The sequence below is a fragment of the Phenylobacterium sp. 58.2.17 genome (assembly GCF_026411515.1).
GTDB lineage: Bacteria > Pseudomonadota > Alphaproteobacteria > Caulobacterales > Caulobacteraceae > Phenylobacterium.
This window is the reverse complement of the sequence record NZ_JAPMTQ010000021.1, coordinates 1-54,634: the sequence shown is the minus strand read 5'-3', so window position 1 is coordinate 54,634 and position 54,634 is coordinate 1. Positions and strand designations below refer to the sequence as shown.

Below are 54,634 nucleotides of genomic sequence, written 5' to 3'. Positions count from 1 at the left end.
CGCCCACTACGAGCGGCTGACGCGCTGGATCCTCGAGGAGATGCCGGGCCGGGCCGATGTCGTGGTGGCGCTGGACGCTGCGCGCCGACCGACCTTGCGGGCATGAAAGAGGCCGCCCCGGCGAACCCGGAGCGGCCTTCGAAGGCGTGAGCCGAAGCCTTAGGCGGCCGGCTCGGCGTTCAGCACCGTGGTCAGACGGGCGCGCAGGGCGGCGTCCTTCTGCACGGCGGCCGACATGTCGTTGTACTTTTGCGGCGAGAGGCCGCTGGCCTGCACGGCCGCGCCCATCTTGCTGATCATTTCCTTCTGCACCTCGGCCTTGGTCGGGCCGTCGGCGCCGGCCAGCTTCGGCGTGTACTCGCCGTTGATCTTCTGGATCTCGGCCATGGCCGAGCCGAAGGCCTTGAGATCGGCGTCGGAGAAGCCGCCCGCGGCAGGGGCTTCGGCGGCGGGAGCGGCCGGAGCGGTCTGAGCTTGGACGGAAGTCGCGGCGACGGCGGCGCCGAGCAGGCCGGCGGCCAGGATAGCAATACGCATATAGGGGGGTTCCTGTAGTCGTTTGGATCGAGCCGAGACCGACGTTAGATCGGCGACGTGGCCAAAAAGCGACCCGGCTTGGCCGTTTGGGGCGTGAAGGTCTTGTGGCGCCCAGGATTGACGCAGAATTTGGGACGCCCGCAGGCGCCGGAAATCACGTCGACATCCGGTCTCTCTCGCGTATAGATTGCGGCCGCCCTCCGATGCAGCCGAGGGCCGCTGGGGGGCGTCATGAGACTGTTCGCTGTTGTCGCCGCGTGCCTGCTGATGGCCGCGTGCACCACGACCAACACCAAGCTGGCGAGCAATCCGATCAAGCCGCCGGCCGGGGCGCGGATCGTCCTGGTCGAGCCGGACATCGAACTGGCGGTGCTGACCGCCTCGGGGATGCAGGAGCCGCGGGCCGACTGGACCGAGCAGGGGCGCAGCAATGTCGCCGCCGAGGTCGAGCGCCAAATGAAGGCCCGCTCGCACGCCTACCGGATGATCGATCCGGACGAGGCCATGGGCGGGCGGACCGGCCAGCTGCTGCGCCTGCACGAGGCGGTCGGCCAGTCGATCATGATGTTCAACTACGGCTATGTAAGCCTGCCGACCAAGTCCGCGTCCTTCGACTGGACGCTGGGCGAAGGCGCGCAGGCGCTGGGCGCGGCGTACGAGGCCGACTACGCGCTGTTCGTGTTCGGCCGCGGCAACTACGCCAGCGGGGCGCGGGTGGCGACCGCGGTGGGGCTGCGATCCTGGGCGTCGGCGTCCCGGTCGGCGGCCAGCAGTGCTTCGCCTCGCTGGTGGACCTGAAGACGGGCCGCGTCGTGTGGTTCAACGTCGCCAGCACCGGCCCAAACGACGACATGCGCAAGCCGGACGGAGCGGCCCAGCTCGTCCAGGCCGTGCTGAAGGACGCGCCGCTCTAGGCCATGACCTTGCGCACGTCAGCCATCGCCCTGGCGACGGCCCTGGCCGTGACGCCGGCGGCCGCCCAGGAACGCGCCGCGGGTCTGCGGCCGGACGCGGCCTCGGCCGAGGCCGGCTTCTGGTCGGTGATGGACAAGGCCGAGGCCGAGGCCAAGACCCGTGCCGACCTCAACACCGACCCGGCGCTGAACGCCTATGTGCGCGGGGTGATGTGCAAGGTGGCGGGCGCGCACTGCCCGGACTTGCGGGTCTATGTCATGGACCGGCCGTTCATGAACGCCAGCATGGCGCCGAACGGTTACTCGGAAGTCTGGTCGGGTCTGCTGCTGCGGGCGAGCGACGAGGCCGAGCTGGCCTATGTGCTGGGCCATGAGATCAGCCATTTCACCGAGAGCCACACCATCGAGGCGCATCGGGCCCAGAAGACCCGAGCCAACGTGGTGCTGGCCGCGACGGTCGTCGTGGCGGTCGCAGGCGCCGCGTCGGCGGCCAGCGCCGGCACCGCGAGCGAGGCGCAGTCGATCATGGACGCCACCGGCAACACCATCGACCTGATCTACTACGCGCAGATCGCCTCGTTCTTCAGGTTCAGCCGCGAGCAGGAGGCCGAGGCCGACCTGCTGGGCCAGCGCAAGCTGGCGGCGGCGGGCTACGATCCGGCGGCGGCGGCGCAGAGCTGGCGCGGGCTGACCGCCGAGACGAAGGGTTCGGACTTCAAGCGGGTCCGGAACTCGGAGACGCGGATCAGCGTGTTCTCCAGCCACCCGCTCGGCGCCCAGCGGATCGCCGCGCTGGACACGCAGGCCGCGACCTTGAAGCCCGGCGGCGACCGGGGCCGTGAGCGCCATCGCGCGGCGATCCGCCCGCACCTGGGCGCCTGGCTGCGCGACGACCTGCGCAAGCGCGACTTCGGCCAGACGCTGGTGGTGATCGATCGGCTGGCGGCCGACGGCGAGGACCTCGGCGTGCTCAACTACTTCCGCGGCGAGGCCTATCGGATGCGACGCGGCGACGGGGACCTGGCCAAGGCGCGCGACGCCTATCTGACCGCCGCGGTTCACGCCGACGCGCCGGCCGCGGTCTGGCGCGAGCTGGGCGATATCCGGCGGCGCGACGGCGATCTGGCCGGCGCGCGAACCGCCTACGAAAGCTATCTGGCCAAGGCGCCGCAGGCCGAGGACGCCTGGATGGTGCAGGACAGCCTTTCCAGCCTCGACAAGGGGAAATGACCATGTGGACCTTCATCCGAGCTCTTGCGCCGCTCGGCGCCTGCCTGGCGCTGGCCGCCTGCGCCTCCGTCACCTCGGCGCCCGCCGGGACGCTGAAGGTCGGGACGGGCTATGAGGTCGCCCTGGGCCGCGAGTGGTCCGACATCAGCAACATCATGACCGGTCGCACGGCGAAGGTGCGGCTGCTGTCGATCGACGGACCGCTGCTCAATCGGCTCTACGTCACCGACGGCCTGGCGCCGGGCGAGTACCTGATCAAGCCGGCCCGCAAGGAAACCCCGACGCCGGTGATCCGGCCTGACATGAGCGCCAGCGAGCGGCTGGAGTTCATCACCGACAGCGTGGTGGCTCTGGAGTATCAGCGCGTGCAGCTGATGCGGCCGCGGCCGGCCCAGTTCGGCCAGGGCGCCGGCGTGCGTTTCGATCTGACGGCGCAGACCAAGGCCGGGCTGGACGTGAAGGGCGCCGGAGTGATCAGCGAACAGGGCGGCAAGACCTATGTCCTGCTCTACCTGGCGCCGGCCGAGCACTATTTCGACGCCTATCTGGCCGAGGTCGAGGCGATCCTCGGCTCGGCGAAGCTGGGCTAGGTCTCGTCCCGCGGCAGCGGGTTCTCGACCACGCCGAGGGCGTCGGCCAGGCGCATCTTGGCCGAGCCGGGCTTGAGCGGCTTCTGCTGGCTGGGGTCGGGCGCCCAGCCGGTCAGGGTCAGGATCTCGAAGGTGGCGGGCACGCGGCCGTCGGGCTCGGCGAAGCGTTCGACATAGATCTCGAAGGCGCGGGCCAGGACCTGGCGGGTCAGGCGCTTGGGGTGGCGCTCGGCCAGGACGCTGGTCTCGCCCATGGCCCGCAGGTCGGCGAGCAGCTTCAGCGGATGAGCGTAGCGGACGGTGACGCGGTCGACGTCCGCCACCGGCAGGGCGAAGCCCGAGCGTTGCAGCAGGCCGGCGGCGTCGTAGGGATCGGCGAAGGGTGAGACGCGGGGGCCGGCGCCGCCGGTCAGCTCGGCCTCGGCGGCCAGCAGCGATTGGCGCAGCTCGGTCAGGGTGGCGCCGCCCAGCAGCGAGCCGATGAACAGGCCGTCCGGCTTCAGGGCGCGGCGAATCTGGATCAGCGCGCCGACCACGTCGTTGGTCCAGTGCAGGGCCAGGGTCGAGACGACCAGGTCGAGGCTGCCGGGCGCGAAGGGCAGGCGCTCCTCGTCGGCGACCAGGCGCAGGCCGTCGCGGCCGGCCAGCATCTTCGGCGACAGGTCGGTCTCGACCAGGAAGCCGATGCGGGCGGCGGCGTCGCTCTGCGCCAGGCAGCGGGCGAACCAGCCATTGCGCGCGCCCAGATCGACGGCGCGCGGGAAGTCGCGCATGATCGCTTCCAGGCGCACGACGGCGTCCTCTGCGGCGCGGGCCTTGAGGAAGTCGGCGGCGGCGTAGCCGGGGGCGGCGCGGTCCAGGCGGGTGCGGTGCAGGTCGCGGTCGAAGAGACGGGGCGGGGCGGACATGGGCTTTCTAGATGGCGATGCGGACGCCCGGTGGAAACCCGGGCCGCGCGCGACGGCCGCGGTTCGTACCGCGCTGGACCTGCTTTTCCCACCCCAATCGCTCGACGGCGGCGCGCCGGCGATGAGCGGCGGCCTGAGCGCAGCGGCATGGAGCACGATCCCGTTCATCGACGGGCCGCTGTGCGACGGCTGCGGCCTGCCGTTCGAATACGACCTGGGGGCAAGCGTCCGCTGCGCCGCCTGCTCGGCTCGGCCGCGGGCGTTCGCGCGGGCGCGGGCGGCGTGCCTGTACGACGAGACCTCGCGCGGGCCGATCCTGCAGCTGAAGCACGCCGACCGCACCGACCTGGCGCCGTTGTTCGCCCGCTGGATCAGCCGTTCGGCGCGCGAGTTGCTGGACGAAGCCGACGTGCTGGCGCCCGTGCCGCTGCACCGCGCGCGGCTGCTGGGGCGGCGCTACAACCAGGCCGCCGAGATCGCCCGGCCGCTGGGCCGGCTGTCGGGCGTGGCCTATCTGCCCGATGCGCTTGCGCGGGTCCGGGACACCGCGAGCCAGGGCGGCAAATCGGGCGGCGGGCGGCGGCGCAACGTCGCCGCGGCGTTCGCCGTGCCGCCGGCCAAGGCCAGGCTGGTGGCCGGCAAGACCGTCCTGCTGATCGATGACGTGATGACCACCGGCGCCACTTTGGAAGGCTGCGCGCGGGCGCTGCTGGCGGCTGGGGCGCTGCGCGTCCATGCCGCAGTGGTCGCGAGGGTTAAAGAAAGCTCAAGTCGTTCCATATAGAGCAGACCCGTCACCACCCGCATCAGTCGAGCCATGGCCGAAGTCACCATCTATACGAAACCGTACTGCCCCTACTGCATCCGCGCGGTGTCGCTGCTGGAGAAAAAGGGCGTGGCGTTCAATGAGATCGAGGCGGCCTTCGATCCGGAGAAGCGCCAGGAGATGGTCCAGCGCGCCAACGGCCGGGCGACCTTCCCGCAGATCTTCATCGGCGAGCGCCACATCGGCGGCTGCGACGACATGATGGCGCTGGAATACGACGGCAAGCTGGACGCCCTCCTGGCGGCCTGAAGCTTGATCTTTCCGCTCACTCCCGCGAAAGCGGGAGCCTAAGCTGAGCATCGGCTTGGACCCTCGCCTGCGCGGGGATGAGCGGAGTAGCGAATGACCCTGCGCGTCGGCCTGATCCAGACCAGAACCCCCGCCAGCCACGCCGCGGCGCTGGCGCACGTGACGCCGCTGATCCGGCAGGCTGCGGCCGACGGCGCGAGCTTCATCGCCACGCCCGAGGGCGCCAACATCCTGCAGAAGGACAAGGCCGCGCTGCTGCCGCAGCTGGCCCTGCTGGAGGACGACCTTGTCGTGCAAGGCCTGCAGGCCCTGGCCGCCGAGCTTTCCGTGACCATCCTGATCGGCTCGGCGCTGGTGAAGCGGCCGGATGGCAAGGCCGCCAACCGTGCGGCGCTGATCACGCCGCAGGGCCAGATCGCCGCCACCTACGACAAGCTGCACATGTTCGACGTGGACCTGCCGACCGGCGAGACCGCGCGCGAGAGCGAGACCTACGAGCCCGGCGAACAGGCGGTGGCGGTGCGGGCCGGCGAGCTGAAGCTGGGGCTGACCATCTGCTACGACGTGCGCTTCCCGGCGCTGTACCGCGCCCTGGCGCTGGCCGGGGCCGAGGTGATCGTGACGCCGGCCGCCTTCACCCGGCCGACCGGCGAGGCGCACTGGGAGACGCTGCTGCGCGCCCGCGCCATCGAGACCGGCAGCTTCGTGCTGGCGCCGGCCCAGGGCGGTTTCCACGAAGACGGCCGCGGCACCTGGGGCCGGACCCTGGCCATCGGCCCCTGGGGCGAGGTGCTGGGCAAGCTCGACCACGACGAGCCGGGCGTGCTGATCGCCGACCTGGACCTGGCCGCGGTGGCCAAGGCGCGGGCGGCGATCCCGGCCCTGCCCAATGCGCGGAGCTTTACAGCGCCTATATCTATCGCATGATCCGCTACGCGCTCATCTGCGAGCACGCCCACGCGTTCGAGGGCTGGTTCGGCTCGTCCGGCGATTTCGACGACCAGTCGGCGCGCGGCCTGGTCGCGTGTCCGGTCTGCGAGAGCCGGGCGGTCGAGAAGCAGATCATGGCCCCCTCGGTGGCCGGCACCAAGAAATCCCAGGCCGCCGACCTCCCGCCGCAGGTGCGCTCGATGGTCATGGAGGCGATGGGCAAGGTCCGCGCCCACGTCGAGGAGAACTTCGACTATGTCGGCGACGCCTTCGCCGGCGAGGCCCGCGCCATCCACGAGGGCCGCTCGGAAGACCGCGGCATCTATGGCGAGGCCAGTCCGGCCGAGATCAAGGCGCTGAAGGACGACGGCATCCAGATCGCTCCGCTGCCGCCGGCGCCGCCGAAGAAGTCGGACGTGAACTGAACGCCGGGGCGCGCGGATGGAATGTTGCCGCCGCGCCGGACGCCCCATAGGCTCCCCGCCAGTTCATGGGGAGCGTCAATGATCCGTACCTTCACCGCCGCCGCCTTGGCGGCCGCCGCTATCGCCTCGCCGGCGATGGCCCAGAGCCCGCGCGCTGACCAGCTGGCGTTCCGCGACCTCTACAAAGAGCTGATCGAGATCAACACCACCCTGTCGGCGGGCAGCTGCACCGCGGCGTCGCAGGCGATGGCCGCGCGGCTGAAGAGCGCCGGGTTCGCCGACGCGGACCTGCAGATCATCGTCTCGCCGGACCGGCCCAAGGACGGGAACCTAGTCGCGACGCTCAAGGGGACCGACGCCAAGGCCAAGCCGATCCTGCTGCTGGCGCATATCGACGTGGTCGAGGCCAACCGCGCCGACTGGGAGCGCGATCCGTTCAAGCTGGTCGAGGAGAACGGCTTCTTCTACGCCCGCGGCGCGGCCGACGACAAAGCCCAGGCCGCGGTCTGGGTCGACACCCTGGCCCGCTACAAGACCGAGGGTTTCAAGCCGAAGCGGACGATCCGCATGGCGCTGACCTGCGGGGAGGAGACGCCGGACACCTTCAACGGCGTCCAATACCTGATCAAGAACCACCGCGATCTGATGGACGCCGCCTTCGTGCTCAACGAGGGCGCCGGCGGGCGGCTGGACGGCCAGGGGAACCGTGTGTCGTTGGGCGTGCAGGCCGGCGAGAAAGTCTATCAGGACTACACCCTGGAAGTGACCAATCCGGGCGGCCACTCCTCGGCGCCGGTGCGCGACAATGCGATCTACCACCTGTCGCAGGGGCTGGCGCGGCTGGGCGAGTACGACTTCCCGGTGAAGCTGAACGATGCGGTGCGCGGCAACTTCGTCCAGATGGCCAAGATCGAGGGCGGGCCGATGGGCGAGGCGATGGCCGCCGTCGCCAAGGACCCGTCCAACGCCGCGGCGGTGGCGGCTGTGGCGCGCGATCCGGGCCGCAACTCGATGATGCGGACCACCTGCGTGGCGACCATGGTCAACGCCGGCCATGCGCCCAACGCCCTGCCGCAGCGGGCGCGGGCCAACGTCAATTGCCGGATCCTGCCGGGCGAGGGCGTCGAGGCCACCCGCGAGGCGCTGGTCAAGGTGCTGGCCGACCCGGCGATCAAGGTCACGACGGTCGGCGAGCCGAGCCCGGTCACTCCGCCGCCGGTGCTGAACAAGCAGATCATGGGCCCGATCGAGACGGTCTCGGCCAAGCTGTGGCCGGGCGTGCCGATCGTGCCGGTGATGGCGACCGGCGCCACCGACGGCCGATTCCTGAACGCGGTCGGGGTGCCGACCTACGGCCTGACCGGCTTCTTCAGCGAGCCGACCGGCAACGGCGCCCACGGGCTGAACGAGAAGATGCGCGTGCGCTCGCTCTATGAGGGCCGCGACTTCCTCTACGAGGTGGTCAAGCTCTACGCGAACCAGAAGTAGGGGCGAGCAAACAACCGCTCCCCCCGGCGAAGGCCGGGACCCAAGCGGCGCTTCGGCCTGGCTGGAGCGCCGCTTTTCGTTTTCGACTTAGCTTGCTTCCGGACTTTGCGGGACGCGTCAGAACGTCTTCCGCAGGCCCAGCGACAGCACGTAGCCGGCGCCCTCGACCTCGCCGCGCAGGCGGGTCGTGGTGGCCGCGGGCGTGCCCTCGTAGAACACCGTGTCGTGGTGGACGTCGGAATTGGCGAAGTCGATGTAGGCGAACGCCGCATCGACCTTCAGCCCGTTCATCACGTCGGCGGTGGCGCCGACCCCGTAGAGCCAGCGGTCGCCGTCCGGCACCCGCGCGGTGCGGGCCGCGTCGGGGGTCGGGGTCGGGTCGTACTGCACGCCGGCGCGCAGGGTCAGCTTGTCGTTGACCGCATAGTCGAGGCCGACGCCGCCCGAGGTGACGTCCTCATAACCCTGGAACAGGTTTTCGCCGCCGCCGGCGAATTTCACGTCGATCGATTCGAACTCGCTCCAGCCGATGCGCTGGATCTGGGCGTTGAGGGCGAGTTGGTCGGTGGCCTGCCAGCGGGCGCCGAGGGTGGCGATCCAGGGCGTGGTGAAGGCCGCCGAGCCGCCGACCTCGCGGTTGACCGGGGCTAGGGGACCGACCAGGCCCGCGACCAGGACATCGCCGTCGAGGTCGTGCTCGACCTTCGAGCGGTAGCTGGCGCCCAGCGTCACCGGGCCCAGATAGGCCTGGGCGCCGACCGTCCAGCCGAAATCCCAGCCGTCGCCGCTGAGCTGGGAGATGCCGTCGGCGAGCAGCGGCGAGAGGTTCGGATAGGCGGTCTGCAGCTTGGCGTCGGTGTACTGGGCGCTGACCCCGGCCCCGAGGTCGAGCCATTCGGTGACCTTCATCGCCCCGGTCACCTGGATGTCGGCGGTGGTCAGCCGGGAGGTCAGGGCGTCGTACCGCGCCCACGACGACTTGCGGTACTCGGTGGTGAAGTTGAAGGGCGCGGCGACAGACAGGCCGAGCGCGAAGCGGTCGCCGATCGGGGTGGCGATGGCGAAGTTCGGCGCGACGCCGTCCTGGATCGGACTGAAGGCGCGCGGCTCGCCCTGGATCGGGATGGTCAGTCCGTTCGGATAGGTGATGGTCGAGCCTTCGTTCCTGACCGTGGCGTCGACGAACACCGCATGCAGGCCGACATAGGCCTCGCGCCCCGAGCGGGCGATGGCGGCCGGGTTCCACCAAAGCGAGGAGACCCCCTGGTCGGCGACCTCGCCCGAATAGGCGCGGCCCGCGCCCTTCACCGACTGTTCCTGCAGGTAGTAGCCCGCCGCGTGCGCCGTGGTGGACAGGAGGGCGGTTGCGGCCGTGGTCGCCGCCAGGAGGGTCAGCCGGGTCATGGGAGTGCTCATCGTTCCGGGGAGGGATCCGCGCGCGGATCGGCTGCTTCCCAAAACCCGATCAGCACGCGGCGGGTTGCAGAACGGCGATCAACCGCTTGCCAAACCGTGGCCCAGGAGCCACAACTTAATGAATTGGCATGGAGTCTGTCATATGTCTGGATCGCATGGCGCGGCGAAGGTTGGGCGCACCCTGGCGGACTCTGTCCCCTATTGGCCGCCGAAGGTGAAGCCGCCGGCCGGCTCGCCGAACATCCTGGTCGTACTGTTCGACGACGTCGGGTTTTCGGACTTCGGATGCTACGGCTCGCCGATCAGGACGCCGACGATCGACAAGCTGGCGGCCGAGGGCCTCCGCTACACCGGCTTCCACACCACGGCGATGTGCTCGACCACGCGGGCGGCGCTGCTGACCGGTCGCAACCATCACTCGGTGGGCATGGGCTGCCTGGCCAACTTCGACTCAGGCTTTCCCGGCTATCGCGGCAAGATCGCCAGGGAGGCCGGAACCCTGCCGGAGATTTTGCGCGGCCAGGGCTATGGGACCTACATGGTCGGCAAGTGGCACGCGACGCCAGTCAACCAGACGGGCGCGGCCGGGCCCTATGACGGCTGGCCGCTGGGCCGCGGCTTCAACCGCTACTACGGCTTCATGGACGCCGAGACCGACCAGTTCTCGCCCGAGCTGGTGCGCGACAACACCCCTGTCGACCCGCCGGGCGGTTACCGCGACGGCTATCACCTGACCGAAGACCTGGTGGACGAGAGCATCCGCTTCGTCGCCGACCACATCGCCGATGCGCCGGACCAGCCGTGGCTGCTGTGGCTGGCGCTGGGGGCCTGCCATGCGCCGCACCAGGCGCCAATGGACATCATCCGCAGCTATGACGAGGTGTTCGAAGCTGGCTGGGACGTCGAGCGCGAGCGCCGGCTGGAGCGCCAGAAGGCGATGGGGATCGTGCCGCCGGACACCCAGCTGCCGCCGCGCAACGACGGAGTGAAGGCCTGGGCCGATCACTCGCCCGACGAACAGAAGGTGTTCACCCGCCTGCAGAGCGCCTTCGCCGGCATGCTGGACCACGCTGACCGGCACCTGGCGCGGCTGGTGGAGTTCCTAGAGCAGGCCGGCGTGAAGGACGACACTCTGATCCTCGTGCTGTCGGACAACGGCGCCAGCCAGGAAGGCGGGCCGCTCGGCTTCGTCAACGCCATGGGGCCCTACAACATGAAGTTCGAACCGATGCCGGAGAAGCTGGCGCGGCTGGAGGACATCGGCGGGCCCGACAGCCACTCGAATTTCCCGTTCGGCTGGGCCCAGGCCTCGAACACGCCCTTGCGCCGCTACAAGCAGAACACCCACGGCGGCGGCATCCGCGATCCGCTGGTGATCAGCTGGAAGAACGGGATCGCCGCTCGCGGCGAGACGCGAGGCCAGTTCGCCCACGCCTGCGACCTGACCCCGACCTTGCTGGAGCTTTTGGGCATGTCTTCGCCCGACGTCATCGCCGGGGTCGTGCAGACGCCGATGGAGGGCGAGAGCTTCGCTGCTTCGCTGACCGACGCGGCCGCGCCGGCCAAGAGCTCGGCGCAGTATTTCGAGATGTTCGGCCACCGTGGTCTCTGGAAGGACGGGTGGAAGGCGGTGGCGTTCCACCCGCCGGGCGCGCCCTTCGACAAGGACGTCTGGGAGCTCTACCACCTCGACGCCGACTTCGCGGAAACCCGCGACCTGGCGCAGGCCGAGCCTGACCGGCTGGCGGCGCTGGTCGACGAATGGTGGGCCCAGGCCGAGCGTTGCAACGTCCTGCCGCTGGACGACCGCTTCGGACCTCGCTTCGCCGAGAACGCCCTGCGCCACCAGGGCGCGCGCAAACAGTTCGTGTTCCACAAGGGCATGGGGCACGTGCCCAGCGACTGCGCCCCCGATGTGCGTTCGCGCTCGTACTTCATCGAGGCCGACGTGACCCTGGGCGAGGGCGACGAGGGGGTGCTGATCGCCCATGGCGACGCCACCAGCGGCTACTCGCTGTTCGTGCGCGACGGGCGTCTGCACCACACCCTGAACGTCGGGGGCTTGCGCACCACGGTCAGCTCGGAGGCGGCGGTGGCGCCGGGCCGCCGGCGGCTGGGCGTGCAGTGCGTCCAGGGCGACGGGCGGCGCTTCATCCTCAGCATCGACGGCCGCCCGGCGGGCGAGGTCGCCACCCATCTGGGCTTCATGACCCTGATCTCGTGGTCGGGCCTGGACATCGGCCGCGACCGCGGCAGCGCGGTCGGCGACTATGCCGAGCCGTTCAAGTTCAGCGGCGCGCTGCGGACGGTGACGGTGACCATGGACGCCGACCAGGCCCTGGACGGCGACGCGGTCGGAGCCGCGGAACTGGCACGCCAGTAGATTGCACGATCCAACTTCGGGTTGCGGAAGCTGGCCGGCTCGGCCACAGTTTCCGTAATCCGGGGGGAGGAACGACGTGCTCATCAGAGTGCTTGCGCTGGCGGTCACCTGTCTGGCGACCGCGACCATCGCCATGGCCGCGCCGCTTGAGGCCTACGGCAAACTTCCGAGCATCGAGGCGGCGGCGATTTCGCCGGACGGCGCGCGGTTCGCGGTCATCCTGACGACCGGCGAGGACCGGCAGATCGTCGTCAAGGACATCGCCACCGGCAAGGACAGCGTCATCCACGCGGGCGCCGCCAAGGTGCGCGACCTGGATTGGGCGAGCCCCCAGCATTTGCTGATCACCGCCAGCACGACCGCGTCGATCGCCAATGTGATCGCGCCCCGCCAGGAATACACGACCGTCGTCCTGTTCGATGTCGAGACCAACCGGCAGACGCGGCTGATGCGCGACGTCGAGCGGGGGCTCAACATTGTGGTCGGCTCGCCGGTGCGGCGCACCGTCGACGGCAAGCCGGCGGTGTTCGTCACCGGCGTCCGCTTCGACAGCGGCGGCCGAGGGCGCATCGCGCTCTATCAGATCAACCTGAAGTCCGGCGCCTCGAAGATGGTCCACGAAGGCTTTCCCTACAGCGAGGATTGGGTGGTCGGGGCCGACGGCCAGCCGCTGGCGGCCTCGGCCTTCGACTATGTCAGCGGCGTCTGGACGCTGAAGATTAAGCAACAGGTCGGCTGGAAGGTGGTCATGCGCTCGGAAGGCTATCTCGACCGCCCGAGCCTGGCCGGGCTGGGCCGGGACGGCCGTTCGATCCTGCTGTTCGACGAGGAGGACGACCAGCGGGTGCTGCGGGAGTTGAACGTCGACGGTACGAGCGGCGAGCCGATCAGGACGATCGGCGGCTCCCAGTTGATCTTTGACCCTGGCGGCCATCACCTGGTCGGATCGCGGGCGCTGGTCGGCGATGAGTTCCGCTATGACTTCTTCAGCCCGCAAGACCAGAAGATCTGGCGCTCGATCGAGGCGGCCTACCGCGGCCAGCATGTGCAGTTGCTCTCTTGGTCCAACAATCGCGAGCGGATGATCATTCGGGTGGACTCTCCGACCGAGGGACCCGGGATCGCCTATGTCGACTGGAAGACCAAGCGGGCGGACTGGATCGGATCGGTCTATCGCGGACTGACCGAGGCAGACATCGCACAGGTGAAGCCGGTGCGCTTCAAGGCCGCCGACGGCCTTGAGCTGAGCGGCTACCTGACCCTGCCGCGCGGCCGCGAGGCCAAGAAGCTGCCGCTGGTGGTGCTGGCCCACGGCGGGCCGGCGGCGCGCGATACGCCGACCTTTGACTGGTGGTCGCAGGCGCTGGCCTCGCGCGGCTACGCGGTGCTGCAGGTCAATTTCCGCGGCTCCGCCGGATTTGGCGCGCAGCACCTGCAGGCCGGATACGGCCAATGGGGGCGCAAGATGCAGACCGACCTATCCGACGGCGTGCGGCATCTGGCCGGGCAGGGCCTCATCGACCCGGCGCGGGTCTGCATCGTCGGGGCGAGCTACGGAGGTTATGCGGCCCTGGCCGGGGCGACGATGGATCGCGGCGTCTATCGCTGCGCGGCGTCGGTCGCGGGGGTGTCGGACCTGCGCCGGATGGTCGGCTGGTCGAAGACCAACAAGGGGCGCACGGCGCAGAAGTACTGGATCCGCTTCATGGGCGCGGACGATCCCGACGATCCGGTGCTGCGCGAGCTGTCGCCGGCCGAAAAGGCCGACGGGGCAGGCGTTCCGATCCTGCTGGTGCATGGCCGCGACGATACGGTGGTGCCGATGGAGCAGAGCGCCATCATGCAGCGCGCGCTGGAGAAGGCCGGCAATCCGGCCGAGATGGTGGTCATGAACGGCGAGGATCATTGGCTGTCTCGGGGCGAAACCCGATTGCGGATGCTCAATGCGGTGACGATCTTCCTGGAGAAGAACAACCCGCCGAGCTGATTTCGGGGCTGTCCCTGTTGTGTGGCGAAATCGCCACACTACATCCCGTCGAGGCGCGGCCGTGCTTGATGAAGGCGGTCACGCCAATCCGCCTATCGAGGGGAACGCATGAACATCGATCTCTATTCCGACCGCGCCAAGCAGGCGATCCAGTCGGCCCAGAGCCTGGCGCTGGCGCGCCGCCACCAACAACTCGCGCCCGAGCACCTTTTGAAGGTGCTGCTTGAAGAAAAGGACGGCCTAAGCCGCGCGCTGATCCAGAGCGCGGGCGGACGTCCCGACGCGGCCGACAAGGCCGCCGACGACCTGCTGGCCAAGCGGCCGAAGGTCGAGGGCGGTTCGGGCCAGCTCTACATGGCGCCCGAGACCGCGCGCATCTTCGCCGAGGCCGAGGCCGGGGCGAAGGCCGGCGGCGACGCTTTCGTCACCACCGAGCGGCTGCTGATCGCCATCGCCAAGGAAGGCGGCGACGCGGCCAAGGCCCTGAAGGACGCCGGCGCCAACGCCGCGGCGTTGGAAGAGGCCGCCAAGGCCATGCGCAAGGGCAAGACCGCCGACTCAGCCTCGGCCGAGGAAGGCTACGACGCGCTCAAGCGCTATGCCCGCGACCTGACCCAGGCCGCGCGCGACGGCAAGCTCGACCCGGTGATCGGCCGCGACGAGGAGATCCGCCGCACGATCCAGGTGCTGAGCCGCCGGACCAAGAACAATCCCGTGCTGATCGGCGAGCCGGGCGTCGGCAAGACCGCGATCGTCGAGGGCCTGGCCCTGCGCATCGTCAACGGCGACGTGCCCGAAAGCCTGAAGGACAAGCAGCTGCACGCCCTGGACATGGGCGCGCTGATCGCCGGCGCGAAGTACCGTGGCGAGTTCGAGGAGCGGCTGAAGGCCGTGCTCGGCGAGGTGACCGCGGCCGAGGGCTCGATCGTGCTGTTCATCGACGAGATGCACACCCTGGTCGGGGCCGGAAAGACCGACGGGGCGATGGACGCCTCGAACCTGCTCAAGCCGGCCCTGGCGCGCGGCGAGCTGCACTGCGTCGGCGCGACCACGCTGGATGAGTACCGCAAGCACGTCGAGAAGGACGCGGCCCTGGCCCGCCGGTTCCAGCCGGTGTTCGTCTCAGAGCCGACCGTCGAGGACACGGTCTCGATCCTGCGCGGGCTGAAGGAGAAGTACGAGGTGCACCACGGGGTGCGCATCTCCGACAGCGCCATCGTCGCGGCCGCCACCCTGTCTAACCGCTACATCACCGACCGCTTCCTGCCCGACAAGGCCATCGACCTGGTCGACGAGGCGGCCAGCCGTGTGCGCATGGCGGTCGATAGCAAGCCCGAGGAACTGGACGAGATCGACCGGCGCATCGTGCAGCTGAAGATCGAGCGCGAGGCCCTGTCCAAGGAGCCGGACGCCGCCTCGCAGGCGCGGCTGGAGAAGCTGGAAGACGAGCTGGACGATCTGGAAGGCCGCTCGGCCGAAATGACCGCCCGCTGGAAGTCGGAGAAGGACAAGGTCTCGTCCGCCGCCCAGGCCCGCGAGGCGCTGGACCGGCTGCGCGCCGAACTGGTCGCGGCCCAGCGCCGCGGCGACCTGCAGCGCGCCTCGGAGATCGCCTATGGCGAGATCCCGGCCCTGGAGCGCCGGCTGGAGCAGGAGGAGAGCGCCGCGGCCGAAAATCCGATCAGCCCCGAGGTGGTCGACGCCGAGCAGATCGCCGCCGTGGTCAGCCGCTGGACCGGCATCCCGGTCGACAAGATGCTGGAAGGCGAGCGCGAAAAGCTGCTGAAGATGGAGGACGCCCTGCGCGGCCGCGTGGTCGGGCAGGAGGAGGCGCTGGTCGCCGTGTCCGACGCCGTCCGCCGCGCGCGCGCCGGCCTGCAGGACCCCAACCGGCCGATCGGCTCGTTCCTGTTCCTCGGCCCGACCGGGGTCGGCAAGACCGAGCTGACCAAGGCCCTGGCCGAATTCATGTTCGACGACGAGAGCGCGATCACCCGCCTCGATATGTCTGAATACATGGAGAAACATTCGGTCAGCCGCATGATCGGCGCGCCTCCCGGCTATGTCGGCTACGACGAGGGCGGGGCGCTGACCGAAGCCGTGCGGCGCCGGCCCTACCAGGTCGTGCTGTTTGACGAGGTCGAGAAGGCGCACCCGGACGTGTTCAACGTGCTGCTGCAGGTGCTGGACGACGGTCGTCTGACCGACGGCCAGGGCCGGACCGTCGACTTCCGCAACACCATCCTGATCATGACCTCGAACCTGGGGTCCGAGTTCCTGGCCAACCAGGCCGAGGGCGAGGACGTCGAGGATGCACGGCCGATGGTGATGGATGTGGTGCGGCGCCACTTCCGTCCCGAGTTCCTGAACCGGATCGACGAGATCATCCTGTTCAAGCGGCTCGGCCGCGGGGAGATGGACAACATCGTCGGCATCCAGCTGCAGCGGGTCGAGAAGCTGCTGGCCGACCGGCGCATGTCGATCACACTGGATCCGGCGGCCATGCACTGGCTGGCCGACAAGGGCTACGACCCGGTCTATGGCGCGCGGCCGCTGAAGCGGGTGATCCAGAAGGAACTGGTCGACCCGATCGCCCGCAAGCTGCTGGCGGGCGAGCTGGAGGACGGCGCGGTGATCCAGGTCGGGGCCGACGCCGAGGGCCTGGAGATCGGCAAGGCCAAGGTCCACTAACGACAAACGCCCCGGAGAGCGATCTCCGGGGCGTTTTTGTTTGGACCGCGGTCCGGCTTAGAGTTCGACCTTCACCGTGCGACCGCCGCGGACCTCGACCCGGCGCATGACCGCGATGTCGGGGCCCGAGCCGCTGACCGGCTTGGCGACGGTGATCACGTACCAGGCGCCGTTGGCGAGACCTGAGAAGCTGAACGCGCTGTTGGCGTCGCAGACCGCGCGCTTGACGAAGGCCGAGTAGTCGCCGCTGGGCGCCGAGGGCGTGCGGGCGCGGACCTCGTCGGCGGGCAGGGCGGCGCGGTCGGCGGAGGTGTAGAGGATGCTCATCCGCCGACGCGTCCAGGGCGTCTCGGGCGTCAGCACCACGCCGGCGCCGGTGCAGGAATAGCGGGTCTGGCCGGCCTTGTAGGTCAGGCGGCCGTCGACACGGCCAGAGCCGGGCACGGCCGACCACGAGAAGTCCTCGGCGCGGAAGACGCCGGCCGTGGCCGGGCCGCCGCCGGGCGGCGGAGGCGGGGGCGGGCCCAGGGTCGGCGCGCAGGCGGCGACGAGCAGGAGGGCGGCGGAGGCGGAGAGCAGACGAATGCGTGACATGGCGCGCGCACCTTACGCATCCGGAAGCCTCACCGCCAAGGGTTTACCCCTAGTCGTCGCCTCGGACCTTGCCGCGCATGGACTTCACGCCGCCGCGGCGGACCTTGGCTTCCACCCGGCGTTTCTGGGAGGCTTTGGTCGGCTTGGTCTTCTTGCGCGGCGGCGGCGGGGGCTTGGCGGCCTCGCGGATCAGCTCCAGCAGGCGCTCCAGCGCATCGGCGCGGTTGCGCTCCTGGGTGCGGAAGCTCATCGCGGTCAGCACGAGCACGCCGTCCTGGGTCAGCTTGCGCCCGGCCAGCCGCATCAGCCGCACGGCGACGTCGTTGGGCAGCGAGGGAGAGCGGCGGACGTCGAAGCGCAGCTCCACGGCGGTGGAGACCTTGTTGACGTTCTGGCCGCCGGGGCCGGCCGCGCGGATGAACCGCTCGGTGATCTCATCCTCGGAGATGGCGATGGTCGGGGTGACTTCGATCACCGGCTTTCCAAATATCGATGTTGTCGGCTAAGCTTGGCGCATGACCGCTTTCGCGACCCTTATGCACGTGACCTGCCGAACCGCCCAAGCGGGATCGGTGAGGGATGTCGTGCGCTAGGATCGCTTAGCCGCATTTCGCCCCACCAGCCCCGCCGGCGACGGACGGGGCTTTTTCTTTGGTCTCGTTCTCCGCCCCACCGAGAGAAGACGATGAGCCAAGACGAGATATTGATCCGCGCCGCCGAGCCGGAGGACGTGCCCGACCTGACCGAGGCGATGAACCAGCCCCGCGCCGTCTGGGGAACCATGCAGGTCCCGTTCACCAGCGTCGCGACGCGGCGCGAGCGCTTCAAGACGACGTCAGCGACCCAAACGATGCTCGTCGCGGTCATCGGCGGCAAGGTCGTCGGCAGCCTGGGCCTCAGCCGCCTTGAGGGGCGTCGCAGTCAGGTCGGTACGTTCGGAATGGCGGTCCACGACGCGTATGCCGGCCGCGGCGTGGGCACGGCCTTGTTGGCGGCGGCCGTGGAGCAGGCCGACCGCTGGCTGGGCCTGCTGCGCCTGGAACTCACGGTGTGGAGCGACAACGCCCGCGCCATCGCGCTCTACGAACGCTTCGGGTTCGAGCGCGAGGGGGTCATGCGCAGCTATGCCTGGCGCGATGGGGAGCACGTCGACGCCATCTCGATGGCGCGTCTTCGGCCCTAGCCGGCGCGGCAGGCCGAACAACGGCCGCGGGCTTCCAGGGTGATGGTCGCGACCTGATAGCCCGCCGCCTCGGCGGCGGCGAGCTGGGCGGTGAAGTCGGGCTCGAACTCCTGGGCCGCGCCGCAGCAGTCGCAGATCAGGAAGGCGGCGCGGTGCTCGCCGCCGTCGATGCGGCAGGGCACGTAGGCGTTCAGGCTCTCGATGCGGTGGGCGAAGCCCAGCCGTTCGAGAAACTCCAGCGCACGGTAGACGGTCGGCGGCTTGGCCGGTTCGCCGTGTTCGCCGAAGGCGGCGATCAGATCGTAGGCCTTCTGCGGGCCGTCGGCCTCGAGCAGCAGCTCCAGCACCCGGCGGCGCGGAGCGGTCAGGCGCTCCTGGGTCGCCACGCAGCGGGTCTCAGCCGCGCCGAGCGCATGGCTCAGGGCGTGCCCCTTGAGGCCCGGATGCGCGCCGTCCGCGTGATGACACTCGCTTCCCATAAGCCTTGGCTACCTGCCTCTCGCGTTCGCCGCAAGCAATGCCGCTTGACGCGCGGTTATGTTATCTCATAACGGTCAACGTTATTTCGTAACAAGGTGCGGCTGTTTCAAGTCCGCGGCCGTCAGTATGCCCGAGGCGTTCATATGACCAAGACCTACCTGCTCGCCGCCGCCGGCGCCGCTGCGCTGTCCGCGGGCTCGGCCCATGCCGAGGCGGCCAAGGAAGTCTCCGAGCTGGTGGTGACCGCCGCACCCTATGTCGTCTCGATGGACTCGGTGACGACCAGCGTCGAGGTGCTGAAGCGCGACGACCTGGACGCCGCGCCCTCCGCCGGCCTCGGGGACGTGCTGTCGGGCCTGCCTGGCGTGCGCTCGACCTTCTTTGGACCGGGCGCGAGCCGGCCGGTGATCCGGGGCCTGGCCGGGCCCCGGGTGCTGGTGCTGAGCAACGGCGTCGGCATGATCGACGCCTCGGCGCTGTCGCCCGATCACCAGGTGGCCAACGATCCGCAGGAGGCCGAGCGGATCGAGGTGCTGCGGGGCCCGTCGGCCCTGGCCTATGGCGGCTCGGCGATCGGCGGCATCGTCAACATCATCGACGACCGGATTTCCAGCACCAAGGTCGAGGGCGTGCATGGCCGCCTGTTGGCCTCGGGAACGACCGTCGACGAGGGTTCGGCGGTGTCGGCCTCGGTGAAGGCAGGCGTCGGCGGCTGGGTGTTCAGCCTGGACGGCCTGCATCGTGAAAGCTCGGACTACGACATCCCCTCGCCGGCGGAATCGCGCCGGTTCATGGCCGCCGAGGGCGAGGAGTACCTGGGCAAGGAGCCCTCGACCGTCGCCAACACCGCGGTGAAGCTGGACGCCTATGGCGGCGGCGTCTCCTATGTCGGCGACAAGGGCTTCCTGGGCGTCGCGGTCAAGCGCACCGACACGACCTATGGCGTCCCAGGCCATGCGCACGAGGCCGGGGAAGACCATGACCACGACCACGACCATGAGCATGAGCACGACGATGAGGCGGGCGGCGTCCAGATCGACCTGAAGCAGACGCGCTACGACCTGCGCGGGGGGCTGAACCTCGACCTCGGCCCGTTCGACCAGCTCAAGGTTTCGGCCGGCTACGCCGACTACGAGCACGCCGAGCTGGAAGGCGGCCTCATCGGCACGCAGTTCTTGTCTGAAGGCTGGGAGGCGAGGGCCGAACTGGTCCAGAAGGCCCGCGGCGGCTGGCAGGGGGCGGTCGGGCTACAGGCGCTGTCGCGCACGCTCGACGCCAATGGCGAGGAGGCCTACGTGCCCTCGACCGAAACTCATGAGCTCGGCCTCTTCACCCTGCAGCGGCTGGACAACGACACCTGGGGCGTCGAGGGCGGGCTGCGGCTCGACCGCCGTGAGCTTGAGACCGACGCGCTGTCGCGCGACTTCACCAATGTCTCCGCCAGCCTCGGCGGCTTCCTGCGCCCGGCCGAGGGTTGGTTCCTGGGGCTGTCGGCCTCGCGCACAGCGCGCGCCCCGACCGAGGCGGAGCTGTTCGCCGACGGCGCCCATGCGGCCACCCGCGGGTTCGAGGTCGGGAACGCCGACCTTGATTCCGAAGTCTCGTACTCGCTGGACGCCACGGTGCATTATGGCGCTGGGCCCTGGGAAATGGACCTGCATGCCTTTGCCGTGAAGTACGACGGATTCATCGACCTGCGCGCCAGCGGCCAGATCGATCCTGAGAGCGGCTTTGCGGTCTTCGACTACCTGCAGACCGATGCGACCTTCTATGGCGCGGAGGCCGAGGCGTCGTATCGGTTGTGGCAAGACGGCGAGCGCAGTTTCTCGCTGCAAGGCGCGGCCGACTATGTCCACGGCGACACCGACCTCGGCCCGCCGGCGCGCATTCCGCCGTGGTCGGTGACCGGCCGGGCGGTGTTCGACGGCGGCTGGTGGACCGGCAAGCTGGAACTGCGCCACGTGGGCGAGCAAGACCGCGTGGCCGAGTTCGAGCTGCCGACCGACAGCTATCAGATGATCAACGCCTATCTGTCGGCCACGCCGTTCGCCGACCGCAAGCTGCGGCTGTTCCTGGAAGGGCGGAACCTTAACGACGCCGAGGCCCGCGAGCACGCCTCGTTCCTGAAGGATCTGGCCCCCCTGCCGGGGCGCAGCTTCCGTCTCGGCGTCGGCTACAAGTTCTAGAGGGCAAAGAAAAACCCCTCCCGCGAGGGAGGGGTTGATCGCTTTCAGAGCCTAGGCGCTGGCCTCAGGCTTCTTCAGTCTCGTTCGAAGAAGCTTCGCCGCCCTCGAAGCTGCGCGGGGCGCGGCGACGGCGGGCCTTGGGCTTTTCCTCACCCTCGGCCGCGGCCGGAGCCTCGGCCTTCGGCGCTCGCGGCGCGCGCGGGGCCTTCAGGAAGGCCGGAGCGTGGCTTTCGCCGCCGTCCTCGTCACGCAGCACGGGCGAAGCTTGTTGTTCGGTCGCGACCAGCGGCGCGGCCTTGGGCTCGACGACAGCCAGCGGATCGCGCTCGGGGCGGTCCTGCCGTTCAGCCCGCTCCGGACGTTCGCCACGATCTTCCCGGTCACGACGGCCTTCGAATCGCTCGCTGCGCGGACGGTCGTCGCGATCACGGCGATCCTCGCGCTCGGCGCGGGGCCGATCATCGCGGGGGCGCTCGTCCCGCGGACGGTCGTCACGCTGGCGGTCGTCACGGGGACGGTCGTCGCGATCGCGGTAGCGGTCGTTGCGGTCGCGGTTGCGGCCTTCGAAGCGGTCGTTGCGCTGACGGTCGTCGCGGTCGCGGTTGCGGTCGTCGCGCGGCCGGTCCTGGCGGTCATCGCGATCGCGCCAACGCTCGCCGCGGGCCTGTTGGCCTTCGACTTCGTTGTTTTCGCCCGATTCAGCGGCCTCATTGGCCGCCGCTTCAGCTTCCGCCGCCGCGGCCTGGGCGCCGCTCTCGTCCTCGAAGTCGATGTCGAGGCCGCCGGAGAAGGTGTCGCGTCCGAGGATCTCGGCGGCGGGCTTGGTCGGCTGCATGGCCCGCACGACACGGAAGTAGTGCTCGGCGTGCTGCAGGTAGTTCTCAGCCAGAACGCGGTCGCCGGACGACGAAGCGTCCCGGGCGAGCTGCTGGTACTTTTCGAAGACGTGCTGGGCGTTGCCGCGCACCTTCACGCCATCCGGGCCGTTGGAGTCGAAGGCCCGGTTCGCGTTCTGCTGCTGCGGCTTGCCGCCGCCGCCACCGCGATTGCGGCCGCGCTGGCGCTTCATACCCTTGAAATCTCTCATTCGCTGTGTCCGCCGCCGCGTCGGTCTTTCGCCGGTGTGCGCGCGGTCTATCCTCTCGCCTTGGTCGGGCCGATCGCCCGTAAGTCCGTGTTGAAGACGTAAGTGTTCTCCGTCGTCCGCCCTGACCTTGAGGCGCGAGACACGCTAAGCCTGCGCGCCTGCCGGAGCGGGTGTACGTCCTGTGATCCCAGGACGTCCTGAACCTCTAGCACCGGCGAATTGGGTGGAGACGAGATAAAGACTTAGCGATTCACTTGCGCGTTTCCAAGGGGTTTTTCACGCCCACAACGACGCGGTCGTTGGTCGACAAATCCTTGATCGTCCAGACATCACTGCCGCCGGCTTCATTGAACAGGGCCTCGACCTGCTCCTTCTGGTCGTAGCCGATCTCGACCGCGAAGAGGCCGCCCGGTTTCAGCACGCGCATGATTTCCGGGGCCAGATGGCGATAGGCGTCCAGACCGTCGGGGCCGCCATCCAGGGCCAGGCGCGGGTCGAAATGGCGCACCTCCGGCTCCAGCGTCTCGATCACCTCGCTGGCGATGTAGGGCGGATTGGAGACGATGACGTCGAAGCTGGCGTCCTGCAGGCCGGCGGTCCAGTCGCCGCGAGCGAAGGCGACGCGCCCGGCCAGGCCGAGGTTGGAGGCGTTTTCGCGCGCCACGGCCAGGGCTTCGTCGGAGATGTCGGTGGCCAGGCCCTTGGCGGCCGGGCGTTCGGCCAGAATCGACAGGATGATCGCGCCCGAGCCGACGCCGAGGTCGAGGATGTCGAAGGCCATCTGCTCGGGGAACTGCTTGAGCACGTAGTCGACGATGACCTCGGTCTCCGGCCGCGGGGTCAGGACGTCGGCGTTGACCGCCAGCATGACCTTCCAGAAGCCCTTGCGGCCGAGGATATGGCTGACCGGCTCGCGGCGTTCGCGGCGCGAGACGTAGTTGGTCAGGCGTTCCTCCTGCTCGGGCGTCAGGGCGCGGTGAGGATCGGCGACGATATCGGCCCGGGTGGCGTCGGCGGCGGCCTCGACCAGCAGGCGTGCGTCGATCACCGGCCCCACGAGACCGACGGCCTCCAGGCGCGTCTTGGCCGACTGCCAGGCTTGCAGGAGGGTAAGCGTCATTCAGTGGGCTCCAGGGCGGGCATGGTGGCGGCGTCGCCGACCGTGATCCGTCCAGAATCGGTAACGTGGACATAGATGCCCAGGTTCATGTGGCCATAGTTGTCGAACAACGCCTTGACCACATCCATGTCGCGCTCGGCGGTGTCGGGATTCACGTGGGTAGCGGCGCAGCGGACGATGGGCTTGAACACCTTGGCGCGGGCGAAGCCGACCATCAGTTCGCGGCCCTCCCAGTCGTTCTCGACCCAGGCCGGCCAGCCCTCGACATAGAGGTTGCCGCGGAAGCGCAGCGGGTCGACAGGGCGGCCGATCTTGGCTTCCAGGTCGCGGACGCTGGCCAGGTTGATGATCGAGACGTGGCCCTGCGGGTGGTCCATGAACCGGTAGCCGGGGGCGTCGAGCACCTTGAGCTCCCCGCGCGCCTCCTCGCCGAGCAGGGCGGTCAGCCAGGCGGCGAAGGCCTCGCGGCCTTGCGACTGCTGCAGGGATCCGCTGAAGTCGGGCTGGCCCTGCGCGCTCGCCGTCAGGACGCCGGTGGTTTCGTCGTAGCGGGTGCGAGCCTTGGCCACCTCGGCGATCGACATCAGCACCGTGAACTTCTGCTTGGGAATATAGGCCGGGGCGGCCGGGTCGAAGCCGGAGGGGCCGTTCTCGACCGCATAGAGGCGATCGCAGGGGAAGGGGCCGCCGACGGTCAGCTGGGCTTGGTCGAGCCTCTCGGGCGTGAAGCCCTTGACCGGGTGTCGGTAGAGCGCAGCGATGTGACCGGTCATGTGCCCCTCGTCGTCCTGAACGTTCAGCCGATGGTCGTGTCTTCGCACAGTCGCGCCCGTGCTGGTAGCTGTCTGGCCGGCGGAACGCTGGCAAGATCGAGGTGTTCCAGCCTGTCTGGCGCGGTGAAGAAAGGGCGGCGATGACGGATCCGGAGGAGCGATCGGCGTGGAACCGCGCGATCGGGATCTTCTGGCGCGTCGCGCCCTGGGTCGGGTTCATCGCAATGACCGAGCTTTGGCGGCGCAGTCGCCAGCATGTCCGCGGGCGCTTGAGCGTCGACGCCATCGCCACGCCGCGCGCATTCGAGGAGGCCGAGCCTCGGCGCGGGCGCAGCGCCCACGGTCCCCATGCGATCCCGCCCAAAGGCTGGAAGGACATCGCCTGGCGCACCTATCAGGAGATCGGCCGCGACCGGCTGCCCTCGGTGGCCGGCGGGGTGACGTTCTACACCTTGCTGGCGCTGTTCCCGGCCATGGGGGTGTTCGTCTCGCTCTACGGCCTGATCGCCGACGTCGCCGCCGTGCAGCAGCAGCTGGCGAGCATGGCCAGCGTATTCCCTGCCGAGGTGATCAACATCGTCGGCGAGCAGATGCTGCGGCTCGCCGACCGCCCCTCGGCCACCTTGTCGGTGGCGTTCCTGGTCAGCCTGCTCTTGTCGGTCTGGTCCGCCAACGCTGGGATGAAGGCGCTCTTCGACGGGCTGAACGTGGCCTATGACGAGCAGGAGAAGCGCAACTTCTTCAATCGCACCCTGCTGACCTATGTCTTCACGTTCGGGGCGTTGCTGTTCCTGGTGGTGATGACGGCGGTGCTGATCGCCGCCCCCATCGCCTTCGAACGCCTGGGCCTGAGCGAACTGGCGGTGATCTGGGCGCCGCTGCGCTGGCTGGTCCTGGTGGCCATGGCGGCGGGGGCTTTCTGCGTCATCTATCGCTACGGCCCCTGCCGGGCGCGGGCCAGGTGGCGCTGGGTGAGCGTCGGCGCGTTGCTGGCCGCCGGGTTCTGGCTGATCGGCTCGCTAGGCTTTTCCTGGTACCTGAACAATGTCGCCCATTACGACGTCACCTACGGATCGCTGGGCGCGGTCGTGGCCTTCATGACCTGGATCTGGTTTTCGGTGATGGTTGTGCTGATGGGCGCCGAGATCAACGCCGAGATCGAGCACCAGACCGCGATCGACACCACGGTCGGACCTGAGAAGCCGATGGGCGAGCGCGGCGCGGCCATGGCCGACAGCGTCGGGCTGGCGTTCCATCTGGACATTTCGAAGATCAAGGCGCGCGCGGTCAACGACAGCCTGCGCCAAGCAGACAAGGTGCGCCGCGCGCTGCGGCGCTAGTTGAACTCGTCTTCCAGGGCGGCCAGGCGCGCGGCCTGGTCCTCGGCGATCAGCGGATTGATCACGTCATCCAGCGCCTCGCCCTCCATCACCTTGGCCAGGTTGTAGAGGGTCAGGTTGATGCGGTGGTCGGTCACCCGTCCTTGCGGGAAATTGTAGGTGCGGATTCGCTCGGAGCGGTCGCCGGAGCCGACCTGGCTCTTGCGGGCGTCGGCGCGGGCGCTGTCGAGCGCCTCACGCTGCTGGTCGTAGAGGCGGGCCTGCAGCACCTTCATGGCGCGGGCGCGGTTCTGATGCTGCGACTTCTCGGAGGAGGTGACCACGATGCCGGTCGGCAGGTGGGTGATGCGCACGGCCGAGTCGGTCTTGTTGACGTGCTGGCCGCCGGCGCCCGAGGAGCGATAGGTGTCGACGCGGATGTCCTGGTCGCGGATGTCGATCTCGACGTCCTCGACCTCGGGCAGCACCGCGACGGTGGCCGCCGAGGTGTGGATGCGGCCGCCGGCCTCGGTCTCGGGCACCCGCTGCACGCGGTGCACGCCGCTCTCGAATTTCAGGCGGCCGAACACCCCGTCGCCGGTGATCGAGGCGATGATTTCCTTGTAGCCGCCGACTTCGCCCTCCGAGACGCTGTCGATCTCGACCCGCCAGCCGCGGCTCTGGGCGTAGCGCTGGTACATCCGGAACAGGTCGCCGGCGAACAGCGCCGCTTCGTCGCCGCCGGTGCCGGCCCGCACTTCCAGGATGGCCGAGGCGTTCTCGTCCTTGTCTTTCGGCGCCAGCAGCAGGGCGACATCGCGCTCCAGTCCCGGCAGGCGCTCGTTGAGGGCGGCCAGTTCGTCCTGCGCAAGGGCGGCCATCTCGGCGTCGCCGGCCTTGGCCATTTCCTCGAGCTCGGGCAGCTCCTCGCGGGCGCGGGCCACGGCGGTCACCGCATCGGCCACCGGCTTCAGCTCGGCATGTTCCTTGGACAGGCGCACGATCTCGGCACCGTCGGTGGCCGCGCCCATGCGCGCCTCGATCTCGCGGAAGCGGTCGAGGACCTGATCCAATCTGGCCTGGGGGAGACGCACGGGGTTCCAGTCGCGGCTGAAATGAAGGGAGGCTTCTCTAGCGCCCTCCCGGCGGGTCTCCAACGAAAAAGGCCCTCTCCGCGAGGAGAGGGCCCATCCGTCCGCTGAAGCGGAAAAACGTCTTAGACGCGCACGCCCGAGAGCGGAGCCGAGCCGAAGGCGCCCAGCTTCACGTTGCCGCTCATCGAGTCGCCCGACACGGTGGCCGAGAATTCGAGGGTCATCGGCATCGGTTGGGTGATGGCGGTCGACCAGGTCAGGGTGTCGCCCGAAACCTTGCCTTCGATGGCCTGTTCACCCATGCGGCCTTTGGTCTGGCCGGTGAAGGTGTCGCCGCTCGTGGTGATCGAGGCTTCGACCTCTTGAGCGCCCATCGGCGAGTTGATGGTGATCTTCCAGTTGCCGTCCGCGGACATGGTGTCCCTCCCTGGGTTTAGGCGGGGCACCTAACCAAGGCTGCGACGCGAGCGCAAGAGGTGACGCGGGCGTCATCTTTGACATTGTTCAATTTGAAACGACGTTCGCGGACCGACGGTCAAGCGCGGAGGGGCGGCGGCTCGGGTGCAAGAAGCTCGAATCCCACGGCCCGCAACGCCCGGCCAAGGCCTTGGATGCGCGCGTAGAACTCCTCGGCGGCGTCCATCATCTCCGGCGAGGTGAAGACGGCGGCCGGTGCGATCAGCCCGCCCGGGACGCGCTCGATGACCCCCAGGGAGATAAACGCCTCGACATAGCGGTCAATGACCTCGGCAGGCGCACCGATGGCCTTGCGCAAGGCTGCGTCGGTGATCGGCAGGCTGCCCTTGTCCGGGCCGATGTTGTGCAGGCCGGCATAGCGCGCGTCGCCGAGCAGGTTCTCGCCGTTGGCGCTCCAGATGGTGGTGAACACCAGCAGGGCGAAGACGTCGCCGCCGTGCAGTCTGGCGAAGGATCGAAGGGCGGCGAGAATCTCGAACGTGCCGGTGCGGAGCACGGCGCGCCGATTGTCGGCTGCTGCGTCCATGATCGCCCCCTTCGACTAGCCTAGCCGCACGACCTATTGAACCGGCGCTTTAGTGGTCAATCGTGCGCCTCAGTCGCCAAACGAGAAGCCGGCCGCCCGCAAGGAGGTGACCAGGTGCACCAGGTGGTCATAGAGCTCGTTGGTGCCGTTCAGCATGTCGGGTCGGGTGAACACCGCGGTGGGCACTACCAGCTTGCCGGAGAGTTCTTCGGCCAAGCCCTTATCCAACAGGCGTTTGACGTAAGTCTGAAGAATATCGTCCGGCATCGGCAGGGCGCGCCGAAGCTCATCGAGGCTCGCAGGCTTGCGCAGCGCGTCCGGCGGAATGCTTCTCAGCTGAGCATATCGCGGGTCGCCGATCAGGTGGCTGGAGTTCAACACCCATAGGGTCGTGAACACGAAATACTCGATGACATCGCCGTCGTGGATCTTGGCCATGTCGCCCGCGATCTTGGTCAGCTCGGAGCCGACGATGCGAACGACGGCGCGACGGTTGTCGGCGGGAGCTGGCGAGAACCTAGTCAAATCAATACCCCAGTGCACTCACGACAAGGTCTAGGGTATTTCGCAGGGCGCGAATAGCAGCCCGACAAAGTTCATATAACGTGTGATCTACTCGGCGGCCTGCAGCGCTGCCTGCTCGGCCTTGGCGAGTTCGGCGGCCTTGGCCTCGACCAGCTCGACGATGTGGTCGACCATCTTCTCGTTGTCCATCTTGTGGTCCGGTTTGCCGGCCAGATAGACCATGCCCGCGCCCTTGCCGCCGCCGGTGAAGCCGACATCGGTCATCAGCGCCTCGCCCGGGCCGTTCACGACGCAGCCGATGATCGAGAGGCTCATCGGCGTGGCGATATGAGCCAGGCGTTTCTCCAGCGTCTCGACGGTCTGGATGACGTTGAAGCCCTGACGCGCACAGGACGGGCAGGCGATGATGTTGACCCCGCGGTGACGCAGACCCAGCGATTTCAGGATGTCGAAGCCGACCTTGATCTCCTCGACCGGGTCGGCAGCCAGGCTGACGCGGATGGTGTCGCCGATTCCGGCCCAGAGCAGCGAGCCCATGCCGATCGAGGACTTTACGGTGCCGGTGCGGGTGGCCCCAGCCTCGGTGATACCGACATGCAGCGGGCAGTCGATGGCCTCGGCCAGCTGCTGGTAAGCCGCGACGGTCATGAAGACGTCGGACGCCTTCACGCTGATCTTGAACTCGTGGAAGTCGTTGTCCTGCAGGATGCGGGCGTGATCGAGCGCGCTCTCGACCATCGCGGCCGGGCAGGGCTCGCCGTATTTCTCAAGCAGATGCGGCTCCAGGCTGCCGGCGTTGACGCCGATCCGCATCGAGCAGCCGTGGTCGCGGGCGGCCTGGATGACTTCCTTGACGCGGGCCGGCGAGCCGATGTTGCCCGGATTGATCCGCAGGCAGGCCGCGCCGGCCTGGGCCGCCTCGATGCCGCGCTTGTAGTGGAAGTGGATGTCGGCCACGAGCGGGACCTTGGCCTCGCGGGCGATGGTCTTGAAGGCCGTGGTGGACTCAACGTCTGGGCAGGAGACGCGGACGATGTCGGCGCCGGCCTCCTCGAGCTGGCGGATCTGATTGATGGTCGCGGCGGCGTCGGCCGTCAGCGTGTTGGTCATCGACTGGACCGTGATCGGGGCGTCGCCGCCCACCTCGACCTTGCCGACGCGGATCTTGCGCGAGACCCGGCGGTCGATAGCGCGCCAGGGACGGACGTGGGTGTGATCTTGTACGGTCATGACGGGCGGAAAATAGGGTCTTCCGTCGGAAAACGCGAGGCCGCGCCGCGCCGTGACGCAGCAGCGCGGCCGCGCATGGGGTCAGGTGATGTCTTCGCCGTGCTTGACCCCGCCGGCGACCAGCTGGGTCCAGACCTGCTCGGCGCTCTCAGCGAAGGTGAAGAGGTCGAGATCGGAGGCCTTGATCATGCCTTCGGCGATCATGGTGTCGAAGTTGATCACCGAGCGCCAATAGGCTTCGTCGAACAGCACGACGGGGATCCGCGGCGCCTTGTCGGTCTGGCGCAGGGTGAGGATCTCAAACAGCTCGTCCAGGGTGCCGAACCCGCCCGGGAACACCACCAGGGCGTTTGCGCGCATGGCCAGGTGCATCTTGCGCATGGCGAAGTAGTGGAAGCGGAAGGTCAGGTCCGGGGTCGAATAGGCGTTGGGCTCCTGCTCGAAGGGCAGGGTGATGTTGAACCCGATCGTCGGGGCGCCGGCTTCAAGCGCGCCGCGGTTGGCCGCCTCCATCACGCCGGGCCCGCCGCCGGTGGCGATGACGTTGTCGCGCGGGCCGCCGTTGCTCAGCAGGGCGCCGCCGCGCTGGGAGGCGATTTTGCCGAACTCGCGCGCTGCGGCATACCAGGAGGCATGGCGGCCGGGGCCGGTCTCGGAGATGCGGGCGCTGCCGAACACCACGATGGTCGAGCGCACGCCCTGGGCGCGCAGGGCGTCCTCCGCCTTGGCGTACTCCAGCAGGAAGCGCACCCCGCGCATCGAGTCGCCGAGCAGAAAATCCTCGTCGAGCGCGGCCAGCCGGTAGGAGGGCGAGGCCATCTGCTCGGCGTTGCTGGGGTGTGCTCCGCTGTCCGTAGCGCCTGCGACCATGACTGAACCTCCGTACTGAATCGGAGGGCAACTTCGCCGAGACGCCGCCGCGAGGCTAGCCCGCAAGCTTCTCGGCGGCGATGGTGGGCGCCGGCATCAGGCCCTTGCTCTGGCCGCCGACGAACACCTGGAAGGCGGCCGGGTCGGTGACCTCGAGGGTCAGGCCCTTCAGGTTCGGGACGCGGTAGGCCTGGCCGGCCGACAGTTGGCGGGCAAAGTAGGCCGCGCCGCCGGCGCCCCGGACGATCAGCGAGGCGCCCTTGCGGGCCTGGAGCGTCACCAGCGACGCGGCCGGGTCGGCGCCATAGACGGTCCCGCGCGCCACGAAGGTTGGGGGCAGGGGCTCGGTCGGGGCGGCCGGCTCGGCCTTGGGTGCGGCGGCGGCGGCCTTCTTGGCGGCGACGACGGCGTCGGACGAGCCGCCTGCCGCGGTGGCTTCGGCCAGGCCGGGGGTCTCGTAGGGCGTCGGGGTGGTGGATTCGACCGGGGCCGGCAGCGGCGCGCCGAGCGCGACCGGACCGGCGGGCGCACCGAGCTTGGCCTTGGCGATGGCGGCGGCCGGAGCGGTGTGCGGCGGCGGCGCCTCGGCGGTCATGGCCCGCTGGGCGACGTTCCAGAGGACGATCGCGGCGATCACCAGCATGCCGCCGCCGATGACCAGGGTCAGCCGCGGGTCCTTCGACTCGACGACGCCGACGGGCGCGCGCAGGGCGGTGTCGGTGACCGGTTCGTCGCGGCGGAAGCGTTCGACCGCCGCGTCGCCGTCGAGGCCCAGCGCTGCGGCGTAGGCGCGGATGTAGCCGATGGTGAACGGGCGCGAGGGCAATTCGTCCAGGCGCATTTCTTCAATCGCCGCCAGGTAACTGCGGCGAATTCGCGTGGAGTCGGCCAGTTCCTGCAGGTTGAGACCACGAAGTTCCCGGGCGGCCTTCAGCGCGGCGCCAATATCGGGTCCAACTTCGAGGGATGGGGTCAGGCCGCCGCCGCGGTTGGTCTCGCGATCACCGCCGTTACGCAAATCCAGACTGGTAACCCCGCCAGTATCGAGCGGCATGGCTACTTTGGCGCCTCTTGCTAGCGTTTACGATCTAAAGGCGAAGTCGCGCCCTGCCAGATTTACAGTAAAGGTCTTAATATTAGGTTGTGAGTATCACCCTAGGCATTGAAATTCAATGCGCTAATCGGGCGCGGGGGTGCGACGCAGCGTCCTCTGTGACGCGATCGTCAGATGGCCAAATACAATTTTCGGGCGAGGGTTTCGATCTCGTTCCGGACCGAACCGGCCGAGCCGCGCAACAGGGCGGTGACACCGCGACGAGCCGCCTCGCGGTCGCAGGAGAGCACCATCTGCTTGACCGGGCCGATGCCGGCCGGCGGCATCGAGAGGCGGTCAAACCCAAGCGCCACAAGGGCGAACGCCTCCAGCGGCCGTCCCGCCATCTCGCCGCAGACCGACACCGGCGTGCCGGTCTCCTCGCAGGCCTTCTGGATGGTCTCGAGCGCGCGCAGGGCCGGCGGCGAGAGGAAGTCGTAGCGGTCCGACACCCGCGGGTTCCCGCGGTCAGCGGCGAACAGGTATTGCATCAGGTCATTGGTGCCGACGCTGACGAAATCAGTCATCGGAAGCAGAGCGTCCAGGTGCCAGACCACCGCGGGCGCCTCGATCATCGCCCCGACGTCGAGGCGCGAGGGGGCCGGGCGGCCGCGGCGCTGGGCCCAGGCGACCTCGTGATCGACCAGGGCGCGGGCCGCGCGGAATTCGTCCACGCTGGCGACCAGCGGGAACATGATGCGCAGCGGCCGGCCGCGGGCGGCGGCGATCAGCGCCCGCAGCTGTAGGCGCAGCAGGGCCGGACGGTCCAGGCCCATGCGGATCGCACGCCAGCCGAGGGCGGGGTTCTCCTCACGCTCGGCCTCAAGGTAGGGCAGCACCTTGTCGCCGCCGAGGTCCAGGGTGCGGAAGGTCACCGGCCGGTCGCCGGCGGCGTCCATCACCCGGCCGTAGAGCGCGGTCTGCGCGTTGAAGCGCGGCATCTCCTCGGCGACCATGAACTGGAATTCGGTGCGGAACAGGCCGATGCCCTCCGCGCCGGTCTCGCCGAGGATGTCGAGGTCGACATCCAGCCCGGCGTTCATCAGCAGGGTGACCTTGGCGCCGTCGCGGGTGAAGGCCGGGGTGTCGCGCAGCTTGGCGAACTCGGCGCGCCGTTGCAGGCGCACTTCCAACCGGGCGTGCAGCGCCTTCACGACGTCGACGCGCGGGCGCAGATAGGCCTCGCCGGTTTCGGCGTCGACGATGACCGGGTCGCCCTCCGAGACCTTGTCGCGCAGGCCGGGCAGGCGGCCGACGCAGGGAATGTCGAGCGCGCGGGCGACGATCGCCGCGTGGCTGGCCGAGGAGCCTTCCTCCAGCAGCAGGCCGGCCAGCTTGGTGCGGTCGTATTCGAGCAGGTCGGCCGGGCCGAGGTTCCGCGCGATCAGGATGGCGTTCTCGGGCAGGTCGCGGGCGACGTGCCCGTCGCCCGACAGGTGGCGCAGCAGCCGGTCGGCCAGGTCCTCGAAATCGTGCAGGCGTTCGCGCAGATAGGGATCGCGGGCCTGGCCCAGGCGAGCGCGGTGCTCGGAGCGGACCCGTTCGACCGCGGCCTCGGCGGTGAGGCCGTTGCGGACGGCGTCCTCCAGGCTGCGGTTCCAGCCGCGGTCGTGGGCGAACATCTTGTAGGTTTCGAGCACCTCGTAGGAGGCGTCGACCAGGCCATGCTCGCCGGTCAGCATGTCGTCGATCTGGGCCTGCAGGCCGAGGATCGCCGTCTTCAGGCGAGTCTCTTCGGCCACGACGTCTTCGGCCAGCAGCTGCGAGGGGGCGACCGGCGGCTCGTGCAGGACGGCGACGCCGAGCGCCAGTCCGTCGGCGAAGCGCGAGCCGATCAGCCGTTCGGGCCGGTGGGGCGCGATCTCGACGCCCTTGAGTTCGCCCTCCAGCTCGCTGCCGGCGACCATCTCGGCCAGCACCATGGCGACGATCTGCAGGTCCTCGACCTCGTCGTCGGTATAGACCCGCTCGGTGCGGTTCTGGACGACCAGCACGCCGATCGCGCGACCGCCGCGCAGAAGCGGCACGCCCATGAAGGCGTGGAACGGGTCTTCGCCGGTCTCCGGGCGATAGGAGAAGGCCGGGTGGTTGGGGGCGTCGGAGAGGTTAAGCGGCCGGCCGAGACGCATGATCTCGCCAACCAGGCCCTCGCCGGGCTTCATGCGGGTGACATGGACGGCGCCGGGGTCCAGACCCTCGGTGGCGAACAGTTCCATGTCGCCGCTGGCGCGGCGCATGTAGAGCGAGCAGACCTCGGCGACCATCGAGCGGGCGATGATCCGGACCACGATGTCCAGGCGCGACTGGGCCGGCCCGCCCGAGGCGAGCGCTTCGCGAATCTGCCGCAGCAGACTGCGTTGTCCCCGAACCGCGATCCCCGGCGTGGCCATCAGGCGAGTTTCTCTCCCTTTTCCCTAACCGCCTCCTAGCAGCTTTGCGCGTCGGAACGGAGACGAAAACGGGGCGAGACGACTTTGTGAGCGCGGCTGTACGCGAGGCGTCGGCGAGATCGGCCGCGCCCTGACAAATCTTGCGGTCGCGCGGCGCAGGCGCCCAACAAATAGGCGCCTGCAGGCGATTGCGCGAAGTCGGCGGCCTCGCCCATAGTTTCCGCATAACAACGGTCGGGGCGGGGCGATGGGCAAGGCGTGGCTGGGACTGGTCGGCGGCCTGGCGGTGATCCTGACCGGGGCGCTGCTGGCTTGGCTGGTGCAGACGGCCGGCGGGGTGAGCGTGCGCGACGTGCGGTTCGCCGGCGACCGCGGAACCACGCTGGCGGCGCTGGTCTACATGCCGGCCTCGGCGACGGCGGAGCATCCGGCCCCCGCGGTGCTGCTGAGCCACGGCTACATCAATACGCGCGAGATGCAGTCGGCCTTCGCCATCGAACTGGCGCGGCGCGGCTTCGTGGTGGTGGCGATGGACCAGCCGGGGCACGGCTATTCCGACGCCATCGTCGGGGCCAACGACTTCGGCGGGCCGGCGGCGCTGCGCTACCTCAAGAGCCTGCCGCAGGTCGACAAGGCCAATATCGGCCTGGCCGGGCATAGCCTGGGCGGCGGGCCGGTAGTGGGCGCTGCGGCGTCCGATCCGGACGGCTATCGCGCCGCGGTGCTTGTCGGCTCCACCCCGGCGATCGGGGCGGTGTTCGGCTCCAAGGCCAGGGCCGACTTGCGGAACCTGGCCCTGGTTTTCGGTGGCTATGACGAGTTCGCCGAGCTGATGTGGCAGGTCCCGCGTGGGTTCGAGGTTCCGCGCTCGCCGGCCATGCAGGCGTTGTTCGGGACGCAGGCGCCGATCGTTCCGGGGCGAGTCTATGGCGACGTCGCCGCTGGGACGGCGCGGATGCTGCACGTGCCGCCGGTCACCCACCCCTGGGAGCACTTTTCGGCCGGCGGCGTGGCCCCAACCGTCGACTGGTTTCAGCGCACGCTGGACGGTGAGGCGCGGCCGCGGCCGGCCGGGGACCAGATCTGGTTCTGGAAGGAGGTCGGAACCCTGATCGCCTTCGTCGGGATGGCGGCGGTGCTGCTGGCGGTGTTCGAGATCCTGCTCAGCGTCCGCTGGCTGCACCGGCTTGATCGGCGCCCGCAGGCGTTGGGGCCGGCCGCGCCTCGCCGGGACCGGCGCTGGTGGCTGTTCTTCGCGGTGACCGCGGCGCTGCCGGCGGTGACCTTCTTCCCGCTCATGAAGCTGGGGATGCTGTTCCTTCCGATGCCGCTCTATCCGCAGTGGATCACCAACCAGCTGCTGGTCTGGGCGCTGGGCGGAGCCGCCCTGACCCTGGTCATCGGGCTGGCGACCAAGGCGCCGCGGCTGCTGGCGGGCGCCGACTGGCCGAAATCGGCGGCGATCGCGCTGCTGACTGTTGCGGCGGGCTACCTGACCCTGGCCGTCGTCGCGGGCGTCCTGCACGTCGACTACCGCTTCTGGGTCGTGGGGCTGAAGCCGCTCGACCTGCGCCAATTCGGTTTCGCGCTGGCCTATCTGCCGCTGTGGACGGTGTTCTTCGTGGTCGCCTTGCGCAATCTGCACGGGTGGCTGGCGGTGGCGGGCGAGGGGCGCTGGAGCCACTACTTCGCCGGCATGGCCGCGATGTCGCTCGGGTTCGCGGTGTTGCTGGCGATCCAGTACGGGGCGCTATTCCTGACCGGCCGGCTGGCGATGGCCGAGCCGCTGAACACGATCATCGCCATCCAGTTCGTGCCGCTGATGGCGCTGGTCGGGGTGATCTCGGTGTTCACCTGGCGGCGGACCGGCAGCCATCTGCCCGGCGCGCTGATCTGCGCGCTGCTGCTGGCCTGGTACGTTAGCGCCGGTACGGCGACGCACTGGTCGTCGAACTTCCAGCTGCCGATCCCGAGTTAGGGGCGGGCGACGCGCTTGGCCATCAGCAGGTCCGGGCGGCCGAAGCCGTTGGCGTCCGGCACCACGCCCACCGGCTCGTAGCCGAGCTTGCGGTAGAAGAAGAACGGATGGCCGCTGGTCGGGGCGATCTGCGCCAGCTTGGCCAGGGCGTCCGGGAAGATGTCGGCCCCGAACAGGCTGGTGCCGCCAAATTCGTCGTCGGAGCCGAGATAGACGGTCAGCTTGCCCATAGACGCCGCGCGGGCCTCCAGCGCCGCGGTGAGAGCCGCGCCGATCCCTTTGCGATGATGACTCGGATCGACCGCCAGCGGGTGGAGTTCGGCGGCATGGCTGTAGGTGTCGATGCCGCCGATCAGCCCGACCACCGTCTGTCCGTCGAGCGCGGCCAAGGCGAAGCGCTCCGGGACGGTGAGAAAGGTCTCGATCTCGGCCTCGGCCTCGCCGTCCTCCTGATAGGCCGGGATGTGGGCGAAGGCCTCGCGCAGGATCCGTGCGCAGTCGCCGCGCTGGGCGGCGGTCAGGTGCTCGAAGGCGACGATGTCCATGGCGTGACAAGGTAAGCGCAGCGGCGCGCTCCCGCCAGGATGTGGTCGGTGCGCTCGACGCCGGCCGGGGCGAGCATGGCGCGGAACAGCTCCAGTTCCGAGCGGCAGAATCCCTGACAGGCGCTGGCCGCCGCGCAGATCGGACAGTGATTTTCGATCAGCAGGTAGCCGCCTTCGGCCAACGGGGTCCACTCGGCCATGTACCCCTCGGCGGCGCGCACGGCGGCCAGCCGTTCCAGCTTCTGCTCCAGGGTGTCGGCGGCGCCGAGCGCACGGCGATAGCCGACCTCGATGGCGCGTTCGCGTCGCGCCACCAGGCGGTCCAGGCCCTCATCGCCGAACTCGCTCCGGACGGCGTCGAGCAACTCGACGGTCAGTTGGGCGTGGGTGTTGGGGAACCGTTCGTCGCCCTTGGCGCTGAGCGACCAGGAGCGTCGCGGGCGACCGACCCCCATGCGTTCGGTGACGTGCTCGACCAAGCCCTCGGCGTGCAGCTTCTCCATTTGCAGGCGGGCGGCCTGGCGGGTGACGCCCATGGCCTCGGCGATCGCCTTGGTCTGGGCCGGGCCCTTGCTCTTGAGCAGCAGGAGAATCTGGTCGGATGTGCTGTGCATTTGACAAATAGATGATTGCAAAACCCGCGCGCCGGGTCTAGCGCAAATATGCGTAGTTGGAGGTTGTCAAATGGCTGGGGCGTCGCGTGCGGACGGAAGCTGGGCCGATGTGGTGGGCGAGGGGCGCCTGTCGCGCTTCGTGCTGATCTGCCTGGGCGTCTGGATCAGCGCCGCCGATTCCATGGTGACGGCGACGATCATGCCGAGCGTCGGCGCCGACCTCGGCGGCTACGCCTATTTCGGCTGGGCGACGGCGGGGTTCCTGCTGGGTTCGGTGCTGGCCGGGGCGAGTTCGGGCCTGCTGGGCCTGCGCTTTGGCCTGCGGCGGGCGACCGCGGCGGCGGCGGTGCTCTATGCAGTGGGCTGCGCGCTCAGCGCCGGCGGCCCCGACATAGCCAGCTTCCTGGTCGGCCGGGTGCTGCAGGGCCTGGGCGGCGGCTGGGTGGTCGGGTTCTGTTCGGTCGCCATCGGCCTGATGTTCCCCGACCGGCTGCTGCCGCGGGTCTATGCGACGATCACCGCGATCTGGGGCGTGGCCAGCCTGCTGGGGCCGCTGATCGGCGGGATTTTCGCCGACCTCGGCGCCTGGCGCTGGGTGTTCTGGCTGTTCGCGATCCAGGGCGCGGGCGTGGCCTGGGCCGCCTATGTCATGTTGCCCAGCGACCGAGGGAACGACGACGCCAAGGTCGCCTGGCCGCAGCTGGCCCTGATCGCGGCCGGGGTGATGGCCATCGGCCTGGCCGACATGGCCCGCGACTTTCTCCGCTCGGGGCTGCTGACCGCGCTGGGCTGCGCGGTGCTGGCCTTCACCGTCTGGTTTGACGGGCGCGCGCGCACGCGGCTGCTGCCGAAGGGCGCGAGCGACCTGACCACCATCCCGGGGGCGGGGTTCGCCGCGATGTTCCTGCTCACCGTCGCCTCGATGGGCTTTGCGATCTACGGTCCGGCGATCCTGCAGAAGCTGGCCGGGCTGTCGGCGCTGGAGGCCGGCTATGTGATCGCCGGCGAGGCGGCGGCCTGGACGGTGATGGGCCTGCTGGTGGCGCATCTGACCGGGGCCTGGCCGCGGCGGATGATCCGGCTCGGCGCGATCGTCGCCACCCTCGGCGTGGCGTTCGCCGCGCTGACCATGCCGGCTGCGTCGGTCACGGGCGTGGTGGTGGCCGGCCTGTTCCTCGGCGGCGGATTTGGCCTGTCGTGGGCGTTCATGAGCCAGCGCATCCTGGCTTCGCTGCCGGAGGGCGACGAGCGCGCCATCGGCGCGGCGGCGATGACCACGGTGCGGCTGACCGGATCGGCGGTCGGCGCGGCGGCGGCCGGGGCGGTCGCCAATCTGGTCGGGTTTTCGGAGGGGCTGAGCGAGGCGAGCGCCCGCTCGGCCGGGCTGTGGGTGTTCGTCGCGGTGCTGCCGCTGGCGGTCGCCGGGGTCTGGGCGGCGTTCGGCCTGACCGCCGCTAGGACGGGCGAAGCGCGCCCAGCATGATGCGCGACAGGGCCGCGATCGCCTCTGCGCGGCTCATCCGCCCAGCCGCGGCGGTCTGGGAAAGAATGTCCGCGGCGCCGATCACGCCCAGCAGCACGGCGCGGCCCTCTGGACCTGGCAGCGGGACGAACTTGGCGAGCGCGGCCAGGTACTGATCGACATAGCCCTCGCGCAGGGCCTGGCGGAAATCGTCCATCTCCTCGCTGGCCGCCAGCGCCGCAGCGATGGCGCCGAACTCGGGCCCGGCCTGCAGCACGCAGTCGACGTAGGCGGCGCTGAGGATCTCGACCACGTCCTCCAGTGTGCGGGCCTGGGCGGCCAGCGCAGTCTCGACGGCCTGGGCCTGGCGGGCGTCGAAGTAGCGGTAGAGCGCGATCAGCAGGCCTGCCCGCGTGCCGAAGTGCTCGTAGGCGATGGGCTTGGTGACGCCGGCCTGCTCGGCCAGTCGGGCCAGGGTGAGCGCGTCGGTGCCTTCGGCGCGGACGATGGCCGCCGCCGTCTCCAGAAGCTGGTTGCGCCGCTGATCGCGCGGCATGCGCCTGCCCGACACCCTTGCTCCTTCCACGTCGCTTGACAGCGATCGCATCCTGCATAACTTACGATTCGTAACTTACAGATCGTAACAACAGAATTAGCGGAGGCGGACGTGACAGCCAACACCCTTCAGCTCGCACCGGTCAGCGAGCACCAGGCCGCGCGGTTCGCGCCGTTGATCCCGGCGCTGGTCCGGGCGACCGGACCGGTCAGCTACGACTATCAATTCGGCGTCGACGGCCTGCTGGAGCAGGTGGTGACCGCCTCCTGGAGCGTGCCCGACACGCTGTTCTGCGCGGCCTGCACGACCGCGGTGGTTCAAGGCGACGAGCTGCTGGGGATCGAGCTCGGTTTCGCCGGGCCGAACTTCTACGCTTTCAAGGCCAATCTCGTGGCGCTTGCGCCGGACCTGATGGCGCAGGGCAAGGCCAGCTACGAGCAGTTCGCGGGCCTGGCTGCGCGGGCCGAGACGGCGAGCTATCTCAACGCGCACGTCCCGGATGACGTCTACTATCTGCACGCGCTCTCGACGCCGCCGCAGCATCGCGGCAAGGGCGTCGGGCGCGAACTGCTGAAGGCAGCCATCGGGCGGGCGGCCAAGGCCGGCTATCGCGAACTGCAGCTGGACGTGCTGGCCGACAATCCAGCGGTCGGGTTCTACCAGGCGATGGGGCTGCGCATCGTCGCCGAGCTGCGCTCGCCGCTGCTCAGCCGCGACCACGGCTTTCCGGCCGAGTATCGCATGGCGGTGACGCTGTGAGCCCGCGGGTCGTTATCGCCGGCGGCTACGGCCTGGTGGGCGGCCTGGTCGCGCGGCATCTGCGCGCCGCGGGCCACGAGTTGGACCTGGTGCTGACTGGGCGCAATCCCGGCCGAGGCGCATCGCTCGCCGCCGAACTGGGCGCACGGACGGCGCGGCTGGACGTCGCCGATCCGGCCGCGGCCATGGCCGAGCTGGGGCCGGTCGACCTCGTCGTCGCGACGCTGCAGGATCCCGGCGACAACCTGCTCGCCGCCGCCCTGACGGCCGGCGCGGCCCACATCGGCATCGTGCGCACCGCCGACAGCATGGGCTCCAGCGCCGTAACGGCGGTGAACCTGGCTCGGGCCCCGGCGCTGATGCTGGGGCATTGGCAGGCCGGGGTGCTGACCCTGGCGGCGCTGGCCGCGGCGCGGAAGCTTGCGAGCGTGCAGCGGGTCGAGATGGCCGCGCTCTACGATTACGCCGATCCTATCGGGCCGATGACGGCCTCCGACTCCGGCGGGTTCGTCGGGCGGGCCCTGGTTCGGCAAAGCGGCGCCTGGATCAATCTCGAGGCGGCCGCCAATCCGCGACGGATCGAACGGGAGGGGCTAGAGCCGTTTGACGCTCTGCCGATGGGCGTGCTCGACACGCCGGCGCTGGCCTCGATGACCGGCGCGGCCGAGGTCCGCTTCGACCTCGGGACCGGAACCTCGATAGGGACCGCCGGGGGCGGGCCGGCCTCGCACGATCTCTATATCGACATCGCCGGGCGCGACGCGAGCGGGCGCGAGCGGGTCCAGCGCACCATGGTCAGCGATCCGAACGGCCAGGCGCACCTGACGGCCCTGGGGGTGATGACCGGCGTCGAACGGCTGTTGGGCCTCGACGGGGCGCCGCCGCCGCCCGCCGGACTGCGGTTCCCGGAGACGACCCTGGACCCGGAGCAGGCGCTGGCGCGGCTGCAGGCGTTCGGCGTGCGGGTCGAGACGCTCTGATGCGGGCCCTCGCCACGGACGTCGCCGCCGCGCGGACGCGGGCGGTCGAGGCGCCGGTTCCTGTTCCTGCGCCTGGCCAGATCCTGGTCGAGGTGCGGGTCTCGGCGGTCAACGAGATGGACGTGCAGGTGCGCGCCGGCGGCTGGGCGCGGCAGGTCTCGGCCTTCCGCAAGGCCGGGCCGGTGCTGACCGGGTTCGAGTTCGCCGGCGTCGCGCGCAGCGACGGCGCGCGGATCGCTGCCGGCCAGCGGGTCATCGGCTACAGCCCGGTGCTGGACGGCCCGCGCACCCATGCGCAGTTCGCGCTCATCGACGAGCGTCACGTCGAGCCGATCCCCGACGACCTGAACGACCAAGACGCCGCGGCCCTGGTGGTGATGGGGCTGACCGCGATCGAGGTGCTGGAGCGCATCCGGCCTCTGCAGCCTGACCAGCGGACGCTGGTGATCGGCGCAGCCGGCGGCGTCGGGATCTACTCAGTACAGCTTGCGGCGAGCCAAGGCGCGGTGGTGAGCGCCGTGGCCAGCGGCGACAATGCCGCGTGGCTGGCCGGGCAGGGCGCAGCCGACGTCCGACCCCGCGAGGCGCCGTATCGCGCTGGCGACCGGTTCGATCTGGTGCTGGATGCGGCGGGAAAGTCGTCGTTCGCCCAGGCTGCGCCGCATCTGGCGCGGGGTGGTGCCTACGTGTCGACCAATCCGACCGGCGACCTCGGCGGCTTCGTGCGCGCGGCGTTGTCGGGCAAGCGGGCGGGTTGGCTGATGATGTTGCGCACCGATCCGGAGCGTTTGCGCCGGCTGATCGCCCTGTGGCGGGCGGGGGCGTTGAAGCCCGCGATCGACAGCGTCTACGCCCTGGAGGACGCCGACGCCGCCTTCGATCGCTTCGCCGCCCGCGGCAAGCGCGGGCGGGTGTTGCTCAAGCTCTAGAGCTGGTCGAGGCCGAAGCCGGCGTGCAGGGCGCGCACGGCCAGTTCGGTGTAGGCCGCGTCGATCAGCACGCTGATCTTGATCTCCGAGGTCGAGATGACCTGGATGTTGACGCCCTTTTCGGCCAGGGCCTGGAACATGGTCTTGGCGACGCCGGTGTGGCTGCGCATGCCGACGCCGATGACCGAGACCTTGGCCACGTCCTCGTTCACCTGGACGTCGTCGAAGCGGATCTTGTCATGATGGGCGCGGACGATCTCGACCGCGCGCTGGGCGTCACGCTTGCCGACCGTGAACTCCATGTTCGCGGTGTCGGCGGTGCGGGCGTGGCTCTGCACGATCATGTCGACATTGACGTTGGCGTCGGCCAGCGCGCCGAAGATCTCGGACGATACGCCCGGATGGTCGGGCAGGCCGAACAGGCTGATCTTGGCCTCGTCACGGCTGTAGGCGACGCCGCTCACGATGCGCTTTTCCATGATCTCTTCCTCGTCGCACACGATGGTGCCTTGGCCGGGCGCTTCGCCGGGCTCGACAAAACTGGACAACACCCGCACCGGCACGTTCTGGGCCATGGCGAGCTCGACGGAACGGGTCTGCAGGACCTTGGCGCCCAGCGAGGCCATCTCGAGCATCTCCTCATAGGAGATCTTGCCGAGCTTGCGGGCCTTCTGCTCGATCCGCGGGTCGGTCGTGTAGACGCCGTCGACGTCGGTATAGATATCGCAGCGGATCGCCTTCACCGCTGCGGCGATGGCGACCGCGCTGGTGTCGGAGCCGCCGCGGCCGAGGGTGGCGATGCGCCCGTCGCGGGTCACGCCCTGGAAGCCGGCGATCACGGCGACCTCGCCGGCGTCGAGCGCGGCGGCCAGCTTCTCGGGCGGGATGTCGTCGATGCGGGCGCGGCCGTGGGCGTCGTCGGCGATGATCGGGATCTGCCAGCCCAGCCACGACTTGGCCGGCAGGCCCATGTTGCGCAGGGTCATGGCCAGCAGGCCGGCGGTCACCTGCTCGCCCGAGGCGACGACGGTGTCGTACTCGTCGTCCGACGGGGGCAGGCCCTGGGCCGCGGCGCCGGCGCCGTCGGTCCAGGCGACCAGTTCGTTGGTTTTGCCGGCCATGGCCGACACCACGACGGCGACCTTGTGTCCGGCCGCGACTTCAGCCGCCACCAGACGGCCGACGCGTCGGATACGCTCGAGGTCGGCGACGGACGTGCCGCCGAATTTCATCACTAGCCGAGACAGCGCAGGAGCTCCGCTTGAGAGGGAAGGCTGCGCCTAATAGCGGGGCCCGCGGCCAGGGGCAATGTCTGCCTTCGCAGGCGCGAAAAGGACGCGCCCCGCGCAAGATGGCGCCCATTCTTGGCCCTCATCGCCGATAGGGGCTGGCGCCGTGCGCCGCTCGGTAGGAAAAGGGTTTCATGTCGCCCGCGTCCGCATCGTCGATCGACCCGAAAGAGGTCGAACAATTCTCGCGCATCGCCGCCGAATGGTGGGATCCGAAGGGCAAGTTCGCCCCGCTGCACAAGTTCAACCCCGTGCGGCTGTCGTTCATCCGCGACCAGGTGCAGGCGCGGTTCGGGCGCGACCCGAAGGCGATCTGTCCGTTCGAGGGGCTGCGGCTGCTGGATATCGGCTGCGGCGGCGGGCTGCTGTGCGAGCCGATGACCCGGCTAGGCTTCCAGGTCACCGGCGTCGACGCCTCGGAGCGGAACATCGGCACCGCCAGCGCCCACGCGGCCGAGCAGGGCCTTGTCATCGACTACCGCGCCACCACCGCGGAAGACCTGCTGGCCGCCGGCGAGCGGCCGTTCGACGTGATCCTGAACATGGAGGTCATCGAGCACGTCGCCGATCCGGGGGCCTACCTGCGCGACTGCGCGCGGCTGCTGGCGCCGGGCGGGCTGATGATCGTGGCGACCCTCAACCGTACGCTGAAGGCCTTGGCTCTGGCCAAGATCGGCGCCGAGTACGTGCTGCGCTGGGTGCCGGCCGGGACGCACGACTGGAACAAGTTCCTCAAGCCCGAAGAGCTGCGCAGCTTCCTCGACGGCGAGCCGGTCGCGGTGCAGGGCCCGTTCGGTGTGGCGTTCAATCCGCTGACCGATCGCTGGGTCCGCTCCTCGGACTGCGACATCAACTACATGGTGACGGTGACGCGGGACGCAGCGTAAAGAGGCCGGCCACGAGGAAGTACCCATGCCTTCGATCAGGGTGCTCGGTCACGCCTATCGCGCCTGGCGCCGCAACAGGGCGTGGGCCAAGCACGAACCCGAGACCCCGTATCTCGCCGACCTGCTCAGCGGTGCGCCGGTCTGCCTGCACGTGGGGGCTAGCGACGGGCGACACTCCTATGTGATGACCCAGGTCGCGCCGATGGCGCAGATCCACGCGTTCGAACCGTCGGCCTTCACCTTCGAGGTGCTGAAGGTGTGCCTGGCTTGGCACCGGATTTCCGGCAACGTGACCCCGGTCAACGCCGCGGTCGCCGACGCGCCGGGCGAACTGCTTCTGGTGACGCCGATCAAGATGTCCGGGCGGATGGCGCGCGGCTACGCCTATCTCGCGGCCGAACGGCCGCAGAGCCCGGTGCGTCCCGACTTCGAGGACATGGGCGCGAAGGTCGAGCCGACTGCCGTGACCACCCTGGACCAGTACTGCGAGGCGCAGGGCCTGAGCCGGGTCGACTTCATCCGCATGGACGTCGAGGGCGCGGAACTGAAGGCGCTGAAGGGCGCCGAGCACATCATCGAGCGCGACCGGCCGCACGTGCTGATCGAGATCCATCCGTTGATGCTGGAAGGTCGGTTCGGCGGCTCGGCGCAGGCCGTGCTCGAGGTCTTCCTGTCCCGGGGCTACCGGATGTTCGCGCTCAATGCAGACCGTCTGGAAGAATGCTCGGACGTCGATGTCGAGGCGCCTTGGAAGGACTACTTCTTCGTTCACCCGGCCCGGGCCGCGGACCTGCCGGACGGGGTCTTCAAGGCGCGGATGGCGGCCTGACCATGGACCTCGCGGACGCCGATGGAATTTGGGTGTTCGACGGCGTCTGCAACTTCTGTTCCCGGTCGGTGCGGCTGGCCCTGAGGCTGGATCGGCACCGGCGTCTACGCTTTGCGCCGATCCAGTCGCCCTATGGCCGGCTGTTGGCGGTTCACGGCGGGATCGATCCCGACAAACCTGACACGTTTCTATTCATCGACCGCGGCCGCGCGCTGACAGGCTCGGATGCGGTGATCGCGCTGACGCGAAGGCTGCCGGCGCCTTGGCGCTGGTTCGCCGCGCTGCGCTTCGTCCCCAAGCGCTGGCGGGACGCCGGCTACGATTGGGTCGCACAAAATCGATATCGACTGATGGGCCGCCGCGACACTTGCATGATCCCTTCGCCGGAAATCCGCGCGCGGTTCGTCCTTGAGCCGCCGGCCTCGTGACACGCCGCGTTGTTCTGGTCGGCGCGACGGGGGCGTTCGGCGAACGCCTGGCGCGGCTGCTGGCGCCGTGGCCTGAAATCGAGCTGATCCTGGCCGCCCGGGGCCTGGAACGGGCGCAGGCGCTGGCGGGCGAATTGGGCTGCGCGGCGGCAGGTTTCGACCGCGACCGTCCAGAAACCCTGCGAGAGCTGCGGCCCTGGGCGGTGATCGATGCGGCCGGACCGTTCCAGCACAGCGCCATGCTTCTGCCGCAGGCCGCGATCGCGCTGGGCGCGCATTACATCGACATCGCCGACGGCCGCGATTTTGTCGCCGGTTTCAGCGCCGCGCTCGACGCCGAGGCGAGGTCGGCGGGTGTGATCGTCGTCACCGGCGCCAGCTCCACCCCAGCGCTTTCGAATGCGGCGCTGGACGCCCTGACCGTCGGCTGGACCCGCCTCGATCGGGTGACCGTCGCCATCTCGCCGGGAGCGCGGGCGCCGCGCGGACTCTCGGTCGTCCGCGCCATCCTGTCGTATGTGGGGCGGCCGGTCAGGGTGTTCTCCGGCGGCCGCTGGGCGCACGAGGCCGGATGGAGCGGCCTGTGGCGCATCACCTTCCCTGGCCTCGGCCGAAGACTGGGCTCGCTGTGCGAGACGCCCGACCTCGACCTGATGGCCGGGCGGGTGGAGCAGGAGGCGCGGTTCCTGGCCGGGCTGGAGCTGGCGCCGCTCCATCTGGGGCTCTGGCTGATGTCCTGGATGGTCCGCTTGCGCGTGGTGCGTTCGCTGGAGCCGGCCGCCCGGCCGTTGCGGGCGATGGCCGACCTGGCTGCCGGGCTGGGCTCGGACCGCGGCGGCATGGTGGTGCTGGCCGAAGGGACCGGCGGCGACGGCGCGGCGCGTCGGGCGCGCTGGTCGCTGGCGGCGCAGGCCAATGCGGGGCCAACGGTTCCGGTGGCGGCCGCCGCGGCGGTGCTGCGCGGCTTGGTCACGGGACGGATCGAAGCACGCGGCGCGCAGGCCTGCGTGGGGCTGGTCACGTTGGACGAGATCGTCGACGAACTCGCCGGACTGCCGATCACGACCAGGGCCGACATCGGCGCGCCTGATGCGCCGACCCTGCTGCAACGCGTGCTCGGCGATGCGATGGGGGGACTGCCGGCGCCGGTGGTCGCGGTGCATGACCGTAGATCGCAGCAGACCTTCCGCGGTCGCGGCGTGGCGCGCGGCGCCCGGGGGCTGCTTGCGCGGCTGTCCCGCGCAGTGATCGGGCTGCCCGAGACTGGACGCTACGGCGACCTCAAGGTGACGATCGCGCCCGATGCCGGAGGCGAGTGGTGGACCCGTGACTTCGGTCCCTGTCGCTTCAGTTCGCGACTGCAGTCATTGGCCGCGCCGGGCGAGTTCGAGGAGCGGGTCGGGCCGTTGAGCTTCCGGTTCCAGCCGGTGCAGCAGGCGAACGGCTTTTCCTGGCGGATGCTGTCCTGGCGGCTGGGGCCGCTGCCGTTGCCGAAGGCGCTCGGACCACAGGTGCGCGCGACCTCGTTCGCCCGGGATGGGGTCTACCGGTTCAGCGTCGTCACCGCGCATCCGTGGCTGGGGGTGATCTTCGCCTATAGCGGTCGTCTCGCCGGCTAGCGGCCCAGGCGAATTTGTCCCGCCGTGGTTGTCACCTCGCCAGAAGACGAAACTGCCGCCGCTTCAAGGCGTTCAGCTCCTATCAGGCATCCGAGTTGGGAGCTGAACCTTGCATAAGAGACCCAAGGGCGTGCTGTCCGTGGGATGGGCGTGCTTCACGTCGGCCGCGAGCGGCCGCACCGAGCATGTGCCGACGTCGGACGACTATCCCGACAGCGTCGTGCGGCGCTTTCGTTTCGAGGCCGGCGGCGGTCTCGGTTGGAAGATTTCGGCGCTGGCGACCCCGCGGGCGCGGCCCGCCCCCTGGAAGATCGTGGTCGTGACCGGAGCGCCGTCCTGGGCCGAATACTGGGCCCCGGTGCTGGCGCAGCTGCCGCCGGACCGCGAGATGGTGGTCGTCGACCGCCCCGGCTACGCCGGTTCCGAGCCGGTCGAGTATGTCGGCGACATCCAGGTCCAGGCGCGGGCCCTGGCGCCGCTGCTGCAGTCGAGGCCGGGGCAGAAGGTGCTGCTGGTCGGCCAGTCCTATGGCGCGGCGATCGCCTCGATCATGGCTGAGCAGAACCCACGCCGAGTCGCCGGCCTGGTGATGCTGTCGGGCTATTTCGGCGAATCCGGGCCGACAGCCCGCTGGCTGGTGCACCTCGGCACCAAGCTGCTGAAGGTCATCCCGCGCGATCTGCGCCATGCGGTGCTCGAGGTGTCGAACCAGCCGGGCCAACTGGAGCACCTGCACGCGGCGCTGGGGCGGCTGCGCATTCCGGTGCACGTGATCCACGGCGACAAGGACGACTTCGCGCCGATCGAGATCGCCGAGCGGCTGGCGGTCCAGACCGCGAGCTGGAAGCCGATCCGGTTCGAGCGGGTGCCCGGCGGCGACCACTTCATCAGCAACGGGCCGGTCGAGCCGCTGTTGGCCTCGTTGGAGGCCTGTATCCCGGTGCGCCGCCGCTGGTTGCCGGATCTGGCGTTGCTGCGGCGCCTGACCTGGCCGCGGCTACGCCTGGGCGGGCGCACGGCGCAGGCCTGATCACGATTGGCGCTGCAGGCGGAACTTCGCGCGAGGGTCCGGGTTGGGTCGCCGCTGGGGGACTTCCGGAGGACCCAAGATGAACGTCAAGCTCTTGCCAGCTCTTGCCGGCGCCGCGCTGGCGGCGCTCGCCGGTTCGGCGGCGGCGCAGCAGCCGGCCCCTTACGATCAAGGACGCGGGCTCTATCCGCCCATCGACACCCCGGCCAACCGGCCGGCCCGTGACTACGAGGCGCCGCCGGTCGCCGAGACCGGACGGGCGGTCAACACCGCGGCCACCACCTCGGACCTGCGCGCAGGCTCGCGGGTCAAGGACGCGGCCGGGGCAGAGGTCGGCCGCGTGGTCAAGGTCGATGGAGGACTGGTGACGCTGTCCTCGCAGGGCAAGACCACCACGGTGCCGATGTCGAGCCTCAGCACGTCCGGCTCGGACATCATTTCGTCGTCCAGCCGCGCCGACGTCTGGGCCCCAAAGTAGCCCCAAGCGAGCTATCCAGCGCCCGATCGGCCGGCGCCGGCCAAAAACGCCTTGGCCACGGCCACCTGAACAGCGATAAGGTTGGCGTGACGAGCGCCGCGGCCATACCGTGGCTTCGATAATCCGCGCCCGATCGGGCGTCGCTTGGGGAGATCGCCGTAGATGAAAGCCGCAGTGCTGCGCGAAGTGGGCAAGCCGCTTCAGATCGAAAACGTCCAGATCAACAAGCCGGGCCCGCACGAAGTGCTGATCCGCACCAAGGCCGCCGGCCTTTGCCACTCCGACCTGCACTTCATGCAAGGCTCCTACCCGACGGCGCTGCCGGCGGTGCTGGGCCATGAGAGCGCCGGCGTCGTCGAGCAGGTCGGTTCGGAAGTGCGCACCGTCAAGCCGGGCGACCACGTCATCACCTGCCTGTCGGCCTACTGCGGCCACTGCGAATTCTGCCTGACCGGCCACCTGTCGCTGTGCGTGTCGCCCGACACCAAGCGCGACGCCGAGGAAGAGCCGCGCCTGAAGGCCACCACCGGCCCGATGCAGCAGTACCTGAACCTGTCGTCCTTCGCCGAGCAGATGCTGATCCACGAGCACGCCTGCGTCGCGATCCGCAAGGACATGCCGCTGGACCGCGCCGCCCTGATCGGCTGCTCGGTGATGACCGGCGTCGGCGCCGCCATACACACTTCGAGCGTCCGGCCGGGCGAGACCGTGGCGGTCATCGGCTGCGGCGGCGTCGGCCTGGCGGCGATCAACGGCGCGGCGATCGCCGGCGCCGGCCGGATCATCGCCATCGACATGGTCGCCTCGAAGGGCAACCTCGCCCACCAGTTCGGCGCCACCGACTTCATCGACGCCTCCAAGACCGACGCGGTCAAGGAAGTGCTCGAAATGACCAAGGGCGGCGTCCATCACGCCTTTGAGGCCATCGGCCTGTCGAAGACCGCCGAGCAGGCCTTCAACATGCTGCGCCGCGGCGGCACCGCCAACATCATCGGCATGATCCCGATCGGCCAGTCGATCACCTTGCCGGGCTTCGCCTTCCTGGGCGAAAAGAAGCTGCAGGGCTCGATGATGGGCTCCAACCGCTTCCCGGTCGACATGCCGCGCCTGGTGGACATGTATATGGCCGGCAAGCTGAAGCTGGACGAGATGATCTCGCAGCGCATCAAGCTGGAGCAGGTCAACGAAGGCTTCGAGGAAATGAAGAAGGGCGAACTGGCCCGCTCGGTCATCGTCTTCGACTGACGAACGCTCCCGCTTCGGGACGATCAGGAGCCCTCCCTTCGGGGAGGGCTTTTTCGTGGGCGTCGTCTGAAACGGCGATCGCTCGCTCAACTATTTGTAAGGCCCGCGCCCGGGGCGCGTCAGGTGATCGGACGAGGCTGATGGACAGGCGGATGTCCCCGCCGTTCGGAGCAAGTCCCATGAAGCCCACTATCCTCGCCGCCGGTTCGCTGGCCGCTTCCCTCGCCCTGGCCGGCGTCGCCATGGCGGCCACGCCGCCCGCCGCGCCGGCGACCCAGTCCGCCCCGGCCAAGCCGGCCGCCCACCACAAGAAGCACAAGCATCACAAGGCCGCGCCCGCCGCCGCGACGGCGAGCACGCCGGCGACCAAGTAGGTCGTTCCATCCTGAGGAGGACTGCCATGTCCCGCAGTCTGTCCCTGGCGACCGCCCTGGCGCTGGTCGCCGGCCTGTCGACGGCCGGCGCGGCCTCGGCCGCCACCCAGTGCCGCGACGCGCAAGGCCATTTCGCCAAGTGCGCGGCCGCCGCCCCGGCCAAGCCGCCCAAGTGCCGCGACGCCAAAGGGCACTACGCCAAGTGCTCGTCGGCCGCGGCGACGACGACCGCGATGGCCAAGACGCCGAACAAGTAGGAGGTTAGGGAGCTCCCGGACCGGATCGCGCCCGCTCCGGGACTCCTATTTCACGAAGTATCCGAGCAGGGCCGGGCGGAGATATTCCTCCATCACCCCGTCGGTGACGACCGGTCGCCGGCGCGGTTCAAGCGGCAGGCACGCGTTGAACGTCACCATCATCGCATGCGCCGCCATCATCGGGTCGACCGGACGGATCGAACCGTCGGCCACTCCGTCGGCGATGATGCCGGCGAAGGAGTTGGTCGTCTGGAGAAAGCGCATCAGCATCTGCCGGCGCATGGCCAGCGGCACCGCAGCCATGCAGTGGTGACGCAGCAGCCGCGCGCCCGCGCACTCGGCCTGCAGCATGCCGAGCGAGGTCACCGCCAGCCATAGCCGCGTCCAGTTGCTCTCCGCCTTGCCGGCCTCGCGCTTGGCCTGGTCGATCAGGTCGAAGGTGGCCCCGAAGCAGGCCACGGCCAGTTCGTCCTTGTCGGTGTTGTGGTGATAGAACGAGCCCTTGGTGACCTTGAGCTCGGCCGAGATCTTGTCGACCGAGGCGCCGCGATAGCCCTCGCGGTTGATCAGCTTGGTGGCGGCCAGCAGGAAGCGGTCGCGGGTGACCTCGTCATTCTCGGCGCTGGGCGTCCCGAGCGCCAGCAGCGCGTCGTTCGGCCAGGGCTGGCCCGCAGCCGGCAGGCCGTTGATCATGATGTCGCTGAGCCGGGCGGCGACGCGCGGGTAGTCCTGCGGCTCGTAGGTCGGCAGCCAGGTGTCGGCCCAGGTCAATTGGTTGACCACCAGCCGGGCCAGGCCTTGGCGGCGCGGCGCGGTGACCCAGGGGGTCTCGTCGGACTTCAGCAGCCGCCCGATGCGGACATAGAGCGCCTCGAAGCTCTGGATCACCGGCTGCTTTTGCTCGCCCTCGATCAGATAGACCTCGCTGAACGGCGCCAGCACGTCCTCCTCGCCGACGGCGATGCGGCGGCGGGTCTCGAAGTAGGCGGCGACGAAGGCGGTGAGCCGTTCGGCCGGAGTCGCGTGGGGCTCAGCCTCGTCGAGCATCCTGGCGAAGCGGGCGATGGTGTCGTGCAGCACCGCCGCGGCAAGGTCTTCCTTGCGCTTGAAGTAGTAGGTCAGGCTGACTGGGTGCAGGTCCATCCGCTTGGCCACGGCGGCCAGGGTGAACCCGCTCATCCCCTGATCGGCGAACACCTGGGTCGCGGCCGCCATGATGGCGTCGCGCTTGGCGGCGTAGCGCGCCCGGGGCTTGGGTTTGACGGCTGCAGTCAAGGCGACTCTCCGCGCGAACAGGGTTCGATCTGCCACATTAGTGCGCAGGAGGGCCGGTTGGAAGCCGCGTAGCGGCTTCCCTTGGGACAACCTAGCGTCGCAGGGCCGGGGCCGCTTCCGTGTCGGCGACCGCCAGGCGGGCGGGCGCTTCGTCGGCGCCCTGGTCGCGGACCAGAGCGTCGATGCGGGCCTTCTGGGCGCGGAAGGCGGCCAGTTCGGCGCCGGCCAGCACCGTGCCCTGGGGCACCTTGGCGCCGATCGGGTTCACGCGCTTGCCGTGCTGCCAGATCTCGTAGTGCAGGTGGGGCCCGGTCGAGGCGCCGGTCGAGCCGACATAGGCGAGGACCTGGCCCTGGCTGATGCGGGCGCCGGCCTTGATGCCCTTGCCGAAGCGCGAGAGGTGCGCGTAGCCGGTTTCGAACCCGCCCGAGTGGCGGACGCGCACCCAGTTGCCATAGCCGCCCCAGCGGCGGGCCTCGACCACCACGCCGTCGCCGGCGGCCAGCACCGGGGTGCCGGTCCCGGCCCCGAAGTCGATGCCCTGGTGCATGCGGTTGTAGCCCAGGATCGGATGGCGGCGCATGCCGAAGCGGCTTGTCATGCGGGCGTTGTCGACCGGGGTGCGCAGCAGGAAGCCTTTGATGTTCTTGCCGGTCTCGTCGAAGTACTGGACGTCGCCGTTGGCGCGCTCGAAACGGTAGAACTGTACGCCCTTGATCTGGGCGTATTCCAGGTCGCCGGTCTCGATGGTTCGGCCGCTTTCGGTGACCTTGCGGTCGAAGACCATGGTGAACTCGTCGCCGGCCTTCAGGTCGCGGTCGAAGTCGACCTTGTGGGAGAACAGCTTGACCATGCCTGCGACGACCGAGGGGCTGGCCCCGATGCGCGAGGCGCTCTCGTAGAGCGAGCCGGTGATCTCGCCGCGCGCGACCATCTCCTCGTCGCGGATCTTCTCCTCCATCTCGCGCAGGCGCAGGGCGCCGTCGAAGGTGCGCGAGAGGGTGATGGACTGGGCCGGACCGGTGCGCAGCGACAGGCCGACCAGACGCGCCGGACCGCGTTCGCCGCGAGGCCTGGCGACGGCGGCGTCGAAGGCCATGCCGGCCTTGATGTGCACGGTGTCCATGGCCTCGGCCAGGGTCTCGACGGCCCGGCGCGCCTCGTCGCGCGGCACGCCGGCGCGCTCGACGGCGGACTCCAGCGTCTCGCCGGGCAGCACCTTGACCGGGACGCTCTGGGGCCGGCCGAAACCGGGCTGGGCCTCGGACTGGGTGAAGGCCGCGTGCTGCAGGGCGGTGATCGCGGCCGGATCGAGCGGGGCCTTGGCCGGGGCCGCAGCCTGGTCGGTGGTGAGCTTCCAGCCCAGCGCCAGGGCGGCGACGCCTGCGGCGCCGATGGCCAGGCGCGGTGTCAGCCGAAAGGTCGGACGTCGTGGATCGAACTCTTGCATCGTGCCCCCGTACTCGCGATGCCACACGGCCTGGCGGCCATGCGAATAGCTGCGTCGTAGCTGGCGAACGGCTTAACCGTTCTCTACCGATATGGTTAATCGCCGGTAACCAATCCGGCGACCCCCACGGCTCCGGTTAGAGCAGACCGAGGACCAGTTCGGCAGGACGGCACAGCGCCGCACCCTTCGGGGTCGAGACGATAGGGCGATTCACCAGGATCGGATCGAGGATCATGGCGGCCACGATGGCCTCGTCGGAGGTGGTCGGGTCGGTCAGGCCGAGCTCGACGGCCTTGGTCCCGCGCTCGCGCAGGAACTCGCGGGGGGAGACGCCCATCCTGGCCGCCAGGGCGATCAGCTGGTCCTTGGTCCAGCCTTCCTTAAGGTACTCGACGATCTTGGGGTCGAAGCCCTTTTCGCGCAGCAGGGCCAGTGTGTTGCGCGAAGTCCCGCAGGCCGGGTTGTGGTAGATGACGATCTCGTCCTGAGCGGTCATGCGACGTTCTCCGGGGCTTGCAAGCGAACTGGCCTTGGCAATAGCGCGTTCGCCGGCCGCAGCGCCAGACCCGTGGCGGACTTGTGAAATCGGCGCGCTGTCCTTGACGGATCGTGGGCGTGGTTCGATCTAGGTCCGATCTGGGCCACATCCACTTCGGAGAACTGCAGACGATGAAGAAGCTTCTCGCGGCCGCGAGCCTGGCGATTGTGATCGCTACCCCGGCCTTCGCCCAGATGCCCGGCGCGGCCGACACCTCGCGGATCGCCGCGGCGACCTACAAGGTCGACGGCCACCACACCCAGGTCGTCTGGTCGCTGAACCACATGGGCTTCTCGGTGCTCTATGGCATGTTCGGCGAAATGACCGGCAGCCTGACCCTCGACCCGGCCAATCCCTCGGCCGCCAAGGTGGTGATCGACATCCCGATGTCGGGTTCGACGACAACCTCGCCGGGCTTTACCAAGCACCTGGCCAGCAAGGACCTGCTCGACGTCGAGAAGTTCCCGACCGCCAAGTTCGTCTCGACCTCGGTCGTCGTCGACGGCCAAACCGCCAAGATCAACGGCGACCTGACCCTGAAGGGCGTGACCAAGCCGGTGACCCTCGACGCCAAGCTGACCGGCGCCGGGACCAACCCGATGAGCAAGGCGGCCACCGTCGGCTTCGAGGCCACCGCCAAGATCAAGCGCAGCGATTTCGGCCTGGGCTACGCCCTGCCGGTGGTCGGCGACGAGGTCGACCTGAAGATCACGGCCGCCTTCGAGAAGTAGGGCGCCCTACCAAGTGAACCTGCGGGCGCCGCCGACGATGGTGGCGCCCGAGGTTCCGGAGGCCATCAGGTCGGCGGGGCGAGCGGGCAAGGGCTTCGCATCCGCCGGCCATTGGTCGATCACGGCGGCATGGCCGATCTCGATCGTCCCTGGGCTGGGGGCGTGGAAGGTCAGGGTGAGGCCCTCGGTCGGCGCCTCCCACATGATCCGCGCCGCGCCGCCGGCGGGCGGCTTGATCGGATGGCCGTTGATGGCTGCACTTTCCAACCTGGCTTTGGTGTCCAGCCGCAGCATCACCGTGCGTGCGCCGGGCGCGGCGATGTGCAGGCGATGGCCGCCGTCTGGCTGGCGGGTGAACTCCACCCCGCCGGGCGGGATCGCGACCGGTGCGGCGCGAGCCGCCCAAACCTCGCTGCGGCGCAGGCCCGGCAGCTTGACGCGTTCGACCGCGCCGCCATCGGCGCCCAGCACGGCGCGAGTCCAGGCCGGCAGGGCGGGGGCGTCGCTGAACCGCAGGGCGCGGCCCTGTTCGCGGTCCAGATAGTAGGCGACGTGGGTCGCCTGGGGATGGCGGGCGGTCCAGGGCGGATCGAGCCGCACCACGGCGACCGCGACGACGCCGAGCAGGACGACCGCCATGGCCGACATCCGCGCGCCCTTCTGGTCCTCGGCCGGCTGGGCCAGCGGCCACAGCACCAGGGCGCAGAGCCAGACGATCACGCCGAGCAGCGCGGGCTGGTCCAGGCCCTGATAGACGCCGTGCCCGAAGGCCAGCAGCCAGGAGACGCCGAGCACGCCTGCCGCGGTCAGGGCGCCCAGCTTGGCCGCCAGGTAGGCGACGATCACCGCCGCGGCATGCA

The 54,634-nt window shown here is 69.5% G+C and carries 55 protein-coding genes and 1 pseudogene (1 of these 56 cut by a window edge); 31 read left to right on the top strand and 25 right to left on the bottom strand.

Annotated elements, in window-relative coordinates; translation table 11 throughout:
- Positions 1-106 carry the final stretch of a kinase gene (locus tag OUA97_RS14180; RefSeq protein ID WP_267232585.1) on the top strand. It extends 764 nt beyond the left edge of the window, so only the last 106 of its 870 coding nucleotides appear in the window; its start codon lies beyond the left edge, outside the window; its stop codon occupies positions 104-106.
- Positions 107-159: 53 nt separating this feature from the next.
- On the opposite strand, the gene OUA97_RS14175 is transcribed toward OUA97_RS14180, so the two are convergent.
- Complete coding sequence (locus OUA97_RS14175) at positions 160-537, bottom strand: DUF4168 domain-containing protein (RefSeq protein ID WP_267232584.1); 378 nt, start codon at positions 535-537, stop codon at positions 160-162.
- A gap of 231 nt (positions 538-768) precedes the next feature.
- Between OUA97_RS14175 and OUA97_RS14170 the strand changes: the two genes are divergently transcribed.
- From OUA97_RS14170 to OUA97_RS14155, 4 genes are read left to right on the top strand one after another with little or no spacing between them, the layout of a single operon-like run.
- A complete protein-coding gene (locus OUA97_RS14170) occupies positions 769-1,335 on the top strand; it encodes a hypothetical protein (RefSeq protein ID WP_267232583.1) in 567 nt (188 codons plus the stop codon).
- A complete protein-coding gene (locus OUA97_RS14165) occupies positions 1,326-1,451 on the top strand; it encodes a hypothetical protein (protein ID WP_267232582.1) in 126 nt (41 codons plus the stop codon). The genes OUA97_RS14170 and OUA97_RS14165 overlap by 10 nt, the downstream gene beginning before the upstream one ends.
- A gap of 3 nt (positions 1,452-1,454) precedes the next feature.
- Positions 1,455-2,681, top strand: a complete 1,227-nt coding sequence (locus OUA97_RS14160) for a M48 family metalloprotease (protein WP_267232581.1) — start codon at positions 1,455-1,457, stop codon at positions 2,679-2,681.
- Between the two features lie 2 nt (positions 2,682-2,683).
- Positions 2,684-3,271, top strand: coding sequence for a hypothetical protein (locus tag OUA97_RS14155; protein ID WP_267232580.1), 588 nt, complete (start codon positions 2,684-2,686; stop codon positions 3,269-3,271).
- Here the strand turns inward: OUA97_RS14155 and OUA97_RS14150 are convergent.
- Positions 3,268-4,179 carry a methyltransferase domain-containing protein gene (locus tag OUA97_RS14150; RefSeq protein ID WP_267232579.1) on the bottom strand — a complete coding sequence of 304 codons (912 nt, stop codon included), beginning with the start codon at positions 4,177-4,179 and terminating at the stop codon, positions 3,268-3,270. The genes OUA97_RS14155 and OUA97_RS14150 overlap by 4 nt on opposite strands.
- Here OUA97_RS14150 and OUA97_RS14145 point away from each other — a divergent pair.
- The 5 genes from OUA97_RS14145 (at position 4,178) to OUA97_RS14125 (ending at position 8,097) form a co-directional block, all read left to right on the top strand.
- Positions 4,178-4,963 carry a ComF family protein gene (locus tag OUA97_RS14145; RefSeq protein ID WP_267232578.1) on the top strand — a complete coding sequence of 262 codons (786 nt, stop codon included), beginning with the start codon at positions 4,178-4,180 and terminating at the stop codon, positions 4,961-4,963. The genes OUA97_RS14150 and OUA97_RS14145 overlap by 2 nt on opposite strands.
- A gap of 33 nt (positions 4,964-4,996) precedes the next feature.
- Entirely contained in the window at positions 4,997-5,254 is a 258-nt protein-coding gene (gene grxC, locus OUA97_RS14140; RefSeq protein ID WP_267232577.1) for a glutaredoxin 3, read from the top strand.
- A 93-nt stretch (positions 5,255-5,347) separates the two neighbouring features.
- The gene (locus OUA97_RS14135) at positions 5,348-6,181 is read left to right on the top strand and encodes a carbon-nitrogen hydrolase family protein (protein ID WP_267232576.1); all 834 of its coding nucleotides are present in this window, start codon (positions 5,348-5,350) and stop codon (positions 6,179-6,181) included.
- A complete protein-coding gene (locus OUA97_RS14130) occupies positions 6,178-6,609 on the top strand; it encodes a DUF1178 family protein (protein ID WP_267232575.1) in 432 nt (143 codons plus the stop codon). Before OUA97_RS14135 ends, OUA97_RS14130 begins: the two co-directional genes overlap by 4 nt.
- A 78-nt stretch (positions 6,610-6,687) precedes the next feature.
- Complete coding sequence (locus OUA97_RS14125) at positions 6,688-8,097, top strand: M20/M25/M40 family metallo-hydrolase (RefSeq protein WP_267232574.1); 1,410 nt, start codon at positions 6,688-6,690, stop codon at positions 8,095-8,097.
- Between the two features lie 117 nt (positions 8,098-8,214).
- Here the strand turns inward: OUA97_RS14125 and OUA97_RS14120 are convergent, their stop codons facing one another.
- Positions 8,215-9,501, bottom strand: coding sequence for an OmpP1/FadL family transporter (locus OUA97_RS14120; RefSeq protein WP_267232573.1), 1,287 nt, complete (start codon positions 9,499-9,501; stop codon positions 8,215-8,217).
- 154 nt (positions 9,502-9,655) lie between these two features.
- On the opposite strand from OUA97_RS14120, the gene OUA97_RS14115 reads away from it, so the two are divergent.
- From OUA97_RS14115 to clpB, 3 genes are all read left to right on the top strand, one after another.
- Positions 9,656-11,896 (top strand): arylsulfatase, encoded by a 2,241-nt coding sequence (locus OUA97_RS14115; RefSeq protein WP_267232572.1) that lies wholly within the window; start codon positions 9,656-9,658, stop codon positions 11,894-11,896.
- A gap of 76 nt (positions 11,897-11,972) precedes the next feature.
- Positions 11,973-13,883, top strand: coding sequence for an alpha/beta hydrolase family protein (locus OUA97_RS14110; protein ID WP_267232571.1), 1,911 nt, complete (start codon positions 11,973-11,975; stop codon positions 13,881-13,883).
- Positions 13,884-13,991: 108 nt separating this feature from the next.
- Positions 13,992-16,574 (top strand): ATP-dependent chaperone ClpB, encoded by a 2,583-nt coding sequence (gene clpB / locus OUA97_RS14105; RefSeq protein WP_267232570.1) that lies wholly within the window; start codon positions 13,992-13,994, stop codon positions 16,572-16,574.
- A 57-nt stretch (positions 16,575-16,631) separates the two neighbouring features.
- On the opposite strand, the gene OUA97_RS14100 is transcribed toward clpB, so the two are convergent.
- The gene (locus OUA97_RS14100; protein ID WP_267232569.1) at positions 16,632-17,168 is read right to left on the bottom strand and encodes a hypothetical protein; all 537 of its coding nucleotides are present in this window, start codon (positions 17,166-17,168) and stop codon (positions 16,632-16,634) included.
- A 49-nt stretch (positions 17,169-17,217) separates the two neighbouring features.
- Positions 17,218-17,643: an alternative ribosome rescue aminoacyl-tRNA hydrolase ArfB gene (gene arfB / locus OUA97_RS14095; protein WP_267232568.1), complete on the bottom strand. Its 426-nt coding sequence runs from the start codon at positions 17,641-17,643 to the stop codon at positions 17,218-17,220.
- Between the two features lie 210 nt (positions 17,644-17,853).
- On the opposite strand from arfB, the gene OUA97_RS14090 reads away from it, so the two are divergent.
- Positions 17,854-18,351 carry a GNAT family N-acetyltransferase gene (locus tag OUA97_RS14090; RefSeq protein ID WP_267232567.1) on the top strand — a complete coding sequence of 166 codons (498 nt, stop codon included), beginning with the start codon at positions 17,854-17,856 and terminating at the stop codon, positions 18,349-18,351.
- Here the strand turns inward: OUA97_RS14090 and OUA97_RS14085 are convergent.
- Complete coding sequence (locus tag OUA97_RS14085) at positions 18,348-18,830, bottom strand: Fur family transcriptional regulator (protein ID WP_267232566.1); 483 nt, start codon at positions 18,828-18,830, stop codon at positions 18,348-18,350. The genes OUA97_RS14090 and OUA97_RS14085 overlap by 4 nt on opposite strands.
- A gap of 144 nt (positions 18,831-18,974) precedes the next feature.
- On the opposite strand from OUA97_RS14085, the gene OUA97_RS14080 reads away from it, so the two are divergent.
- Positions 18,975-21,017: a TonB-dependent receptor gene (locus tag OUA97_RS14080; protein WP_267232565.1), complete on the top strand. Its 2,043-nt coding sequence runs from the start codon at positions 18,975-18,977 to the stop codon at positions 21,015-21,017.
- Positions 21,018-21,081: 64 nt separating this feature from the next.
- Here OUA97_RS14080 and OUA97_RS14075 read toward each other — a convergent pair whose 3' ends face one another.
- The 3 genes from OUA97_RS14075 to OUA97_RS14065 form a co-directional block, all read right to left on the bottom strand.
- Complete coding sequence (locus OUA97_RS14075; RefSeq protein ID WP_267232564.1) at positions 21,082-22,104, bottom strand: DUF4167 domain-containing protein; 1,023 nt, start codon at positions 22,102-22,104, stop codon at positions 21,082-21,084.
- A gap of 250 nt (positions 22,105-22,354) precedes the next feature.
- Positions 22,355-23,224 (bottom strand): peptide chain release factor N(5)-glutamine methyltransferase, encoded by an 870-nt coding sequence (gene prmC / locus OUA97_RS14070; RefSeq protein ID WP_267232563.1) that lies wholly within the window; start codon positions 23,222-23,224, stop codon positions 22,355-22,357.
- Complete coding sequence (locus tag OUA97_RS14065; RefSeq protein WP_267232562.1) at positions 23,221-23,997, bottom strand: MOSC domain-containing protein; 777 nt, start codon at positions 23,995-23,997, stop codon at positions 23,221-23,223. Before OUA97_RS14065 ends, prmC begins: the two co-directional genes overlap by 4 nt.
- A gap of 140 nt (positions 23,998-24,137) precedes the next feature.
- On the opposite strand from OUA97_RS14065, the gene OUA97_RS14060 reads away from it, so the two are divergent.
- Entirely contained in the window at positions 24,138-25,337 is a 1,200-nt protein-coding gene (locus OUA97_RS14060; RefSeq protein ID WP_267232561.1) for a YihY/virulence factor BrkB family protein, read from the top strand.
- Here the strand turns inward: OUA97_RS14060 and prfA are convergent.
- The 8 genes from prfA to ptsP form a co-directional block, all read right to left on the bottom strand.
- Positions 25,334-26,410 (bottom strand): peptide chain release factor 1, encoded by a 1,077-nt coding sequence (gene prfA / locus OUA97_RS14055; protein WP_267232560.1) that lies wholly within the window; start codon positions 26,408-26,410, stop codon positions 25,334-25,336. The genes OUA97_RS14060 and prfA overlap by 4 nt on opposite strands.
- Positions 26,411-26,532: 122 nt before the next feature.
- Positions 26,533-26,826: a hypothetical protein gene (locus OUA97_RS14050; RefSeq protein ID WP_267232559.1), complete on the bottom strand. Its 294-nt coding sequence runs from the start codon at positions 26,824-26,826 to the stop codon at positions 26,533-26,535.
- Positions 26,827-26,945: 119 nt separating this feature from the next.
- The gene (locus tag OUA97_RS14045; RefSeq protein WP_267232557.1) at positions 26,946-27,413 is read right to left on the bottom strand and encodes a hypothetical protein; all 468 of its coding nucleotides are present in this window, start codon (positions 27,411-27,413) and stop codon (positions 26,946-26,948) included.
- Between the two features lie 69 nt (positions 27,414-27,482).
- Complete coding sequence (locus OUA97_RS14040; RefSeq protein WP_267232556.1) at positions 27,483-27,956, bottom strand: hypothetical protein; 474 nt, start codon at positions 27,954-27,956, stop codon at positions 27,483-27,485.
- A gap of 69 nt (positions 27,957-28,025) precedes the next feature.
- Positions 28,026-29,168 (bottom strand): flavodoxin-dependent (E)-4-hydroxy-3-methylbut-2-enyl-diphosphate synthase, encoded by a 1,143-nt coding sequence (gene ispG / locus OUA97_RS14035; RefSeq protein WP_267232555.1) that lies wholly within the window; start codon positions 29,166-29,168, stop codon positions 28,026-28,028.
- 81 nt (positions 29,169-29,249) lie between these two features.
- A complete protein-coding gene (locus tag OUA97_RS14030) occupies positions 29,250-30,038 on the bottom strand; it encodes a TIGR00730 family Rossman fold protein (RefSeq protein ID WP_267232554.1) in 789 nt (262 codons plus the stop codon).
- Positions 30,039-30,093: 55 nt separating this feature from the next.
- Positions 30,094-31,092: a helix-turn-helix domain-containing protein gene (locus OUA97_RS14025; protein WP_267232553.1), complete on the bottom strand. Its 999-nt coding sequence runs from the start codon at positions 31,090-31,092 to the stop codon at positions 30,094-30,096.
- A gap of 170 nt (positions 31,093-31,262) precedes the next feature.
- On the bottom strand, positions 31,263-33,521 hold the full coding sequence (gene ptsP / locus OUA97_RS14020) for a phosphoenolpyruvate--protein phosphotransferase (protein ID WP_267232552.1): 2,259 nt from the start codon (positions 33,519-33,521) through the stop codon (positions 31,263-31,265).
- Positions 33,522-33,768: 247 nt separating this feature from the next.
- On the opposite strand from ptsP, the gene OUA97_RS14015 reads away from it, so the two are divergent.
- Positions 33,769-35,499 (top strand): alpha/beta hydrolase, encoded by a 1,731-nt coding sequence (locus OUA97_RS14015; protein ID WP_267232551.1) that lies wholly within the window; start codon positions 33,769-33,771, stop codon positions 35,497-35,499.
- On the opposite strand, the gene OUA97_RS14010 is transcribed toward OUA97_RS14015, so the two are convergent.
- Together OUA97_RS14010 and OUA97_RS14005 are read right to left on the bottom strand one after the other, a co-directional pair.
- Positions 35,496-36,044 (bottom strand): GNAT family N-acetyltransferase, encoded by a 549-nt coding sequence (locus OUA97_RS14010; protein ID WP_267232550.1) that lies wholly within the window; start codon positions 36,042-36,044, stop codon positions 35,496-35,498. The genes OUA97_RS14015 and OUA97_RS14010 overlap by 4 nt on opposite strands.
- Positions 36,017-36,658 carry a helix-turn-helix transcriptional regulator gene (locus OUA97_RS14005; protein WP_267232549.1) on the bottom strand — a complete coding sequence of 214 codons (642 nt, stop codon included), beginning with the start codon at positions 36,656-36,658 and terminating at the stop codon, positions 36,017-36,019. Before OUA97_RS14005 ends, OUA97_RS14010 begins: the two co-directional genes overlap by 28 nt.
- Positions 36,659-36,728: 70 nt before the next feature.
- Here OUA97_RS14005 and OUA97_RS14000 point away from each other — a divergent pair, with 70 nt between their 5' ends.
- Positions 36,729-38,141, top strand: coding sequence for an MFS transporter (locus OUA97_RS14000; protein ID WP_267232547.1), 1,413 nt, complete (start codon positions 36,729-36,731; stop codon positions 38,139-38,141).
- On the opposite strand, the gene OUA97_RS13995 is transcribed toward OUA97_RS14000, so the two are convergent.
- Positions 38,113-38,676: a TetR/AcrR family transcriptional regulator gene (locus tag OUA97_RS13995; RefSeq protein ID WP_267232545.1), complete on the bottom strand. Its 564-nt coding sequence runs from the start codon at positions 38,674-38,676 to the stop codon at positions 38,113-38,115. The two genes, OUA97_RS14000 and OUA97_RS13995, sit on opposite strands and share 29 nt — an antisense overlap.
- Before the next feature lie 111 nt (positions 38,677-38,787).
- On the opposite strand from OUA97_RS13995, the gene OUA97_RS13990 reads away from it, so the two are divergent.
- Genes OUA97_RS13990 through OUA97_RS13980 form a run of 3 tightly spaced genes read left to right on the top strand, consistent with a single transcriptional unit; the run spans position 38,788 to position 41,344 of the window.
- Positions 38,788-39,435 carry a GNAT family N-acetyltransferase gene (locus OUA97_RS13990; RefSeq protein WP_267232544.1) on the top strand — a complete coding sequence of 216 codons (648 nt, stop codon included), beginning with the start codon at positions 38,788-38,790 and terminating at the stop codon, positions 39,433-39,435.
- Positions 39,432-40,415 (top strand): hypothetical protein, encoded by a 984-nt coding sequence (locus OUA97_RS13985; RefSeq protein WP_267232542.1) that lies wholly within the window; start codon positions 39,432-39,434, stop codon positions 40,413-40,415. The genes OUA97_RS13990 and OUA97_RS13985 overlap by 4 nt, the downstream gene beginning before the upstream one ends.
- On the top strand, positions 40,415-41,344 hold the full coding sequence (locus OUA97_RS13980; RefSeq protein WP_267232541.1) for an NAD(P)-dependent alcohol dehydrogenase: 930 nt from the start codon (positions 40,415-40,417) through the stop codon (positions 41,342-41,344). The genes OUA97_RS13985 and OUA97_RS13980 overlap by 1 nt, the downstream gene beginning before the upstream one ends.
- On the opposite strand, the gene OUA97_RS13975 is transcribed toward OUA97_RS13980, so the two are convergent.
- A complete protein-coding gene (locus OUA97_RS13975; RefSeq protein WP_267232590.1) occupies positions 41,341-42,591 on the bottom strand; it encodes an aspartate kinase in 1,251 nt (416 codons plus the stop codon). The two genes, OUA97_RS13980 and OUA97_RS13975, sit on opposite strands and share 4 nt — an antisense overlap.
- A 176-nt stretch (positions 42,592-42,767) precedes the next feature.
- Between OUA97_RS13975 and ubiG the strand changes: the two genes are divergently transcribed.
- The 9 genes from ubiG (at position 42,768) to OUA97_RS13930 (ending at position 49,780) form a co-directional block, all read left to right on the top strand.
- Positions 42,768-43,520, top strand: coding sequence for a bifunctional 2-polyprenyl-6-hydroxyphenol methylase/3-demethylubiquinol 3-O-methyltransferase UbiG (gene ubiG, locus OUA97_RS13970; RefSeq protein WP_267232540.1), 753 nt, complete (start codon positions 42,768-42,770; stop codon positions 43,518-43,520).
- A 25-nt stretch (positions 43,521-43,545) separates the two neighbouring features.
- Positions 43,546-44,349: an FkbM family methyltransferase gene (locus OUA97_RS13965; protein ID WP_267232539.1), complete on the top strand. Its 804-nt coding sequence runs from the start codon at positions 43,546-43,548 to the stop codon at positions 44,347-44,349.
- Positions 44,350-44,381: 32 nt separating this feature from the next.
- On the top strand, positions 44,382-44,777 hold the full coding sequence (locus OUA97_RS13960) for a thiol-disulfide oxidoreductase DCC family protein (RefSeq protein WP_267232538.1): 396 nt from the start codon (positions 44,382-44,384) through the stop codon (positions 44,775-44,777).
- Positions 44,774-46,396 (top strand): SDR family oxidoreductase, encoded by a 1,623-nt coding sequence (locus tag OUA97_RS13955; protein ID WP_267232537.1) that lies wholly within the window; start codon positions 44,774-44,776, stop codon positions 46,394-46,396. The genes OUA97_RS13960 and OUA97_RS13955 overlap by 4 nt, the downstream gene beginning before the upstream one ends.
- Before the next feature lie 109 nt (positions 46,397-46,505).
- Positions 46,506-47,426, top strand: a complete 921-nt coding sequence (locus tag OUA97_RS13950; RefSeq protein WP_267232535.1) for an alpha/beta fold hydrolase — start codon at positions 46,506-46,508, stop codon at positions 47,424-47,426.
- Between the two features lie 79 nt (positions 47,427-47,505).
- Positions 47,506-47,904, top strand: coding sequence for a hypothetical protein (locus OUA97_RS13945; RefSeq protein ID WP_267232534.1), 399 nt, complete (start codon positions 47,506-47,508; stop codon positions 47,902-47,904).
- Between the two features lie 162 nt (positions 47,905-48,066).
- Positions 48,067-49,149, top strand: a complete 1,083-nt coding sequence (locus OUA97_RS13940; protein WP_267232533.1) for a Zn-dependent alcohol dehydrogenase — start codon at positions 48,067-48,069, stop codon at positions 49,147-49,149.
- 179 nt (positions 49,150-49,328) lie between these two features.
- Positions 49,329-49,523, top strand: a complete 195-nt coding sequence (locus tag OUA97_RS13935) for a hypothetical protein (RefSeq protein WP_267232532.1) — start codon at positions 49,329-49,331, stop codon at positions 49,521-49,523.
- Positions 49,524-49,549: 26 nt separating this feature from the next.
- Positions 49,550-49,780 (top strand): hypothetical protein, encoded by a 231-nt coding sequence (locus OUA97_RS13930; RefSeq protein WP_267232531.1) that lies wholly within the window; start codon positions 49,550-49,552, stop codon positions 49,778-49,780.
- Between the two features lie 45 nt (positions 49,781-49,825).
- Here the strand turns inward: OUA97_RS13930 and OUA97_RS13925 are convergent, their stop codons facing one another.
- The 3 genes from OUA97_RS13925 to arsC form a co-directional block, all read right to left on the bottom strand.
- Entirely contained in the window at positions 49,826-51,055 is a 1,230-nt protein-coding gene (locus OUA97_RS13925) for a TetR/AcrR family transcriptional regulator (RefSeq protein ID WP_267232530.1), read from the bottom strand.
- 91 nt (positions 51,056-51,146) lie between these two features.
- Positions 51,147-52,505 carry a M23 family metallopeptidase gene (locus OUA97_RS13920; RefSeq protein WP_267232528.1) on the bottom strand — a complete coding sequence of 453 codons (1,359 nt, stop codon included), beginning with the start codon at positions 52,503-52,505 and terminating at the stop codon, positions 51,147-51,149.
- 136 nt (positions 52,506-52,641) lie between these two features.
- The gene (arsC, locus tag OUA97_RS13915) at positions 52,642-53,001 is read right to left on the bottom strand and encodes an arsenate reductase (glutaredoxin) (protein ID WP_267232526.1); all 360 of its coding nucleotides are present in this window, start codon (positions 52,999-53,001) and stop codon (positions 52,642-52,644) included.
- Between the two features lie 173 nt (positions 53,002-53,174).
- On the opposite strand from arsC, the gene OUA97_RS13910 reads away from it, so the two are divergent.
- Positions 53,175-53,774: a YceI family protein gene (locus tag OUA97_RS13910; RefSeq protein ID WP_267232525.1), complete on the top strand. Its 600-nt coding sequence runs from the start codon at positions 53,175-53,177 to the stop codon at positions 53,772-53,774.
- Positions 53,775-53,780: 6 nt separating this feature from the next.
- Here the strand turns inward: OUA97_RS13910 and OUA97_RS13905 are convergent.
- Positions 53,781-54,634 (bottom strand): annotated as a pseudogene (locus OUA97_RS13905) (hypothetical protein); the annotation flags it as partial.

Excerpts from the sequence above, each read along its gene's own strand:
- OUA97_RS14015 (WP_267232551.1), top strand. The coding sequence starts at position 33,769 with ATGGGCAAGGCGTGGCTGGGACTGGTCGGCGGCCTGGCGGTGATCCTG.
- OUA97_RS14025 (WP_267232553.1), bottom strand. The coding sequence starts at position 31,092 with ATGCCGCTCGATACTGGCGGGGTTACCAGTCTGGATTTGCGTAACGGC.
- OUA97_RS13965 (WP_267232539.1), top strand. The coding sequence starts at position 43,546 with ATGCCTTCGATCAGGGTGCTCGGTCACGCCTATCGCGCCTGGCGCCGC.
- OUA97_RS14115 (WP_267232572.1), top strand. The coding sequence starts at position 9,656 with ATGTCTGGATCGCATGGCGCGGCGAAGGTTGGGCGCACCCTGGCGGAC.
- OUA97_RS14090 (WP_267232567.1), top strand. The coding sequence starts at position 17,854 with ATGAGCCAAGACGAGATATTGATCCGCGCCGCCGAGCCGGAGGACGTG.
- OUA97_RS14160 (WP_267232581.1), top strand. The coding sequence starts at position 1,455 with ATGACCTTGCGCACGTCAGCCATCGCCCTGGCGACGGCCCTGGCCGTG.
- OUA97_RS13940 (WP_267232533.1), top strand. The coding sequence starts at position 48,067 with ATGAAAGCCGCAGTGCTGCGCGAAGTGGGCAAGCCGCTTCAGATCGAA.
- OUA97_RS14005 (WP_267232549.1), bottom strand. The coding sequence starts at position 36,658 with ATGCACAGCACATCCGACCAGATTCTCCTGCTGCTCAAGAGCAAGGGC.
- OUA97_RS14155 (WP_267232580.1), top strand. The coding sequence starts at position 2,684 with ATGTGGACCTTCATCCGAGCTCTTGCGCCGCTCGGCGCCTGCCTGGCG.
- OUA97_RS14000 (WP_267232547.1), top strand. The coding sequence starts at position 36,729 with ATGGCTGGGGCGTCGCGTGCGGACGGAAGCTGGGCCGATGTGGTGGGC.
- OUA97_RS13980 (WP_267232541.1), top strand. The coding sequence starts at position 40,415 with ATGCGGGCCCTCGCCACGGACGTCGCCGCCGCGCGGACGCGGGCGGTC.
- OUA97_RS14010 (WP_267232550.1), bottom strand. The coding sequence starts at position 36,044 with ATGGACATCGTCGCCTTCGAGCACCTGACCGCCGCCCAGCGCGGCGAC.
- prmC (WP_267232563.1), bottom strand. The coding sequence starts at position 23,224 with ATGACGCTTACCCTCCTGCAAGCCTGGCAGTCGGCCAAGACGCGCCTG.
- OUA97_RS14065 (WP_267232562.1), bottom strand. The coding sequence starts at position 23,997 with ATGACCGGTCACATCGCTGCGCTCTACCGACACCCGGTCAAGGGCTTC.
- OUA97_RS13995 (WP_267232545.1), bottom strand. The coding sequence starts at position 38,676 with ATGCCGCGCGATCAGCGGCGCAACCAGCTTCTGGAGACGGCGGCGGCC.
- OUA97_RS14050 (WP_267232559.1), bottom strand. The coding sequence starts at position 26,826 with ATGTCCGCGGACGGCAACTGGAAGATCACCATCAACTCGCCGATGGGC.
- OUA97_RS14130 (WP_267232575.1), top strand. The coding sequence starts at position 6,178 with ATGATCCGCTACGCGCTCATCTGCGAGCACGCCCACGCGTTCGAGGGC.
- OUA97_RS14060 (WP_267232561.1), top strand. The coding sequence starts at position 24,138 with ATGACGGATCCGGAGGAGCGATCGGCGTGGAACCGCGCGATCGGGATC.
- OUA97_RS14100 (WP_267232569.1), bottom strand. The coding sequence starts at position 17,168 with ATGTCACGCATTCGTCTGCTCTCCGCCTCCGCCGCCCTCCTGCTCGTC.
- OUA97_RS14075 (WP_267232564.1), bottom strand. The coding sequence starts at position 22,104 with ATGAGAGATTTCAAGGGTATGAAGCGCCAGCGCGGCCGCAATCGCGGT.
- OUA97_RS13920 (WP_267232528.1), bottom strand. The coding sequence starts at position 52,505 with ATGCAAGAGTTCGATCCACGACGTCCGACCTTTCGGCTGACACCGCGC.
- OUA97_RS14125 (WP_267232574.1), top strand. The coding sequence starts at position 6,688 with ATGATCCGTACCTTCACCGCCGCCGCCTTGGCGGCCGCCGCTATCGCC.
- OUA97_RS13935 (WP_267232532.1), top strand. The coding sequence starts at position 49,329 with ATGAAGCCCACTATCCTCGCCGCCGGTTCGCTGGCCGCTTCCCTCGCC.
- clpB (WP_267232570.1), top strand. The coding sequence starts at position 13,992 with ATGAACATCGATCTCTATTCCGACCGCGCCAAGCAGGCGATCCAGTCG.
- OUA97_RS14170 (WP_267232583.1), top strand. The coding sequence starts at position 769 with ATGAGACTGTTCGCTGTTGTCGCCGCGTGCCTGCTGATGGCCGCGTGC.
- OUA97_RS14150 (WP_267232579.1), bottom strand. The coding sequence starts at position 4,179 with ATGTCCGCCCCGCCCCGTCTCTTCGACCGCGACCTGCACCGCACCCGC.
- OUA97_RS14085 (WP_267232566.1), bottom strand. The coding sequence starts at position 18,830 with ATGGGAAGCGAGTGTCATCACGCGGACGGCGCGCATCCGGGCCTCAAG.
- OUA97_RS14120 (WP_267232573.1), bottom strand. The coding sequence starts at position 9,501 with ATGACCCGGCTGACCCTCCTGGCGGCGACCACGGCCGCAACCGCCCTC.
- OUA97_RS14045 (WP_267232557.1), bottom strand. The coding sequence starts at position 27,413 with ATGGACGCAGCAGCCGACAATCGGCGCGCCGTGCTCCGCACCGGCACG.
- OUA97_RS14175 (WP_267232584.1), bottom strand. The coding sequence starts at position 537 with ATGCGTATTGCTATCCTGGCCGCCGGCCTGCTCGGCGCCGCCGTCGCC.
- ispG (WP_267232555.1), bottom strand. The coding sequence starts at position 29,168 with ATGACCGTACAAGATCACACCCACGTCCGTCCCTGGCGCGCTATCGAC.
- OUA97_RS13945 (WP_267232534.1), top strand. The coding sequence starts at position 47,506 with ATGAACGTCAAGCTCTTGCCAGCTCTTGCCGGCGCCGCGCTGGCGGCG.
- grxC (WP_267232577.1), top strand. The coding sequence starts at position 4,997 with ATGGCCGAAGTCACCATCTATACGAAACCGTACTGCCCCTACTGCATC.
- OUA97_RS13910 (WP_267232525.1), top strand. The coding sequence starts at position 53,175 with ATGAAGAAGCTTCTCGCGGCCGCGAGCCTGGCGATTGTGATCGCTACC.
- ptsP (WP_267232552.1), bottom strand. The coding sequence starts at position 33,521 with ATGGCCACGCCGGGGATCGCGGTTCGGGGACAACGCAGTCTGCTGCGG.
- OUA97_RS14135 (WP_267232576.1), top strand. The coding sequence starts at position 5,348 with ATGACCCTGCGCGTCGGCCTGATCCAGACCAGAACCCCCGCCAGCCAC.
- ubiG (WP_267232540.1), top strand. The coding sequence starts at position 42,768 with ATGTCGCCCGCGTCCGCATCGTCGATCGACCCGAAAGAGGTCGAACAA.
- OUA97_RS13930 (WP_267232531.1), top strand. The coding sequence starts at position 49,550 with ATGTCCCGCAGTCTGTCCCTGGCGACCGCCCTGGCGCTGGTCGCCGGC.
- OUA97_RS14030 (WP_267232554.1), bottom strand. The coding sequence starts at position 30,038 with ATGGTCGCAGGCGCTACGGACAGCGGAGCACACCCCAGCAACGCCGAG.
- OUA97_RS14080 (WP_267232565.1), top strand. The coding sequence starts at position 18,975 with ATGACCAAGACCTACCTGCTCGCCGCCGCCGGCGCCGCTGCGCTGTCC.
- arsC (WP_267232526.1), bottom strand. The coding sequence starts at position 53,001 with ATGACCGCTCAGGACGAGATCGTCATCTACCACAACCCGGCCTGCGGG.
- OUA97_RS14145 (WP_267232578.1), top strand. The coding sequence starts at position 4,178 with ATGGGCTTTCTAGATGGCGATGCGGACGCCCGGTGGAAACCCGGGCCG.